The following is a 53,972-nucleotide window of genomic DNA, read 5'->3' as shown; positions in this document are numbered from 1 at the left end:
CCGAGATCCGCCAGAAGGTCGAGGACGCGGCGAAGATCCTCGACCTCACCGACTACCTGGCCCGCAAGCCGAAGGCGCTCTCCGGTGGTCAGCGCCAGCGTGTGGCGATGGGCCGCGCGATCGTGCGTGAGCCGCAGGTCTTCCTCATGGACGAGCCGCTGTCGAACCTCGACGCCAAGCTCCGTGTCTCCACGCGTACGCAGATCGCGAGCCTTCAGCGGCGTCTCGGCATCACCACGGTGTACGTCACCCACGACCAGGTCGAGGCCATGACCATGGGCGACCGTGTGGCCGTCCTGAAGGATGGGCTGCTCCAGCAGGTCGACTCGCCGCGCAACATGTACGACCGCCCCAACAACCTCTTCGTCGCCGGCTTCATCGGCTCCCCCGCGATGAACCTCGTCGAGGTCCCGATCACCGACGGCGGCGTGAAGTTCGGCAACTCCGTGGTGCCGGTGAACCGTGCGGCGCTGTCGGCCGCGGCCGACAAGGGCGACCGTACGGTCACGGTCGGCGTCCGTCCGGAGCACTTCGACATCGTCGAGCAGGACGGCACGACCGCGAAGACGCTCTCCAAGGAGACCGAGGACGCCCCGGCGGGCCTCGCGGTCTCGGTGAACGTCGTCGAGGAGCTGGGCGCCGACGGTTACGTGTACGGCTCCGCCGAGGTCGGCGGGGAGCACAAGGACCTGGTGGTCCGTGTGAACGGCCGCAAGGTGCCGGACAAGGGCACGCAGCTGCACGTCGTACCGCGTCCGGGTGAGATCCACGTGTTCTCGACGTCGACGGGCGAGCGCCTCTCCGACTGATCCGGCCGATCCGACTGATCCGACTGATCCGGCTGATCCGGCCGGTTCGGCAGATTCAGCTGATCCGGCCGAGCGGCCAGATGGCCGTGCGGCGGGTTGCGCCGCCCCGCCAACGCTCATAGGGCCCCGCACCTCGGTGCGGGGCCCTGTGCGTTCCTCTGCGTTGTCGACAAATACCCCGGCAGACCGGTCATTTCACTCGGCGTCCGTCAACTTTGCTCCAGAGAAACCTCAATCTCTGTCGCTCGACCGAGTGACTAAATGTCGCCAAATCATCACCGACCGCTACGCTCACTCGCGTGACGCACTCCGCCAACTACACCCAGAAGCCGCGCCGAGCCCACCGAGGCCCCGCCCGTCGCATCGGCCGCACGCTCGCCCTCGTCCTGCCCGTGATGCTGGTGCTCTCCGGGACCCTAGCGGTCACCAGCGTCAACTGGTCCGGAAACTCCTCGGATTCGATGCTCACCGCATCCGCCGACGACCTCTCCGTACCGGCCAAGTCCCGCGCTCCGCAGGACCTCCTGCGCGACCGCCTGCTCCTGGAGCTCCAGGACAGGAACCCGGGCGTCGCGCTCACCCACCTCCAGCAGGAGGTGAACCGCCATCCGTCGCTCGCCAAGCACTGCGTCTCCATCGCCCGTGCGCTGGGCCGCGCAGCCGTCCAGGCGTACGGCCCGAGCCGTGCCCAGTCGTATGCCCGCCCGGTCTGCGACACGTCCTTCGCATCGGGCGTCGCCGCCCGTCAGAACGGCTGATCGGGGCGCCGCGTAGGGTTCCCGGTATGACCGGCGACCCGCACGCACACAGGCCCACCCAGGCCGTCGTCCTGGCCGGTGGCCAGGGCTCCCGCCTCCGTCCGTACACCGATGACCGGCCCAAGCCGATGGTCGAGATCCCTGGCACAGGGACCCCGATCATCGGCCATCAGCTTTCCTGGCTGGCGGCCGAGGGCGTGACGGACGCGGTCGTCTCGTGCGGCCATCTCGCCGAAGTACTCCAGGAGTGGCTGGAGTCGGCGGAGCTCCCCCTGAACGTCACCACGGTCGTCGAGAAGGAGCCCCTGGGCCGTGGCGGCGGTCTCAAGTACGCCGCGCGCCACCTCCCGCACGCCGACCGGCCCTGGTACGCGACGAACGGCGACATCTGGACCCGCTTCTCGCTGCGCGACATGGCGGCCTTCCACGCCGAGCGTGACGCCACCGCGACCCTGGCACTGGCCCGCCCGCGCATCCCGTGGGGCGCCGTCGAGACGGACGCGTTCGGCCACATCACGGACTTCATCGAGTCCCCGCCGTCGCCCTACCTCATCAACGCGGGCGTGTACGTCTTCTCCTCGTCCTTCGCCGCGCTCCTCCCGGACCGCGGCGACCACGAGCGCACCACGTTCCCGCGTCTGGCCCGCGAGAAGAGCCTGGCGGGCTTCCCGCTGCCGCAGGGCGCCTACTGGCGCGCCATCGACACCGCCAAGGACCTCACAGAGGCCGCCAAGGAGCTGGCCGCGCAGAAGGGTTGAGGTATTCCTCCGTACGACGACGGGGCCCCGCACAGTTTCTGTGCGGGGCCCCGTCGACGTACGCGTCACCGGACCTGCTCAGCCGCCGAGAAGGCCTCCCACGAGCCGGTCGGAGCCGCCCGAGCCGCCGCCTCCGCCGCTCGTGCCGCTCTCGGGGGCGGCGCCGCCGCTGCCGCCGCTGGACGTGGGGCCCGCGGTGGTGGCCGCCGGGGGCTGCTGGGGCGTCGACTGCTGGGGCGGTGCCTGGCCGGTGCCCTGCGTCTGGCTGGGCTGCCCCTGTCCGGCGGCGGCGCCCGCGGTCTCGCGCGCCGCGCCGGGGGTGGTCGCCGCGGCGCCCTGCGTGGGGCTGGCGGAGCTTCCCTGGGTGGGCGCCTCGGAGGCTCCGGAGGCCGAGGGGCTCTGCGACTGGCGCTGGCGATGCTTCTGCTTTCCGGGCTCCTCGGGGAGCGGGGAGCCGGGCAGTTCGTTGCGCGGCGCCTCGCCGGGTCCCGGCACGGTCACGCGGTCGGCGTCGCGTACGGCGCCGCCGAGCAGCGAGCCGAGCAGCAGGGTGAGGCCCACGACGAGCGCGCCGATGAGCCCGCCGCGCCGCAGGACGCGGCGGCGCAGGTCCCAGATGTGTACGCGCGGCCCGAGCGTGCGCCAGGCCTCGCCTGCGAGGCGTCCGTCGATGGAGTAGACGGGGGCGCCCGCGATGATCAGCGGCGACCATGCGGCCAGGTAGATGATGTCCGGCGCGTCGTAGGCGGGGACGGTCTTCCAGCTGACGGTGACGATGAGCGCGGCGGACAGGAGTACGCCGATGCCGGCGGCGACCCGCTGCCAGAGTCCGAGCACCGTGAGCACGCCGACGATGATCTGCAGGAAGGCGATGAAGAGCCCGGCGCCGACCGGGTGGGAGAGGGCGAAGTCCCGCAGCGGTTCGGCGAGTGCCCAGGGGTGCAGGGAGTTGAGCCACTTGACCATGGAGCCGCGGTCGCCGCCGTCGAAGTAGACGGGGTCGCAGAGCTTGCCCATGCCGGCGTAGATGGAGATGAACCCGAGGAAGACGCGCAGCGGGAGCAGCACGACGCCGAGGTTCATGCGGCGGCCGGGGTAGTAGGCGTGCCGCACGGGGTCGGCCCCGCGGCGCCGGACGGCCTGGCCCCCCTCGTCGCCGTCGTCGTAATCGTCGTCGTCGAACTCGTCGTCCCCGTAGGGGCGTTGCTCGTCGAAGTCGCTTTCCGGCATCGGCATGCGCGGAATCAGCCGGGTCCCGGGATCGTGGTGACGAGGACCGATGACGGCAGGCGTGGCCTGCGTGCTCTCGAGGTCGTCGTCGACGCCGATCCGGGGGATGACCTGCGTGGCGCCCCCGTCGTCGTAGGAGGTGCCCCCGCCATCGGCCGAATGGCGCACGCCGGTTCCGCGTACCGCTTGGAGCAGTCCGGTGGCTCCGGCGTCGCCCGGCTCGGACTTCCCGGTCCAGACGACGGGTGCGCGGCGCCGGGCGGCGGAGCCGACCGCGGCCATGTGCGTGGTGTCGTCGGCATTGCTCAAGTGCCGGGCGATACGCGGGGATTGGGTCCGCTGCGCGGTGGGGAGCTGCACGCGGAAGCTCGCGTGGTTCACGATGACCTGGGCCGGGTCGCTCGGCACCTTCACCATGCTCAGCGCGGGAGCTTCGTCGAACCCTGACGAGCTTCCCCCCGTGGGATTGCGGGGCGTTCTGGTGTCCACACTCATCTAACCGAGTGATGTGTGTTTAGGACACTGCCTTGACCGCGCGGAAATGTCCGGGCCGCGTCAAGATCTTCCGCGATGCCCGACGTGCCGGGGATTCGGGCCCGTCGGGCATCGCGGGACTCGGGACTATCGGATCACCGGCTCCTGCGGCGAGACGCCTCGTACAGCACGACGCCCGCGGCGACACCGGCGTTGAGGGACTCCGTCCCGCCGGGCATGGGGATGCGCACGCGGTAGTCGCAGGTCTCCCCGACGAGCCGGGAGAGGCCCTTGCCCTCGCTGCCGATGACGATCACGACGGGACCGGACAGCGCTTCGAGGTCGCCGACCTCGTGGTCGCCGTCGGCGGCGAGCCCCACGATCGCGACGCCCGCCTTCTTGTAGGCCTCAAGGACCCGGGTCAGGTTCGTGGCGCGCGCCACGGGCGTACGCGCCGCGGCACCGGCGGACGTCTTCCAGGCGCCCGCGGTCATGCCGGCGGCACGCCGCTCGGGGACGACGACGCCGTGCCCGCCGAAGGCGGAGACGGAACGCACGACGGCGCCCAGGTTCCGCGGGTCCGTCACGCCGTCGAGCGCGACGATCAGCGGGTCCTGGCCCACGTCGTACGCGGCGGCCGCGAGCTCCTCGGGGTGCGCGTACTCGTAGGGCGGCACCTGGAGCACGAGGCCCTGGTGGTTGAGCCCGTTGGTCATGCGGTCGAGTTCGGGGCGCGGGGCCTCCATGAGGTGGATGCCGCCGCGCTCGCCGGCGAGCTGCAGTGCTTCACGTACGCGCTCGTCGTTGTCGATGAACTGCTGTACGTAGAGCATCGAGGCGGGGACGCCCTCGCGCAGCGCTTCGACGACCGAGTTGCGTCCGACGACCATCTCGGAGGTGCCCTTGCCGCGTCCCTTCACGGAACCGGGACGGCGGCCGCCACCGGGGCCACCACCGGCGGCCTTCTTGGCCGCGACGTTGGCGATGCGGTTCTTCTTGTGTCCCTTGCGCGCCTCGGCGGGCGGCGTCGGGCCCTTGCCCTCAAGGCCGCGGCGCCGATTTCCACCGCTGCCGACCTGCGCGCCCTTCTTGCCGGACATGCGGCGGTTGTTAGCGGCCATGACCTACCTGTTCCTGTGATGCGTGCGGCTGTCCGCGGACTGCGTGACGGCGCACGACGTGACTGCGTACGTATATGAAGTGTGCCGCCCGGGTCGCCGGGCGGCACATCGCGAGGTCAGACGCTCAGCGCGGGCCGAGAGTCCACCGCGGTCCGGTCGGGCCGTCCTCGATGACGAGACCTGACTGGTTGAGCTGGTCGCGGATGGCGTCGGCGGTGGCCCAGTCCTTGCGGCCACGCGCGGCCTCCCGCTGCTGGAGCACGAGGCGTACGAGGGTGTCGACGACTCCGTGGAGGTCTTCTCCGCGGTCGCCCTCACCGGCCCAGTGCGGGTCGAGCGGGTCGAGGCCGAGGACGCCCAGCATGGCCCGCACCTCGGCGAGCCGTTCCACCGCGGCTTCCTTGTCGTCGGCGGCGAGGGCGGAGTTGCCCTGCCGGACCGTCGTGTGGACGATCGCGAGGGCCTGGGGCACTCCGAGGTCGTCGTCCATCGCGTCGGCGAACGCCGGCGGTACCTGGGCGGCGGGTTCGACTTCGCCCCCGGCCTTCTCCACCACGCGCTGCACGAAGCCCTCGATCCGCGCGAACGCGGACTCGGCCTCGCGCAGGGCTTCCTCGCTGTACTCGATCATCGAGCGGTAGTGCGGGGTGCCCAGGTAGTAGCGCAGGACGATCGGGCGCCACTTCTTGACCATCTCGGAGACGAGGACGGAGTTGCCGAGCGACTTGGACATCTTCTCGCCGCTCATGGTGACCCAGCCGTTGTGCACCCAGTACCGCGCGAACGCGTCGCCGAAGGCCTTGGCCTGGGCGATCTCGTTCTCGTGGTGCGGGAAGATCAGGTCGATGCCGCCGCCGTGGATGTCGAACTCCCGGCCGAGGTACTTGTGGGCCATCGCCGAGCACTCCAGGTGCCAGCCGGGACGGCCGCGGCCCCAGGGGGTCTCCCAGCTGGGTTCGCCCTCCTTGGCCGTCTTCCACATGGCGAAGTCGCGGGAGTCGCGCTTGCCGGTCTCGCCCTCGCTCTCGGGCTGCAGGAGGTTGTCCAGCTCCTGGTTGGACAGCGCGAGATAGCCCGGGAAGGACTTCACGTCGAAGTAGACGTTGCCGTCCGATTCGTAGGCGTGGCCGCGCTCGATGAGGCCGCGCATCATTTCGACCATCTCGGTGATGTGGCCGGTGGCGCGCGGTTCGTAGGTGGGCGGCAGGCAGCCGAGGACGTCGTAGCCGTCGTTGAAGGCCCGCTCGTTCTCGTAGCCGATCGACCACCAGGGGCGGCCCTGCTCGGCCGACTTCCGGATGATCTTGTCGTCGATGTCGGTGACGTTGCGGATGAAGGTGACTTCGTAGCCGCGGTAGTCGAACCAGCGGCGCATGATGTCGAAGTTGAGGCCCGACCGGATGTGCCCGATGTGGGGGGCCGCCTGCACCGTCGCGCCACACAGGTAGATCGAGACACAACCGTCGATGAGCGGGCTGAAGTCTCGGATCTGCCGGGCGCTGGTGTCGTACAGGCGAATCGTCACCACTCCAGGGTAGTGGTCGCAGGACAGTGCCCTGCGACCTCCGGGGTCAACAGGGCACGGAACTGTGACATGCGCGGCTGCGCAGGGGCCTCAGATGTTGCCGACGACCTTGCGCGCGGTGACGCGGACGACGACGCGCTCGGTGTCGTTGACGGAGTCCGGGTTGAACTCGATGTACTTGCGGCCGGTGTACTTCACGGCCAGCTCGTCGATGAGTTCCTGTCCGCCCTCGGTGGTCATGGTGACCTCGCCGCGGATCTCCGCGTACGTGTAGGGCGCGTCGAAGGGCTGTACGAGGACCGTCACGCGCGGGTCGCGGCGCAGGTTCTTCTCCTTGCGGCGGTCGATGGTGGTGGAGAACAGCACCTGGTCGCCGTCCCGCTTCACCCAGACCGGTGAGACCTGGGGGCTGCCGTCGGGCTGGATGGTGGCCACGTTGATGAAGACGGGGGTGTCGAGCAGGGCCTTGAGCTTGTCGGACAGTTCGGCGGCCATAGGGGGTGCCTCTCTCTCGTACGTCGATGGGTGGGAGCTGCTGTCGGAGTGCGTGTTCCCGATACTGCTTCAACACACCCCGCCGCAGCGGCATTTCACCCTTCGCCGGTACGCCGCTCAGCCCGCCCGGACCACCAGTGCCGTGGCGATGGCGGCGAGGCCCTCGGCGCGGCCGGTGAGGCCGAGCCCGTCCGTCGTGGTGCCGGAGACGGCGACGGGGGCGCCGACGGCCGCGCTCAGCGTCTTCTGTGCCTCGTCGCGGCGCTTGCCGACTTTGGGGCGTACGCCGATGACCTGGACGGCGATGTTGCCGATCTCGAAGCCTTCGGCGCGCACGATCCTGGCGGCTTCGGCGAGCAGCGTCACTCCGGAGGCTCCGGACCACTCGGGCCTGCCGGTGCCGAAGTGGGCGCCGAGGTCGCCGATGCCGGCCGCGGAGAACAGGGCGTCACAGGCGGCGTGCGCGGCGACGTCTCCGTCGGAGTGCCCGGCGAGGCCCGCGCTCTCGCCTTCCCAGAGGAGCCCGGCGCACCACAGTTCGCGGCCTTCCTCGAAGGCGTGGACGTCGGTACCGATGCCGACCTGCGGCAGCGCCATGGCCAGCGGGTTCTCAGAAGCCATCGTTGGCCCTCCTGCGGGCGAGGACGGCTTCGGCGAGGACGAGGTCCAGGGGCCGTGTCACTTTGAAGGCTTCTTCGTGGCCGGGTACGACGACGACCTGGAGGCCGAGCTGTTCGACCATGCTGGCGTCGTCGGTGACGTTGTCGGTGACCGTGGCGTGGGCGCGGACCAGCGTGTCGCGGTCGAAGCCCTGCGGGGTCTGCACGGCGCGCAGCAGGGCCCGCTCGGGTGTGGCGACCACGGGCTCGGGCGCGCCGGGCGCGCCGGGCGCTCCTGGCTCGACCTGCTTGACGGTGTCGGTGAGGGGCAGTGCGGGGACGACGGCGGGGGCGCCTTCGCGTACGGCTTCGATGACGCCGTCGACGGTGTCCACGGGGACCAGCGGGCGGGCCGCGTCGTGCACCAGGACGACGCCGATGCCGTCCGGCAGGGCGTCGAGGCCGAGCTTCACGGACTCCTGGCGGGTTTCGCCGCCGGGGACCACGACGAAGTCGGTGCGCTCGGGCAGCGCGTGGTCGGCCAGGAGGGACTTGACCTCGGCGGCGTCTTCCGGCGGGGCCACGACGACGACGAGCGAGACGGCGCGGGATGCTGCCATGGCCCGTACGGCGTGGATGAGCATGGGCGTGCCGTTCAGCGCGCGGAGCGCCTTGGGGGCGCCCGGGCCGAGCCGTACGCCGCGTCCGGCGGCGGGGATGACGACCGCGGTGCGGGATTCCTCAGACATCGCTTCCGTTCAGGTTTGTGTGCTCGGCGGAGGTGGGTATGGCCACACCGAGCCGGGCTTGAGCCTTGACCGGACCCTTCCGTGACATCTGGTCGAGCCAGCTGCCCGAGCCCGGCACGCATGACGAACAGCAGATTTCGCTTCTGGGGGTTTCGCGTCTGGGTACGAACATGCCGCAGCGCCCGGCGACACCATGGAGGGTCAGCGGGCACCGCGGCATTCTTGGCGCCAAGACAGATGCTTGTGTCAGAGCGCGTTCAGGACGCGAGGACCTCGTCGAGCAGGGCCTCGGCCTTGTCCTCGTTCGTGTTCTCCGCGAGGGCGAGCTCGCTCACCAGGATCTGGCGAGCCTTGGCGAGCATGCGCTTCTCACCCGCGGACAGTCCGCGCTCACGCTCACGACGCCACAGGTCACGCACGACTTCCGCGACCTTGATGACATCGCCCGATGCGAGCTTCTCGAGATTTGCTTTGTAGCGACGGGACCAGTTCGTCGGCTCTTCGGCGTACGGCGCGCGCAGTACTTCGAAGACCCGGTCAAGCCCGTCCTGACCGACCACATCACGTACGCCGACGAACTCCGCATTGTCCGCAGGCACACGTACCGTCAGATCGCCCTGAGCGACCTTCAGCACCAAGTAGGTCTTGTCCACGCCTTTGATCTGGCGAGTCTCAATGGCCTCGATCAGCGCGGCCCCGTGATGGGGATAGACCACGGTGTCGCCAACCTTGAACGTCATGTGACAGGTACCCCTTCCGTGGCTATCCATCCTAACACGAGAACGGCCTCTTCTGAATGGCGTTTTCGCAGGTCAGGGCGTATCTCGGGGCTTGACAACAGCAACAGGAACGTGCTGCGCAGGGCTTGTGGAGCGAGGTATTCGCAGGTGGGAGCGGCTCTTCGGGGAAGCGGAAACGTGCCCGTCACATGCCCTCCGAGAGCGCTCCACGAGGTTGAACGTCCCGGTTTGCCGGGTTCCGAGCGGTGAACTTCCACTACTCCGTTCGGTGACCGGAGAGATGTGCGACGCCGCGTCCGACGTGAATCCAGAATTGATCAAGCGATCTCAGTGATCAATTCCCGGCACTTCCCGGACCACCATGCATTCCTTACCGGAAATCCCCAGGGCGGGGCCCGGCGGCTCTTGACGGCGCTTATGTGAATGGGGGACGAGAGGCCAATGGCGCGTGGGTGACGGAAGTGGTGACAGGAGTGGCGGCGGGAGTGGTGGCGGGAGTGCTGCGCGCCTCCGGCCGCGAGTGGCAGGGGGAGGCTCGCGGGTCCAAGGGGCGGGTCGGGTGCGGTGGCGCGGGAAGGGCTCGGTAACCTGAGCCCGCTGACACACCCTTAGGGCGGCTTTACGGCCGTCCGCCCCTTCCCTTACCGCCCCCGTTCTAGGAGTTGCCGCCGCCGTGAGCCGCAGCCTTCGACGTGGCGCCCTCGCCGCCACCGCCATCGCGTTCTCGCTCGCCTCGCTCTCCGCGTGTGCCGCCGGCAACGACGCCCAGACGCTCGAGGTGAAGCCGGACAACGCGGCGACCTCCGTCGGGGACATCAAGATCCAGAACGCCATGGTGATCACCCAGCCCGACCTGAAGTCGACGGGTCCCGCGGTGATCGCCGCGACGGTCTTCAACAACGGCACCACCGACCAGACCCTGGACGAGATCACGGTCGTCGGCACCGACAAGAAGGCCAAGATCACGCCGGCCAAGGACGACAAGACCTCCAAGCGGGGCGGTCCGCTGACCATCCCCGCCGGCGGCTCCGTCATCATCGGCGGCAAGGACAACGCCTCCGCCGTCCTGCCCAGCAGCCGTGAGGCCGTCAAGGACGGCAACGCGCAGCCGGTCACCTTCGCCTTCAGCAAGACCGGCGACGTGAAGATGAAGACCTTCGTCGTGCCGGCCGAGAGCTACTTCAAGAAGTGGGGCCCGAGCGAGGTCCCCGAGGCTCCGGACGCGAAGCCGACGACGCAGCCGTCCGGCTCGGCGAGCACGAAGCCGTCCGACGGCGCGTCCGACGCGGCGACGGAGGGTGCCTCCACGAACCCGTCCGACAGCGCGTCGCACGACGCGGGCGCTGGTGGTGCCGGCGCCGAAGCGGGTGCCGGTTCCGGGCACTGACCGACGTACGTACGAAAGGGCGGGAACCCGGTGCCGGGTTCCCGCCCTTTCGCGCGTCACGGCGAGTGAGGCGCGCGTCTGGTGAGGGGCTGTCTACGGCTCGAACTTGTAGCCGAGGCCCCGCACCGTCACCAGGTAGCGCGGCGCCCCCGGGTCCGGCTCGACCTTGGCGCGCAGGCGCTTGACGTGCACGTCCAGGGTCTTGGTGTCCCCCACGTAGTCCGCGCCCCAGACGCGGTCGATGAGCTGCATGCGGGTCAGTACGCGGCCCGCGTTGCGCAGGAGCATCTCCAGGAGGTCGAACTCCTTGAGGGGCAGGTCGATCTTGGAGCCGGAGACCGTGACCACGTGACGGTCCACGTCCATCCGGACCGGGCCCGCCTCCAGGGCCTGCGGGGCGACCTCCTCGGGCTCGCCGCGGCGGCGCAGGACCGCGCGGATGCGGGCCACGAGTTCGCGGGAGGAGAAGGGCTTGGTGACGTAGTCGTCGGCTCCTATTTCGAGGCCGACCACCTTGTCGATCTCGCTGTCCTTGGCGGTGACCATGATCACCGGGACGTTGGAGCGGCTGCGCAGCTGACGGCAGACCTCCGTGCCGGGCAGGCCCGGCAGCATCAGGTCGAGCAGGACGAGGTCGGCGCCGTTGCGCTCGAACTCGTCGAGTCCGTCGGGCCCGGTGGCCGCGATGGCGACCTCGAAGCCCTCTTTGCGGAGCATGTAGGACAGGGCGTCGCTGAAGGATTCCTCGTCCTCGACGACGAGCACTCGGGTCACGGAAGGACCTCCGGGGCAGGAATGGGTTCGTACGCAGTGGTCTCGTCGGGCCGTGCGGTGTCGGCTTCGCTGCCGTCTCCGCCGTGACCGGGTCCGCGGTCGCGGTTCGCGGCTGCTTCGGGCAGCCGCAGGGTGAAGGTGGAGCCCTGTCCCTCGGAGCTCCACACGGTGACCTCCCCGCCGTGCGAGGCGGCCACGTGTTTGACGATGGCGAGGCCTAGGCCCGTGCCGCCGGTGGCCCGTGAGCGGGCCGGGTCCACTCGGTAGAAGCGCTCGAAGACGCGCTCCTTGTCCTTGTCGGAGATGCCGATCCCCTGGTCGGTGACGGCCACCTCGATGAGATCGCCCCCCGGTGCGGTGACCCGGCGGGCGGCGATGCCGACGCGGGTGCGGGCGGGCGAGTAGTTCACGGCGTTCTCGACGAGGTTGCCGAGGGCCGCCGCGAGCTGGCCGCGGTTGCCCCATATCCGCAGGTCGGCGGTGCCGCCCGCGGCCATGGTGATCTGCTTGTGCGAGGCCTGGTGGCGGCTTCGGTCGATCGCCTCCGCCACCAGTTCGTCGACACGGACGGATTCCGCGTCCTCCAGGGGGTCGTCGTTCTGGACCCGGGAGAGGTCGATCAGCTCCTGGACGAGGTTGGTCAGGCGGGTCGCCTCGATCTGCATGCGGCCCGCGAAGCGTTCGACGGCCTCGGGGTCTTCGGAGGCGTCCATGACGGCTTCGGAGAGGAGCGAGAGCGCCCCTACCGGGGTCTTGAGCTCATGGCTCACATTGGCGACGAAGTCGCGTCGTACGGCTTCGATGCGGCGGGCCTCGGTGAGGTCCTCCACGAGGAGCAGGACGAGGCGGGAGCCGAGGGGGGCCACACGGGCGGAGACGGCGAGGGCGTCGCCCCGGCCGGTGCCGCGGCGCGGCAGGTCGAGTTCGACCTGGCGTATCTCTCCGTCGCGGCGCGTGTCGCGGGCCATCTGGAGCATCGGTTCGACGGCGAGCTTGCCGCCGCGGACCAGGCCGAGTGCGTACGCGGCCGAGCTGGCCTTGACGACGCTGTCCGCCTCGTCGAGGACGACGGCGGATGAGCGGAGCACGGAGAGGACCGTGTCCACGCCGGGTGGGAGTACGGGGTCGGTGTGCAGGGAGGTCCGGGTGGGGCGTTTCAGGTCGCGCTCGCTCCAGCGGAACGCCAGCATGGCGATGACGCCGGTGCACACCCCGGCGATCGCTGCAGCTGCGGCGACCGCCGCGTTCACGTCCATGCCCCCAGGTTATGCGCCGGACGAGCACCTGCCCCAGCCATCCGGGTGCCCGCTCGAACACTCGTCGCCCAGAGTTCACCGAGGAGACGGTGTTGGTTCACTTCGGCTGAACGGGGTACTCCGGGGCGCCGCGGAGCCGCTCCGGGCGGGACGCTCCGCGTCGCCCACAGTTCACCTGGGTGACAGGGACGGTTCATGCGGGATGCCGGAAACGGACGCGTCGGGGCCGCACCGTGGGAGCGTGGGGGTCAGCCCCCGGGTCGTACTAGAGAGGGACATCCACATGCGGGACGCGTACCACGAGGAACTTGACTCGATCGGCGAAGGCCTGGTCGAGATGGCCCGCCTTGTCGGGTCCGCGATCGGGCGCGCCACCACGGCCATGCTCGACGCCGATCTGAAGATGGCCGAGAGCGTGATCGCCGCTGATCAGAAGGTCGACGATCTGCAGCACGAGCTGGAGGCGCGGGCGATAGCCCTTCTGGCGCGGCAGCAGCCGGTCGCCACCGATCTGCGCATCGTCGTCACCTCGCTGCGGATGAGCGCCGACCTGGAGCGCTCGGGCGACCTCGCGCAGCATGTCGGCAAGCTGACGCGTCTTCGCTTCCCGGCGTCGGCCGTGCCGCAGGATCTGCACGCCACGATCCTGGAGATGGGCCAGCTCGCGCAGCGTCTGATGGCCAAGGCGGCGGAGGTCATCATCACCAAGGACGTCGATCTGGCGCTGCAGCTCGAGCAGGACGACGACGAGATGGACCTGCTGCACCGGACGCTGTTCCAGCACCTGATGGACGACCGCTGGAAGCACGGCATCGAGACGGCCGTGGACGTGACGCTGCTCGGCCGTTACTACGAGCGGTTCGCGGACCACGCGGTGTCGGTGGCGAAGCGGGTCGTCTACCTGGTCACGGGTGAGCACGCGGACGAGATGCAGCAGACGGGGACCCCTGTGGAAGGGGCCTGAGGCTGTTTCGTACGTAGGAGTACGAGGAGTACGAGGAGTACTCAGGAGGGTGTGCCCCGCGCTGATGGTGCGGGGCACAGCCCTGTTCTGAGCTCCGCGTGCGGTGGCTCAGCCGCAGCAGCCGCCGCACTGGCACGGCCCGCCCGACTGGCAGCCGCAGCCGCAGCCCGAGCCGCAGCCGCAGGCGCCGATGAGCACGAGCGAGGGCAGGCCCGGCGCTTCGGCGGACTGCTCGGGGACGGGTTCGGTCATGGGGGACTCGGCCATGGGTCTCCTCCTCGAAGACGTACTGCCTGATGCCCGTTCCCTTCCCACAGGAAGGGGCGCACCAACGGCGCACACGCGCGTACGGCGGGCCCGTCGCGCCGGGGGCCGCACGGGCAGGCGCGCTGTGAGACCACTCGCGAAACTCTCTCCACAACCTTCACTGTGATGCCTTACTGTGTTGGCGCTGTAACGGGGGGTTCGAGGCCCGGGGATCTGACCTGGGTTCTTCTATGTGGGGGGTCACATACCGTGCGTACGCGCACCATCTCGACCGCGACAGCGCTCGCGGTCCTCTTCAGTTCTGCGGCCCTGGTCGCGGCCGGGGCCGGCCCTGCGGCTGCGGACTCGGCGCAGATCCTGGGCGTGAAGTCGGCGGCCGACGTGCTCGTGGACGGGGCGCACCAGCGCGTCTACGTCTCCGACCCGGTCGACGGCAAGATCGTCGTCACGGACTACACGGGCGCGGTCAAGGCGACCCTTGACGGGTTGCCTGACGTCGACGGCCTGGCGCTCTCGCCCGACTCCGGCCAGGTGTACGCGGCCGTGGCGGGGCTCAACCGGATCGTCGCCGTGGACACGTCCTCGTACGCCCAGAGCGCGAGCTACAAGCTCGACGGCGCGGAGAAGCCGCGCACCCTGGCGATGGCGAGCGGCAAGCTGTGGTTCGGCTACAGGCCCGACGCCGAAGGCAACATCGGTTCGCTGGACCTCTCCAGTGATGAGCCCGTCGTCGCGCTCGGCCAGGACGGCGACGCGAGTTTCTACGCCGCTCCCGAGCTGGGCTCCGACCCGGACTCGGGGGTTCTCGTCGCCGGTGAGAAGGAGACGAGCAACGACTCGCTGACGGTGTACGACGTGTCGGGGCCGAAGCCGGAGCTGCGGGTCTCCAAGTCGGTGGAGGGCGGATTCTTCGACGACATCGCGGTCTCCCCCGACGGGACCCAGATCGTCACGGCGAGCGGCGCCCCCTACTACCACCCGGTGTACTCCACGGAGGACCTCTCCCCCGTGGGCCGCTACAACTCGGGGAGCTACGGCGCCGCCGTGGACATCGCCCCGGACGGCACCGTGGCGGCGGGCACCTTCTCCTGGTACGGGCCCGACGTGCACATCTATCAGCAGGGCAAGTGGTCCAAGGTCCGGGAGTACGAGTTCCCGAACACCGGCGGCGGCAGTGGCGGCGACACCCTGGCCGAGGGGGGCCTCGCGTGGGCGCCGGACGGCAGCCGGCTCTTCGCGGTCTCCGGGAACGGCCAGGGTGTCTTCTCGCTGCGGGTCCTGACCGAGCCGGGCAAGTCCCTGCCGGAGCTCACGGTGACGGCGCCGGAGAAGGCGACGCGCGCCAAGTCCCTCACGGTCACCGGCAAGATCACCGACACGGCGCCGCTGCCCGCCGGGACCGAACTGGCCGTCACGCGCACGGACATCGAGTCCCCCGACGGCAGGAAGCTGCCCACGGTGAAGACCGGGGCGGACGGCTCGTTCTCCCTCGACGACACTCCGCCCGCGGGCGGCAAGGTGACGTACAAGGTCGCGTACGCGGGTGACGGCGCGCGGGCGGCGGCCTCGGCGTCGGACACGGTGGAGGTCTCGCGGAGCACGCCCACGCTGACCCTGAACAAGAACGGCAACGTGTACGGCTACGGAGCCGACGTCTCCTTCACCGCGCACCTCGGCACCACGTACAAGAACCGCACGGTCGAGATCTGGGCCGATCCCTATGGCTCCGACAAGCCCAACAAGCTGGTCAAGAAGGGCGTCGTGAACGCCCGCGGCGATCTGTCGGCGACCGTGGACATGAAGCGCGACACGAAGGTCACGGCGGCCTTCGCCGGTGACGCCCGGTACGCGTCCAAGAAGGCGACGTCGACGGCGTACGCCAAGGTCAAGGTCTCCACGTCGGTCACCAAGCACTACAAGACGGGGAAGATCGGCTCGACGACGTACCACTACTTCCACAGGAACACCGACCCGGTCCTGAACACGACGATGTCGTACTACAAGGGCCGCGAGCACCGCCTCCAGATGGAGGTGTACGCGAACGGCCGCTGGAACTCGGCGGGCAGCCCCGAGTACTTCAGGCTCGGCACGGACGGGACGTCGTCCGTACGTCTGGAGGCTCCTGGCGAGTCGGGCATCAGGGCCCGGATCCGCGCGTCGTACATCAACGGGTCGTCGGGGGACAACGTGAACTCGACGACGCACGGGGCGTGGAAGTACCTGAACTTCACGCGGTAGTTCGCGGGGCGGGGGCGGTGGGGGCGGCGGTCCGGGAAGCGGTCGCCGTCTCCTCCGCTTCCTCGGCGGGGAGCCCCCGCATCAGCGACCAGTAGCCGAGCGCCGCGAACGTGCCGATGACCGCGCAGGTGCCCCAGAGCCACTGCGCGCCGAAGCGGTCGATGACGAAGCCGGACATCAGGGGGGCGACGAGCGCGGCGACGGCCCAGGACAGGGTGTACATGCCCTGGTAGCGGCCCCGGCCGTGGATCGGTGAGAGCCGCACGACGAGGCCGGTCTGCGTGGGCGCGTTCACGATCTCGGCGAGGGTCCAGACGCACACGGTGAGGGCGAAGACGCCGATGGACCCGGCGAAGGCGGTGAGCCCGAAGCCGTAGCCGGCGAGCAGTGCGGAGATGATCAACAGCCGCTGGGGGTCCCGGTGTTCGATGAACCGGGTGACGGGGATCTGGAGGGCGACGATGAGGACGCCGTTGACGGCGATGGCCATTCCGTAGTCGGCGGCGGTGAATCCGGCCTCGCCCATGGCGACGGGCAGTCCCACGGAGCCCTGCTGGAAGATCAGCGCGATGAGGAAGGAGAGCCCGACGACGCCCATGAAGCGCCCGTCGCGCAGGACGGTCCTGAGGCCGACGTCCGGTTCCGACGCCTTCTCCAGGGCGGTGCGCACGGGCCGGGACTCCGGGAGCTTGGCGAAGACGACGACGGCGCAGACGAGGGTCATGGCGGCTTCGATGAGGAACCCGGCGAGGTAGCTGAACTCGGCGATGAAGCCGGCGCCCGCGGAGGAGATCGCGAATCCGAGGTTGATGGCCCAGTAGTTGAGGGAGAAGGCCCGGACGCGGTCCTCGGGGCGGACGATGTCGGCCATCATCGCCTGGACGGCGGGCCGGGACGCGTTGCTCGCCATGCCGACGAGGAAGGCGACGGCGGCGATGGCCAGGGGGTCCTTCATGAAGCCGAGGAGGGCGACGGTCAGGGCGGTGGAGGTCTGCGCGATGAGGAGCGTGGGGCGGCGCCCGAGCCGGTCGGTCATGACGCCGGCGCCGAGCGAGGAGACGACGCCGCCGAGTCCGTGGAGGGCGGCGACGAGGCCGGCGTAGGTCGCGGAGTAGCCGCGGTCGAGGGTCAGGTAGAGCGCCATGAAGGTGGCGACGAAGGCGCCGAGGCGGTTGACGAGGGTGCTGGTCCACAGCCACCAGAACTCGCGGGGGAGGCCGGAGACGGACTCTCTTGCGGCGCGTCTCAGGGCGGCGAGTGTCATCGGGGTCCCCCACGGTTCAGGCGGCTGCGCAGGTGCAGCTATGTAAGCGTCAATATCGGCATGCGCACATTACGACTCAGGGGGAGGGGAGAGCCAGTGGATTAGCAGAACCAGTCAACTGAGGCCGAGCACTCCGGTGCTGCCGCCGCCGGGCTGTCCGGGCCGCGGGCGGGCGCGCGGGCCACCGGGCGGTTCGATTACGCTCAGGGGCATGGCCGACGCACCGTACAAGCTGATCCTCCTCCGCCACGGCGAGAGCGAGTGGAACGCGAAGAACCTGTTCACCGGCTGGGTGGACGTCAATCTCAACGAGAAGGGCGAGAAGGAGGCGGTCCGCGGCGGTGAGCTGCTCAAGGACGCCGGCCTGCTCCCCGACGTGGTCCACACGTCACTCCAGAAGCGCGCGATCCGCACCGCGCAGCTCTCCCTTGAGGCTGCCGACCGCCTCTGGATTCCCGTACACCGTTCGTGGCGCCTGAACGAGCGCCACTACGGAGCCCTTCAGGGCAAGGACAAGGCGCAGACGCTGGCCGAGTTCGGCGAGGAGCAGTTCATGCTCTGGCGCCGCTCGTACGACACGCCGCCGCCGGCCCTTGACCGCGACGCCGAGTACTCCCAGTTCGACGACGCGCGCTACGCGACGCTCCCGCCGGAGCTGCGCCCGCAGACGGAGTGCCTCAAGGACGTCGTCGTCCGCATGCTGCCGTACTGGTTCGACGGCATCGTCCCCGACCTGCTGACCGGCAGGACGGTCCTGGTCGCGGCCCACGGCAACTCGCTGCGCGCCCTGGTCAAGCACCTGGACGGCATCTCCGACGCGGACATCGCGGGCCTGAACATCCCGACGGGCATCCCGCTGTCGTACGAACTGGACGCGGACTTCAAGCCCGTGAAGCCGGGCGGCACGTACCTGGACCCGGATGCGGCTGCTGCGGCGATCGAGGCGGTCAAGAACCAGGGCAAGAAGAAGTAGCTTTCACGAGAATGCCCCCGACTCGCGCTCGCTTACGGCGCGGGTCGGGGGCATTTTCACGCCTCAGCTCTTGGTCAGGGTGCGGCCGAGGAGAGGAAGCAGGCGGTCCCAGTGGCGCTGGAGCGCTGCGGGGTCGAAGGCTCCTGTGTCGGACATGGTGAAGCCGTGGACGGTGCCGGGGTAGATCTCGGTGCTGTAGCCGACGCCCGCGGTGTCCAGGGCCTGGTTGAGCTCGCTCATGGCCTCGGGCGTCAGGTCTCCCTCGGCGAGGCCGAAGTGGGCTTCGGCGGTGAGCTCGGGGGCGAGGCGGTGCGGGCTGTCGGGCGCTTCGGTGACGAGGAAACCCGGGTGGAATCCGGCGACGGCGGCCACCTGGTCGGGGTGGGCCGTCGCGGTGCGCATCGCGAGGGCGGCGCCCAGGCAGTAGCCGATGACGCCGACAGGGCCGGGGCTGACCTCGGGCTGGGCGGTGAGGAACCGGAGGTAGGCGTCGGCGTCGCGCAGGATGCGGTCGGTGGTGTGCGCCTCGACCAGGGGCATCAACTGGGCGAAGATCGCGGGCCGGACGTCGTCGCCGATGTGCTCGGGAAGTTCGATCACCGGCGCCGGGCCGTGCCGGTAGTAGAGGTTGGGCACGAGCACGTAATACCCGTGACCGGCCAGCTCCCGGGCCTTGTCCTCCAACTCGGGCCGCACACCGAAGGCGTCCGGGTAGAGCAGCACTCCGGGGTGCTGTTCGCCACGGTCGGGGAAGGCGGCGAAGGCGTCGGCCTGACCGTCGGTGGTGGGAATCTGCAGCGTCAGCGTCTTGGTGGGGATTGCGGATCTTCCTTCCGTGCTTCCGTTGGGTCAATCAGAGATCAACCTAACCGGCCAGTCCTCCCATCAGGCAAGAACGGCGTCGGCTACAGCGCTCTCTGCGCCTCGTACAGGTTCCGTGGGCGGACCGTGGCCGTGGTGCCGTAGAGCTCCAGTCGCGCGTGCAGGTCTCCGGAGAAGTCCGGTACGTCGATCTGGTCGAACTCCCGGACCTCGTTGATGCCCACCGTCGCGCTGTACGGGGCCAGGCCGTCGATCCTCATCAGGCCCGCCCGCTCATTGGTGACGCGGATGTTCCAGTGCGTGAAGCGCGCGCCGAACAGGGGGCCCGCGCTCGCATCTCCCCCGTGGCGGCCGGTGTTGTTGATCGTGATGTCCGTGCGGACGTTCGCGAACGGCATGCCCCGGTGGCTGTCGAACGTGCCCATCTCCATCTCGCCGCGCGACCAGACGTTGTAGGAGGACAGGCCCTCCGCGTTGATGCCGTGCAGCTGCGTGCCGGAGGGCGCCGGGACCGTGCGCTCGGCTATGCGGAAGTCCTCGGTCAGGTTGTCGTGCGAGCCCTCGCGGCAGAAGTACGGGTGGTGTGCTCCCCGGCCCTCCACGCGGGTGCGGCGCAGCGTGCAGGCCGAAGCGCTCACCAGGCCGAAGCCGTTGTCCACATGGCGTACGACGATGTCGTACGCCCAGCAGTCGTACGCGCACTGGAACGTGACCCCGTTGTAGCCCTTGTCCAGTAGGTGGGGGGACTGGGGGGTCTGCGTAGCCTCCAGCGTCAGGCCTTCTACTCCCGCGCCCCTCAAGGCTTGTACGTGCGTCGTCAGGCGCGGGTCCCACTCCTCGCGTACGTCCAGGGGCAGCGGGCGTTCCAGCGTGATCGTGCTCTTCTTTACCGAAGTGATGCGTACCGTCCACTCGTAGGGGACGTACGACGTCAGTTTCGTCTTGTCGTCCCACGTGTACGACTCCGGGCCCGGGCCGCCGCCCGCCATGTGCTCCAGGAGGGTGTGGTCCGCGTCGTCCGACAGGCGCAGGAGGACCAGGTCCCCCGGGTGGAGGTGCTTGGTGTCCCGCACCTTCAGGGTGCGGTCGCCCCGGGTGGCGGGGTGCACCGCGGTGAGCGTCTGCCACTCGTCGCGCTTGTTGCCCGTCCAGCCCTCGAAGGGCCAGGCCTTCGCCTTGATGGCGTCCGTGAGCGTCTCGAAGCGGGTCTGCGGGCAGAGCCAGATGAGGCCTCCCGCCCAGGACCAGCTCGACTTGTCACCGCCGTAGCGGGAGCCGTAGGGGCCGATCAGCTCCGTGAGGTTCTTCGTCGCGTGGAGTGTGGTGCGGGTGCTGCCCGCGCCCCGCAGGACCACGTTGTCGTGGGCGATGCGGATGATGCCGTCGACGCGGTACGTGCCCGGCGGCACGAGGACCGTGCCGCCGCCCCTCGCCCCCGCCTCCGCCAGCGCACGGTTGATCGCGGGGGCCGCGTCCGACGTGCCGTCCGGCCTCGCCCCGTAGTCACGTACGTTCGCGACCACCTTGCGGCGAGGGAGGCGGCGGGTGCCGGAGTGGCCCCGGCACGGGCTATGTAGGGGACTTGGGGATGCGTGTACGGAGTTGCCTCGAACTCCCGCCAGAGCGCCGGGGTTTCGCCGGATCTCGCCGCCCATGCGGTCCCGCCGGTCGCGGCCACCGCCGCCACGGCTATCGCTCCGCCGAGTACGCCACGTCTGCCGGGGTACTCCATGCCGCTGCCCGTGCCCATATCCGTGCCCATATCCGTGCCCATGCCCGCCGCCACCTTCTATGGATGTGAACGCCATTCATGTCTGCGATGGGCGCGAGCATGACATGGGCGCCCTATGGCGGGGAAGGCCTCGGGAAGGTCTGCGGCGTCAGTCCTGTGGCTGAGTCAGATGTGTGAACGCGTCCAGGTTCCGCGTGGGCTCCCCGCGCGACACCCGCCACGCGTACTCCTTGCGGATCGCCGTCGCGAAACCCAGCTCCAGGAGCGTATTGAAGGAGCCGTCCGCACTCTCCAGGACCGAGCCGAGCAGCCGGTCGAGCTCCTCCGGTGTGACCGCGGAGAGCGGGAGCTTGCCGGTGAGGTAGATGTCGCCGAGCGAGTCGATCGCGTAACTCACGCCGTACAGACGGAGGTTGCGCTCCAGGAGCCAGCGGTGGACGGCCTCGTGGTTCTCGTCGGGGTGCCGCACCACGAAAGCCGTCAGCGACAGCGCGTGCTTGCCGACCTTGAGCGAGAGGGTCGTCGACAGCTTGCGGGTGCCGGGGAGCTTCACTACGTAGGCGCCGCTCTCGGGGCTCTCCCACTCGAGCTCCGCCTCGTCCAGCGTCCGCTCGATGGTCGTCGTCGCCGCTGCTCCAGCTTGATCAGCCATGATGCGAGCGTACGCGACGCCTGTGCTCGTGCACCGCCGCCGTGTACACGTCCGCGGTGGCCGACGCCGCCGTGTCCCAGCCGAAGGACTGCGCGTGCCGCGCGGCCGCGGCGCCCATGCTGTCCACAAGGTGTGGGTTCTCGGCGAAATCACGCAGCACGCGCGCGTAGGGGGCCGGTTCGTGGCCGTCGATCAAGAAGCCCGTCACCCCGTCGCGTACGGCGACCGGCAGACCGCCCACCGACGCCGCGAGCACCGGTGTGCCCGCCGCCTGCGCCTCTATGGCCACCAGGCCGAAGGACTCGCTGTACGACGGCATCACCAGGACCGAAGCCGCCCTGAACCAGTCCGCGAGCTGCTCCTGGCCCACCGGCGGCTGGAAGCGGACCACGTCCGAGATGCCGAGCCTGGCGGCCAGCTTCTGCAGGCCCTCCGGCTTCGCCAGACCGCTGCCGCTGGGGCCGCCCACCACGGGGACGACGATGTTCGAGCGGAGCTCGGGGCGCTGTTCGAGGAGGACGGCGACCGAGCGGAGCAGCACGTCCGGCGCCTTCAGGGGCTGGATACGGCCCGCGAAGAGCGGGACGAGCGCGTCCTGCGGGAGGCCGAGGCGGTGGCGGGCAGCCGCGCGGCCGTCGGCGGGGCGGAAGCGGTCGAGGTTCACGCCCGGGTGGACCACGGCGACCTTGCCGGCCTCGGCTTCGTAGTGCCTGACCAGTTCGTCGGCCTCTTCGGAGGTGTTGGCGATCAGCCGGTCGGCGGCCCGCACGATCTGCGTCTCGCCGATCACGCGCGCCGCCGGCTCCGGGGTGTCCCCCTCCGCGAGCGCGGCGTTCTTGACCTTGGCCATGGTGTGCATGGCGTGCACCAGGGGCACGCCCCAGCGCTCGGCGGCCAGCCAGCCGACGTGGCCGCTGAGCCAGTAGTGCGAGTGGACCAGGTCGTAGTAGCCGGGGCGGTGGCCCGCCCACGCCTGCATCACACCGTGCGTGAAGGCGCAGAGCTGCGCGGGCAGCTCCTCCTTCGCCAGGCCTTCGTACGGCCCCGCGTCCACATGTCGTACGAGGACTCCCGGGGCGAGTTCGACGGCGGGCGGCAGCGCGCCGGTCGTCGCACGCGTGAAGATCTCCACCTCGATGTTGATCGCCGCGAGGCGCTTGGCGAGCTCCACGATGTAGACGTTCATGCCGCCCGCGTCGCCCGTGCCGGGCTGATGCAGCGGGGAGGTGTGCACGCTGAGCATGGCCACCCGGCGTGGACGCCGGTTCGTGCCGGGGAGCCGGAGCCTGCCGGGCGTGGCCGGCGAGCGACGCCCGAGCCTGGTCACGTACTGGCTCACGTGGCGGTCCTCCTTGCGCGCGCGGGCATGGCTTCAGGGAGGGTGTGCACGGTCCTCCAGAGGGAGAACATCGGAAGGCGCGACTCCATTTCCTCTTTGCCAAATCATTACGGGATGCGGCTCAACCCATGACCGGGCGGGGCTCCACCCGTACCCCTGGCGCCCGGCGCATACGCTTTGCCCATGGCCTCCCGCACCCCCTCCCGCCCCGTGGGAACGGTGACGCGCGGGACCACCAACCCCAACCGCCTGCGCCGCATGGACCGCTGGATCGCCGCCACGCACGGCGCCGCACTGCGGCACGCCACCGGCTCCGGATCCGGCTCTGACTCCGACACCGGCCCCGTGGCCGTCGACCTCGGCTACGGAGCCGCCCCCTGGACCGCCGTCGAGCTGCTCGTCCGGCTCAGGACCGCCGCGCCCCGCGTGCGCGTGGTCGGCGTCGAGATCGATCCGGCGCGGGTCGCGGCCGCGAAGCCGTACGAGAGGGAAGGGCTCTCCTTCCGGCACGGCGGCTTCGAGGTCCCGCTGCCGGGCAGGCCCGCACTGATCCGGGCCGCGAACGTGCTCCGGCAGTACGACGAGGAGCAGGTCGCCGCCGCGTGGGAACGGCTGTGCGAGCGGCTCGCGCCCGGCGGGCTGCTCGTGGAGGGGACCTGCGACGAGATCGGGCGGCGGCACGTCTGGGTCGCGCTCGGCCCCGAGGGACCGCGCACGGTGACCTTCGCGACCCGCCTCGGGTCGCTTGAGCGGCCCTCCGACCTCGCCGAGCGGCTGCCCAAGGCGCTCATCCACCGGAACGTGCCGGGCGAGCAAGTGCACGCGTTCCTGCGCGACTTCGACCGCGCCTGGGCCGCGGCGGCACCCTTCGCCTCGTACGGCGCCCGGCAGCGGTGGATCAGGACGGTGCGGGAACTTGCCACGGACTGGCCGGTGGTGGACGGGGCCGCGCGGTGGCGGCAGGGCGAAGTGACCGTGCGGTGGGACGCGCTGGCTCCGCGGCGGGGGTGAAGGCGCCGACCCCACGGCAGGGGCGAAGGCGCCCGGCTCAGCAGCGAGGGTGAGGGCGTCGTCTCCGCGGCCGGAGTGAACGCGAAGGGTGCCGTCGGGTGAATTCGCGAGGCGGCGGCGGGTGAACTCCGCGTGCGGGGCGCTGGGCGGGGAACGATCTCCGCGTGCCGTTCGTCACATGAGGCGGGTGGGAACCGGAGTTGCTTTCGTGCTCTGTCGCATTGCGCGTCGGCATGGCACCATCCCGGTGGCAACCGTATGTTACTGACGGTAAATCAGCTCTTGGGGGAGGCGGACGTGACCGGCAAGCGGAGTTCGACTGTGGCTGGCCTTGCGCTGATCTGCGCGGCAGCGGTGCTGAGCACTCCGGGCGCGGCCTACGCGAGTCCGGCGAAGCCAACGCCCGGCAAGACCAAGCCGCTTGAGGACGTGCGCAAGGAGATCGAGAAGCTCTACCACGACGCGGGCGTCGCCACGGACGCGTACAACGCGGCGGAGGAGAAGAGCGAGAAGCAGTCCAAGCAGATCGTGAAGCTCGCCCGCTCCATCACCAAGGGCCAGCAGAAGCTGGACAAGCTCAAGTCCCGCGCGGGCGCCGCCGCCCGCGCCCAGTACCGCGGCGGCGGGGTCCCCGCCGAGGCCAAGTTGATGCTGAGCGACGACCCGCAGGAGTTCCTGGAGGGCGCCGGCCGGATGCGGCAGGGCCAGAAGGCCGCCAAAGGCATGCTGACCGACCTTGAGCGGACGCAGGAAGACCTGAAGATCTACGCCAAGGACGCCACCGCCCAGTGGAAGAAGCTGGAAGCCAACCGCAAGGCGAAGGCCGAGTCGAAGAAGAAGATCAAGAAGAAGATCGCGGCCGCCGAGGAGATGGAGTCCCAGCTCGAGAAGAAGGAGCGCGAGCGGCTCCGGAAGCTGGAGGAGGCGGCCGCGCTCAAGGAGCAGTCGGCGTGGGTGAGTTCGGGCGTCCTGAAGGACATCAAGGGCAAGGCGACAGGACCGGGCAAGAAGGCCATCGAGTTCGCCACCGCGCAGATCGGCAAGCCGTACGTATGGGGCGCCGAGGGCCCGTCGTCGTACGACTGTTCCGGGCTCACGACCAAGGCCTGGGCCGCCGCGGGCAAGGGGATTCCTCGTACGTCGCAGGAGCAGTGGAAGCAGCTGCCGCACGTCGACATCAAGAACATGCGCCCCGGTGACCTGATCATTTATCACCGCGACGCCAGTCACGTGGGGATGTACGTGGGCGACGGCGCGATCGTGCACGCGCCGCGGCCCGGGCGCGATGTCACCGTCGCGGGCGCGGGATCGATGGAGATCCTCGGGGTCGTACGACCGGACAAGTAGGCGGATTCCGGCCGGAAAGCCGCCCTGTGCCGTAGGTCATGTGACCCACCGCACCCCCGCGCCCGCCGCTCAACCCTCCCGGCGTGATGTTCGTCATTCCCCCCGGGACCTGTCGTGCCCAATTGCGGTCCTTGATGCGGCATATGACGGTGGCCGTTTGCCGCGCGCCATTCCAATCGGGCGTCGGCTAACGCTATGGTCCCCGTCGGTGGAGCGTTCGACCGTCGATCCACCATGCCCTCGGGGGGAGGGAAGGAAACCGAAGCCATGCCCGTACCCATACCGCGGCAGAGAGCGATCCCGGCCGCGGAAGGCGGTCAGGCTCACGCTCTGCCGACACAGACGCCGACGCAGGCGCAGACGCAGACGCCCGCACCCGTGCAGGCGCCCGAACCCGTACCCGCTCCGACATCCGGAGACATGGACCAGCAGGCGAACGGCAACGGCCTCAGCCTCCTGGTCATCGAGGACGACCCCGTGGGCTCCCTCAGCATCCCCCGGATGCTCGACGCCGCGGGCAAGCCCATCCGTATCCGCACCGCCCGCAACCTCACCGAGGCCGAGCGACTGCTCACCGACGACGTGCACTGCATCCTGCTCGACCTCGCCCTGACGAGCCCCACGGCCGCCGAGGACGACGAGGACGAGCTCGCCGCGCTCAAGCACGTCCTGCGCCTCGCGCCCCGGCACGCCGTCCTCGCGCTCACCGCGAGCGGCGACACCGAGGGCGGCGCGGAGGCCGTGCGGGTCGGCGCCCAGGACTACCTCTTCCGTGACGAGCTGGACGGGCGGCTGCTGAGCCGCGCCATCCGGTACGCCGTGGAGCGCAAGCGCGCGGACGCCGCCCAGCGCCAGCTGACGGAGTCACGCCTGCGGGCCCAGGAGAACGCCCGCCTGGAGCGCGGCCTGCTGCCGACGCCGCTCCTCGACGGCTCACCGCTGCGGTTCGCCGCGCGCTACCGCCCGGGGCGTTCGCGGGCACTGCTCGGCGGCGACTTCTACGACACGGTGCGCACCCCCGACGGCTCCGTGCACGTCATGATCGGCGACGTCTGCGGCCACGGGCCCGACGAGGCGGCGCTCGGCGTCGAGCTGCGCATCGCCTGGCGGACACTGACCTTCGCGGGCCTGTGCGGAGACGAGCTGCTCGGCACCATGCAGAAGGTCCTGGAGCACGAGCGCGCCGACGAGGAGATCTTCGCGACGCTCTGCACGGTCGACATCGCCCCTGACGGCCGCCGCGCCGGACTCTGCCTGGCCGGGCACCCGTCGCCGCTGATCGCCCGCGACGGCCACCTCGCCGAGCTGCTGCCGTACGAGAACAACGGCCCCGCGCTCGGACTCCTGCCGAACGCGCGGTGGCCGCGGCGCCAGGTCGAGCTCGGCGGCAAGTGGAGCCTGATGCTCTACACGGACGGCCTGATCGAGGGCCGCATCGGCGAGGGGAACCAGCGCCTTGGCCAGGACGGCATGGTGGAGATGGTCCGCCGCCAGATCGCCGCGGGCCTGCGGGGCGAGGAGCTCCTGGAGGCCGCGGTCAACGAGGTGCGCGAGCTCAACGGCGGCGACCTGACGGACGACGTGGCGGTCCTGCTCCTGGACCGCGACCGCTAGCGGCGGGTGGGCACGGGGTCGCTGGTCAGCGGGATCGCTGGTCAGCGCCCGCCGTTGTAGGGCCCATAAGGCCCGTCGCTGCTGGAGCCGCGGCGTCCACCGCCGCCGCCCTTGCCGGTGATCTGCCGCAGTGCGGGGCGCACGTCGACCATGTAGACGATGGTCGCGATGAGCCCGATGATCGGCAGGAACGACAGGATGTTGAAGATCAGGTTCACGATGAACGCGAGCCCGAGGATGATCAGCCAGAACGGCTTGGTCTTCTTGTCGGCCGCGCGGTAGGCGTCCTCACGCCGGACGGCCGCGTCGACGAGCGCGAAGCCGCTGAAGACGATCAGGGCCAGCGACAGCAGCCACATGAAGTTCGCGAACCCCTGCATCAGCACAACGTCCACCACCAGTCCCGGCTCTTGGAGCCATCCCTTGAGTACGCGGCCACCGTACCCGCTATCAAATGAACGGGCCGGGCACTTCGAGAGTGCCCGGCCCGTCGGCTGAGAACCGCCTTGCCGCGCGCCTACTTGGCGGGCGGGGTGGTCTTCTTCGCCGTCGTCGCCTTGCGGGCGGCCGGCGCCTTCTTGGCGGCGGGCTTCTTCTCCGGGGCCGCGGTGGCCGACGTGGTGGACGTGTCCGTCACGGTGCCGGTGGCCTCCGGGGCGTCCGGCTCGACGGCCACGGCGAGCTCGGTGATCTCCTCGGCGGCCTCGCCGCGCCAGGTCTTCACGGCCTGCTCGCCGTGCTCGGCGACCTCTTCGTACTTCTCGCGCGCCTTGACCGCGTACTCGGCGGCCACGCCGACCGAGGTGAGGGCGATGCCCTGCACGCTCTCGCCGACCTTCTTCAGGTCGGTGTCGAGTGAGCCGAGCAGCTCGGTGACCTTGGCCTGGATGGTCTCCTGCGCCCCCTTGGCGCGGGAGACGGCCTTGTCCTGAACAGCCTTGGGGTCGGTGTTGCGCACGGCGTCGATACGGGCCGGCGCCTCGGCGATCAGCTGCTCGATGGCGCCCGGCACCTTCTTCGCCTGCTGGAACGCGAGGTCGGCGGTGCCGACGACGAAGTAGGCGGGGGTGGTGTCGGTGAAGGTGTTGCGCAGGTCGTCCTTGATGGCCATGGAGATGGTCCTCCCGGATTCGCGTCAGCTTGAGGGATGGTCCTTCGGGCTGGCATCACTGCCGTCGGCCGTGCGGGGGCCGTCAGCGGTGGCGTCCACGTCATCCGCGTACGCCAAGTCGCCGGCGTACTCCGAGACCTCGAAGCCGTTCTCTTTCCTGAACGACTCGTAGATCTGCAACAGGACCTGCTTCTGCCGCTCGTTGATGGAGGGGTCGGCGAGGATGACGGCGCGCGTCTCCAGCTCGTCCCGCTCCTTCTCGTCGAGGATCCCGGCCCGGACGTACAGCGTCTCGGCGGAGATCCGCAGTGCCTTGGCCACCTGTTGCAGCACGTCGGCACTGGGCTTGCGCAGGCCGCGCTCGATCTGGCTCAGATACGGATTGGACACTCCGGCGGCGTCGGCGAGCTGCCGCAACGACAGCTGCGCGTTGCGCCGCTGCTCGCGCAGATACTCACCGAGATTGCCGACGTTGAGTGATGCCATACGCCGATAGTGCCTGGCCCTTGCTAACTTTTGCAAGCAGATGCTTGCAAAAGTGCGCCACGCCACTGCGGAGCCGGGGAATCCCCGCCGCCGGAACGGAGTTGCTTGCTCTGACAGCAATGACAGAGACGGCAACGATGACAGCGATGGCAGAGGGAGCCGATGAGTCTTCGTCAGTACGAGTACGCCCTGGCCGTTGCCCAGGAGGGCTCGGTGACGGCGGCGGCGGAGCTGTTGCGCGTCGCCCAGCCGTCGATGTCCCAGCAGATCCGCGGGCTTGAGCGGGAGCTCGGCGTGGAGCTGTTCGCCCGCACGCCGAGCGGCCTTGTGCCCACCGCGGTCGGCCGCGCGTTCCTGCGGGAGGCGGAGGTCGCGGTGAGTGCGTCGCGGCGGGCCAGGGCGACGGCGCGGGCCGGTGCCGAAGAGCTGGTGGGCGAGCTGGTGGTCGCCGTGCAGCTGGGCTTCGGCACGCGGCAGCTGCCGGGTGCGCTCGGTGCGCTGCGTCGCCGCTATCCGCGGCTCGAGGTCACCGTCTTCGAGGAGCAGAGCTCCGCCGAACTGGACCGGCTGTGCCGCCGTGGCGTGCTGGACCTCGCCTTGATGGCGGCGTGCGACCGGAGCCCCGCCGACGCCCATCACCTCGGCCACGAGGAGTTCGTCGTGGTCCTCCCCGCCGGGCACCGGCAGCTCGCCGCGGAACGGGTCGAGCTGCGCGAACTGGAGGGGGAGCCGTGGGTGAGGTTCGACCGTGACAGCGCGCTGGACGGCGTACTGATGAACGCGCTGCGCGACAACGATCTGACCCCGGCCACGGCCGCCCGCGTGTCCCAGACGGCGACGGCCGTGCGCTGGGCCGCCCACGGCCTCGGGACGACGCTCGTCCCGGCCTCCGCGGTGCCCCACGGTCACGAGCACCTCGTACGCCCGGTGTCCCCGGTGGTGTCCCAGCCGGTCATCGCCGTGCTCCGGCAGGGCGCGGGCCCGGCGGAGACGGCGCTGCTTGAACTCCTGCGCAAAGAGACCTGGACGGCGTCCGCCGAATTCCTTCTGGCGTAATCCCTTCTGTCGTGATTCCTTCTGGCGTAATTCCCTATGGCTTGATTCTTCAGCCCCTTGGGAATTCGCCGCCGTCCACGACGAGATTGCTGCCGGTCAGCCAGCTCGCCCGGCCGGACACCAGGAACAGCACCGCGTCGGCGATGTCGTCGGGCAGGCCCTCGCGCCCCAGCGGCGGGGTGTCGTCGGCGTTGGTCTGGCCCGGCGCCACGTTCAGGCGCGCCCACTGCTCCCGCGTCTCTTCGCCGCCGGGGGTGGCGACCCTGCCGGGAGTGACGGTGTTGACCCGGATCCCGTACGGGGCCAGCTCCAGGGACAGTCCCCGGCTGTAGGTCTCCAGCGCGGCCTTCGCCGCCACGTAGTGCAGGAACGGGCCCACCGGGGTGAGTACCGCGGCCGATGAGACGTGCACGATCACCCCCGAACGCTGTTCCCGCATGGCCGGTGCCAGCAACGAGTCCAGCCGCACCGACGCCAGGTAGTTCAGGTCCAGCGCGTTCTGCCACTCCTCGTCGGGGATGGCCGAGGCCTCTTCGTAAGGCCGCGCCCCACCCGCGTTGTGGACCACGATGTCCACGCCGCCGAGCGTTTCCCGCGCCGCCGCGGCGATCGCCTCCGCTCCGGCCCGTGTCCGCACATCGGCCTTGACGAAGGCGGCCCCCTCCGGCACCGTGCTCGTCGCCGACCTGGCGGTCGTGAGCACCTCCGCGCCCGCGTCCAGGAGCTGGCGCACGACGGCCGCTCCGATTCCGCGCGAACCACCCGTGACCACGGCCCGCTTTCCCGCGAGTTCCTGCGTTCCCGCTTCTGATTCATTTCCCATTGCGGTCATGCCACCGGTCCTTTCGATCGCGTAATTGCATTCACCGTACGTACGCGAAAGAAGGAGAGGCAAAGACGAAATAGCAGCAGGGGCCATAGGGAATTCCTATGGCGTTCGGGTCGCCGCGGCGCCGAACCATTTGGGCAACTGGCCGAGCAGCTCCGACTGGTCGTCGCCGACCCACGCCACGTAGCCGTCAGGGCGCAGCAGTACCGCGGGCGCGTCCAGCTCCTCGCATACGTCGACGACGTGATCGACGCGGTCCGCCCACCCCTCCACCGAGAGCCGGCCGGTCTGGTCGAGCAGCAGGCCGCGGCCGGCGTGCATCAGGCCGTAGAGGCGGCCCCGCTTCAGCTCCACGTCCCGCAGCCGCCGGCCGAGGAGTTCGTGACCCTCGCCGAAGTCATAGCGGATCGCGATCGCGGTGAGCTTCTCGATCAGATACCGGTTCACCTCCTCGAGGTCCGTCAGCTCCGACATCAGCCGGCGCACCGCCTGAGGTCCCGGCTCGGTGGACATCAAGTGAATCTGCGCGCGGGAGAGCGCGAGCACGTCGGCGGCCACCGGGCGCCGTTCGTCCGGGTAGCTGTCGAGGAGGGACTCCGGCGCCCAGCCGTTGACCTCGGCGGCCAGCTTCCAGCCGAGGTTGAACGCGTCCTGGACGCCGAGGTTGAGGCCCTGGCCGCCGGTCGGCGGGTGGATGTGCGCCGCGTCGCCTGCCAGCAGCACCCGGTCGACGCGGTAGCGGTCGGCCAGCCGGGTCGCGTCGCCGAAGCGGGAGAGCCAGCGGGGTGAGTGGACGCCGAAGTCCGTGCCCGCGTACATCCGCAGCTGCTCCTTGACCTCCTCCAGGGTCGGCGCGCTCGCACGGTCCTCGCTCACCCCCGCGGCGGGCACCACGAGGCGGTACACCCCGTCCCCCAGGGGCCCGACGCCGAACCGCAGCTGTGTCTTGCGGACTTCGGCCACCGTGGCGGCCAGCTCCTGCGGGTCCGCGGTCGCCTCCATCTCGCCGATGAGCGTCTCGACCCTGCTCGGCTCGCCGGGGAAGCCGACGCCGAGCAGCTTGCGGACCGTGCTGCGACCGCCGTCGCAGCCGACGAGGTAACGCGAGCGGAGCCGTGTGCCGTCGGTCAGCTCGACGCTCACCCCCTCTTCGTCCTGGCTCAGTCCGACCAGTTCGCAGCCGTACCTGATCTCGGCGCCGAGTTCCGTGGCGTGCTCGAGCAGCAGGCGCTCGGTGATGGTCTGCGGAATGCCGAGGACGTACGAATGCGCGGTGTCGAGGCGCTCCGGCCACGACTTGCCGAGGCCGGCGAAGAAGCCGCCGACCATGTGCCGCTCACCGAGCGGGAGGAACCGCTCCAGCAGGCCGCGCTGGTCCATCACCTCGATGCTGCGCACGTGCAGGCCTAGCCCGCGGACCACCTTGGTCGGTTCCGCGTCCTTCTCCAGCACGACCACGCGCACGCCATGCAGCCGCAGTTCGGCGGCCAGCATCAGGCCGGTCGGTCCGCCGCCGACCACGATCACGTCCGTCACGAGAATCCCCCATTGTGCGATGTAATTCGCGAAACTCTGATTTCGGCAGGTTCCGGCTTCGGCTGGAGATTCTGCATCACCATGGGGGCCTTGCCGCAAGGCCCCGGGTGCGCTATATGTTGGAAGTGGCAAGGAGTGGGTCAACTTCCTTGCCTTTTCTTTTTGCCATTTCCTCGGCCGGGTCTTTTGCCGCGCCATCACCAGGCCGGAGTCGTACCGTGTCCAACATGACCCGCGTGCCTCTCGACGATCTCGTCCGACTGCGCCGGGCCCGTGACCGGATGGACCGCGACTACGCGCAGCCGCTGGACGTCCCGGCGCTGGCACGGGACGCCCTCATGTCGTCGGGCCACTTCTCGCGCAGCTTCCGCGCGGCCTACGGCGAGACCCCGTACAGCTATCTCATGACCCGCCGCATCGAGCGGGCCAAGGCGCTGCTGCGGCGCGGTGATCTGTCGGTGACCGACGTCTGCATGGAGGTCGGCTGTACGTCACTCGGCTCGTTCAGCTCACGGTTCACCGAACTGGTCGGCGAGAGCCCGAGCGCCTACCGGGCCCGCGACCACGCGGACGGCGCCGCCATCCCTGCCTGCGTCGCCAAGATCCACACCCGGCCGGTCAGGAACGGAGAAGCGAAGCCCGCCCCCGGCCCCTAGCGTGACGTGCATGGACATCAACCTCGCCCAGTGCTTCATCGCCGTCGACGACCACGACAAGGCGCTCGCCTTCTACCGAGACGTACTCGGTCTCGAAGTACGCAATGACGTCGGATTCGAGGGGATGCGCTGGGTCACCGTCGCCTCGCCGTCCCAGCCGGACGTGGAGATCGTCCTCGAACCGCCGCTCGCGGACCCGAACGCCTCGGCCGACGACCGGCTGGCGGTCGCCGAGCTGATGGCCAAGGGCCTGCTGCGCGGCGTCATCTTCCGCACGGACGACTGCGACGCCACCTTCGAGCGGATCCGCGCCGCGGGCGGCGAGGTCCTCCAGGAGCCGATGGATCAGCCCTACGGCGTACGGGACTGCGCCTTCCGCGACCCGGCCGGAAACATGCTGCGGTTCAACCAGCCCCGCGAGAAGTAAAGGCCTTCGCCGTCGAGGTCCTCCGGAGCGCCCGAGTGTGACCATTTGGCCACAACGGGGAAAGAACCGTAAAGCCATGCGCATGATGGATCGTCATCACGTTCTGGTTTCACGGGTCTTGGGGGACCGTATGAACAGGCCGCTGCGCCACATAGCCGTCTTCTGTGGCGTGCTCACACTCGCCCTGCTGCTGCGCGCCACGTGGGTGCAGTTCGCCGAGAGCGACTCGCTGGCGAAGCACGAGAAGAACCGGCGCGTCCAGATCGAGGCGTTCTCGCACCCCCGCGGCGACATCATCGTCGACGGCAAGTCGGTCACCGGCTCGAAGGAAGTCAGCGGGACGGACTTCAAGTACAAGCGGGTCTTCAAGAGCGGCCCGATGTACGCCCCCATCACCGGCTACTTCTCGCAGGCCCAGGGCTCGACCTTCCTGGAGGGCGTCGAGAACGACGTACTCAGCGGCGACGACGACCGGCTCTTCATCAAGCGCACCGTCGACATGCTGACCGGTGAGAAGCGGCGCGGTGGCGACGTGGTCACCACCATCGACGCGAAGGCCCAACAGGCCGCCTATCAGGGCCTGGTGGACCTCAACGCCCGGGGCGCGGTGGTCGCGCTCGACCCTCGCTCCGGGAAGGTGCTCGCGATGGCGAGCACCCCCTCGTACGACCCCTCGGTCTTCGCCGGCATCTCGGCCGCGGAGAGCAAGGAGTTCACGAAGCTCAGGAAGAACAAGGACCAGCCGCTCTCCAACCGGGCGCTGCGCGAGGTCTATCCGCCCGGATCCACCTTCAAGATCCTCACCGCGGCGGCCGCCCTGGAACACGGCGTGGTCGACGACATCAACAAGCCCACCGGCGCCAAGACCCCGTACAAGCTGCCGCTCAGCTCCACGACGATCGGCAACGACGTGCCCGGCGCGCCCTGCGACAAGGCCTCGTTGAAGGTCGGCATGCAGTGGTCCTGCAACAACGTCTTCCTCGACACCGCGCTCAAGGTCGGCGACGACGATATGCGCGAGACGGCGGAGAAGTTCGGCTTCAACGAGCAGCAGTTCATCCCGGTGCGCTCGTCCGCGAGCAGCTACCCCGAGGACCTCGACAAGCCGCAGACCGCGCTGACCGGCATGGGCCAGGGCAGCCTGACCAGTACGCCGCTGCAGATGGCGATGGTCGCCGCGGGCCTCGCCAACGACGGCAAGGTGATGAAGCCCTACCTGGTCGAGGAGTTGCGCGGCCCGGACCTCTCGACGATCGAAAAGGGCAAGCCGCGGGTGCTCAACCAGGCGGTCTCCGAGGACACCGCGGGCAAGGTGCAGGAAATGATGGAGAACACCGTCGAGGAGGGCACGGCGAACAAGGCGAAGATCGACGGCGTCACGGTCGGCGGCAAGACCGGCACCGCCCAGCACGGCTCGAACGTCAACGACGAACGTCCGTACGCCTGGTTCGTCTCCTACGCCAAGCAGGACGACGGCTCGTCGCCGGTCGCGGTCGCGGTGTTCGTCGACCCCAAGGACATGAACATCCCGCGCTCGGAGATCGCAGGCGGAAAGCTGGGGGCGCCCATCGCGAAGGCGGTGATGGAGGCGGTGCTCAAGGATTAGGAGGTGCTCAAGGATTAGGCGGTGCGGCCGGGCCACGGCTCCGGGAACTGCTCGGCCCCTCCAGGAGCTGTCCCGCCAGTCGCTCGATGCGGGCGTGCCAGGCGGCTAGCGCCTCGTCCTTGTCCTTGTCCTTGTCCTTGTCCTTGTGCCTGTCCTTGTCCGCCGCGTCCTCGAAGGGGCCGCTCTGCGTGAGGACGAGCCGGGCGCCGTAACCCGTGCCCTGACCGAGCTCCCAGCGCACCTCGCCCTTGGGGTACACGGCGTACGTGAGTGACTCCGGGGCCCGCAGCTCCGTGACCGGCCCCGCGGATACGCCGTCCGCCAGGAAGCCGTCCGGGGCCGTATCGCCCTCCAACGGCACTTCGCCGTCGCAGAGTTCGGCCCACACCGCGTCCGCCGACCGCACCAGCTGCCGCTCGAACCGGATGCCGTCACCGGTCACCGTGCCGTGGCCCAGGTCGAACTGCTCCAGATACGCCTCGTGCAGCTCGCCCGCGTCCCGGCTCACCTCGGCCTTCCCGCCGTCGAGGAACTGGCCGAGCGCGGAGACGCACAGCTGCCAGCCCGCGGCGAAGCTCGGGGCGCCGAAGCGGTCGCCGAAGGTGTGGATGAGGGTGAGGAGCGAGCCCTGCCCACCGGGGTCCTCGGGGCCCTGGCGGCCATCGGCACCCTGGGGGCCGTCCGGGGTGATCTCCCAGCGCAGGTGGTCGTCGCCCCAGCTGAAGGCGAAGAGGCGGGGCTCCTCGACGTCGGTGACCTCGCCGGTCATGCCGGGGCCCTCGTCACCCGGGAAGTGGAATCCCATCGCCCCGCCGGGCCGCAGGTCGACCGTCACCTCGGAGGGGAACCACTGGGCGAGATGCTCGGGCCGGGTGATCGCGGCCCAGACCCGGGCGGGCGGGTGCGCGAGGCGGCGCTCCATGCGCAGGACGCTGTGGCCGTCGTCCGCGGGGGTGAGGGAGTCGGTGTGCGGGTTCATGAGGGGTCACCGTCCATGAATGAGGAGTCGACGTCCTGACTGTAAGTCGACGCGAGCCCCTCGCGCCGTCGCCCTCGCCCGGCCTACTCCTCCCAGGGCAGCGCCCTGCTGTGCAGCACGTCGAGCCGTGACACCGCCCGGGTCAGGACCACGTAGAGGCGGCTCGCCCCGCGGCTCTCCGCCTCCGCGATGGCGGCGGGCTCGACGGCCACGACATGGTCGTACTCCAGGCCCTTCGCGACGGACGCGGGCAGCAGCGTCACGCGTGCGCCCAGCTCGTCCGGGCTCGCGGCCTCGATGCCCGCATCGGCGAGGGCCTCGCGGAGCCGTCCGGTGTCCGCGTCGGCGGCGATGACACCGACCGAGCCCTCGCGCGTCAGCGCCACCCGCACCGCGTCGACGGTGGCGGCGCCCACATCTCGTACCTCCCGGATCCGCAACTCACCGTCCGCACGCAGCGATCGCGCGGGCGGTACGTCGACGTCGAGCGAGGCAAGGACGCGGTTGGCGAGGCTCACGACCGCCTTCGGGACGCGGAAACCGGTGGTCAGCGGGGTGATGGAGGCTTCGGGTGCGCCGAGGTGGGCGAGGAGTTCGGGCCAGCGGCGGGCGGCCCACGGGGTGGTGCCCTGGGCGAGGTCGCCGAGGACGGTGAGCGAGCCGAAGCCGGCGCGGCGCGCGATCGCGCGGGTCTCCATCGGGGAGAGGTCCTGCGCCTCGTCGACGACGATGTGGCCGTAGCCGTCGGGCCGTTCGAGCAGCCCCGCGAGCTCGTCGAGCAGGACGAGATCGGCGGCGGACCACTTCGCCGACTTGTACGAGCGCGGCGGCCTTGTCCAGCCGATCGCCCGCTGCTCGTCGGCTTGGAGAATGCCCTCGGCCGCGGCGGCCAGGGCGTGTGGGTCCGCGAGCAGGGAGGCGAGCACCTCTTCGGGCCGCGTCCTTGGCCAGGCGGCGTCGACGAAGGCGGAGAGGGCCCTGGCGCGGGAGATCTTCTGCAGCCAGGCGTTGTTCACGGCGCCCGCGCGGCGCTCGGCCTGCTCCTGGATGTGCCGGACGGCGCGGGTGCGGACGCGTTCGCGGCCCACGCCGTAGGGCGGCTCCTCGGCGCGTACGTCCGCGATGATCCGCTCCAGGTCGTCGAGCGCGACCCTCCAGGTGTACGAACCGTCCGGTACCGCAAGGGAGTTGGCGGGCGGCACGACACGTGAGTAGAGCGCGCGGCGCAGGACGGCGGCCATGCGGGCGTCGTGCTTGACGCTCGCCGCGGCCTCGCTGTCCTGGGCGCGTACGGGGGCGCCGGTCCTGGCGATCTCGTCCGCGACGGTGGACTGCCGCACGCCGGTCTCACCGAGGGAGGGGAGCACCTCGGCGATGTAGCGGAGGAAGGTGCGGTTGGGCCCGAGGATGAGCAGTCCGGCGCGCTGGACCCGCTGGGGGTGGGTGTAGAGGAGGTACGCGGCGCGGTGCAGGCCGACGGCCGTCTTGCCGGTGCCGGGGGCGCCCTGGACGCAGACGGATGTGGTGAGTTCGCCGCGTACGAGGTCGTCCTGCTCGGGCTGGATGGTGGCGGCGATGTCACGCATGGGGCCGACGCGGGGGCGCTCGATCTCACCGGCGAGGATGCGGCTGCCCTGCGCGGGCGGCGCGAGCGGGGGGCTCGGGGCGGCCGGGGTGTTCGGGGCGGCCGGGCTGTTCATCGCGGCCGGGGTGTTCGGAGTGCCCGTGCCGCCGGTCAGCGGCTCGTCCTCCAGGCCCGTGAGGTCGGCGGAGTCGCCCTTGCTGCCGGGGGCCCAGCCGAAGCGGCGGCGGACGGCGACGCCTTGGGGGTCGCGGGCGCCCGCCTGGTAGAAGGCGCGGGAGACGGGGGCACGCCAGTCGACGACCAGGGGCGGGACCGAGGGGTGTTCGGTGATGCGGAGGCGGCCGATGTGGTAGCTCTGCCCGCGGTGATCGCCTGCCTCGTCGGCTTCGGGGCCGTCGGCGGCGAAGTCGAGTCGCCCGAAGAAGAGGGGTGCTTCCGGGAGCTCGCGCATCGCTTTGGCGTGGCTGCGGAACTGGTAGCCGAGGACTTCGGCGTCGGCGCCGGACGCGGAGACGTCGGCGCCGCTGACGTCCTGCTCCTCCGCGCCGTCGACCATGCCGGTGAGGGCGGTGCGGCAGGTGTCATGGAAGGCGCGTTCTTGGGTCAGGGCGGCGTCGAGGGGTGGGGTGAGGGTGACGCCCTTGGTCATCTCGTCGGTCATGCGGCCAGAATAATGTAACCAAGTTAAATTTATAACCGCGTCAGCTTCGTTACCGAGTTACTTCCACTACTGAGTCATTTTCGTTACTGAGTCACTTCCGATACTAAGTTAGTTTCGTTACCGAGTATCAAGGATGCGCTAGGCTCACTCCATGACGGACGACGAAGAAATGGGCCTGCGCGAGCGCAAGAGGCAGCGGATGTACGAGGCCGTCTCCGACGCGGCGATCGCGCTCTTCCTGGAGAAGGGCTTCGAGAAGGTGCCGGTCGCGGAGGTGGCGGCCGCGGCCAACATCTCCAAGCCGACCCTGTTCCGCTATTTCCCGGCCAAGGAGGACCTCGTCCTCCACCGTTTCGCCGACCACGTGGACGAAGCGGCCAGGATCGTCGCCGCCGCCCGCCCCGCGAAACGCGCCCCGCTGGACGCCCTGCAGCGCCACTTCCTCGACGGCCTGGAGCGCCACGATCCGGTGACGGGGCTGTGCGACAACACCCACGTCCTCGCCTTCCACCGCCTGCTGTACGGCACGCCGTCACTGGTGGCCAGGCTGTACGGCTACCAGGAGCGGACCGAGCGGGCCCTCGGCGAGGCGTTGAACGAGGCATCGGGAGGGGACGACGCCCTGGCCGCACGTCTCGCGGCCGGCCAGATCGTCGCCGTACAACGGATCCTCGCCCTGGAGAACTGGCGCCGGATCGACGCGGGTGAGAGCGCGGAGGCGGTATGGCCGACGGCGGCGGCGGCGGCGAACCGGGCGTTCGGACAGCTGCGGTCGGGGCTGGCGCGGTACGCGTGAGGGGCGCCCAGGAGGACCCGCCGCCAGGGAAGGCGCTGCTGGAGCCCTGAAGCGGGGGAAGCCCGCCCCCTCAGCTCAACCCGCAGCACCCACACCACCCGCACCACTTGAGCCACCCGCAGCACCCGCAGCACCCGCAGCACCCGCAGCACCCGCAGCATGCGAGCCCTCCCCAGCACCCGAGTCACCCACACCCCCCGGCCCCTCAGCCAACACCGCCACCCCGTCCAGCACCCGCTCGATCCCGAACTCGAACTCCGTATCCTGGGCGTCCGCCACGTCGAGGACCCCCGCCGCGAGCGTCCGCCGCAGTGCGGGAAACCGCTCCGGGGCGGTCGAGGTCAGCGCGTCGATGGTGCGCGCGTACTGCCGCATCACCTCGTCGGGCTCCCGGCCCCCCTCCCGCATGGCCACGTCCAGATCGGCCATGAGCGTGACCTCGTTCCGTACGAACCCGCCCACCAGCATGAGCACGGACAGCTTCCCGCCCTCCGCCAGGCCACTGTCGTCGAGCGCCGCGAGGCCCTGCTCCATCCACTCCAGGTAGTGGGGCGACGCGGGCGGTGAAGTGATGGGGATGCGTACGAGCCACAGATTGCGCCGGAAGACGTCCCGCTGGGCCCGCGCCCACCACGCCAGACGCGCCCGCCACCCCGTGACGTCCGACGGCAGCTCGGGCGGAGCCCCCGTGGCGGTGTCCTGCATGAGGACGTACAGCTCGTCCCGGGAGGAGACGTACCGGTAGAGGGACATCGGCGAGACGCCGAGCGCCTTGGCGACCCGCCCCATGGAGACCGCCCCGATCCCCTCCGCGGCGGCGAGCGCGATGCCCGCGTCGATGATGCGGTCGAGGCTCAGCCCCGGCTTCGGCCCCTTCGAGGGGCGTTCACGCAGCCCCCAGGCCGTTTCGAGGCTCGCGGACAGCCCCGTGCCGCCCGGGCCCCCCGCGCCCCCCGTGTCCCCCGCGCCCCCTGGGCCCCCTGGGCCCCCTTCGCCCCGCGCGCCCTCACCGTCTGCCGCCATAACCCGCCGCCACCTTCTCCTGAGCTGCCGTGCTTGACGCACATCGTAGTTCTGCGTAACCCTTACTCAGTAATGCGTAAGCCTTACGCAGTAAGGGTTGCCGCGACACCGAACGGGGAGACACCCATGCCCACCCCTCAAGCCCCCGCCCTCACCCCGGCCATCGAGGCCACAGACCTCACCAAGACCTACGGCTCCGGCAACCGAGCCGTCACCGTCCTGCGCGGCATCGACCTCCATGTCCCGCCCGGCACCGTCTTCGCCCTCCTCGGCCCGAACGGCGCGGGCAAGACGACCGCCGTCCGCATCCTCACCACACTCACCACGCCCGACGCGGGCACGGCACGGGTCGCGGGCCACGACATCCGTACGCACCGTCGCGAGGTCCGCCGCGCGATCAGCCTCACCGGACAGTTCGCGGCGGTCGACGAGACACAGAGCGGCGCGGAGAACCTCCGCATGATGGCGAGGCTCGCGGGCCTGCCCCGCCAGGTGGCCCGTGCCCGGGCCGCCGAACTCCTGGAGCGCTTCGGCCTCACGGAAGCGGGCGACCGCATGGTCCGCACATACTCGGGAGGCATGCGCCGTCGCGTGGACCTGGCGGCGGGCCTGGTGGGCGACCCGGCGGTCATCTTCCTCGACGAGCCGACGACGGGCCTGGATCCGCGCAGCCGCCAGGAGATGTGGGCGGTGGTGCGGGACCTGACGGCCCAGGGCACGACGGTCTTCCTCACCACGCAGTACCTGGAGGAGGCGGACCAACTCGCCGACCACATCGCGGTGTTGCACGAGGGCGTCATCGCGGCGGAGGGTTCGGCGGCGGCCCTGAAGTCCCGGGTGGCGGGCGGCCACCGCCTGGACGCGACGGTCACCAGCCAGGAGGCCTACATCCGGCTGACCCCGCGAGCCACGCACCACTCCCCCGAAACCCTGACGCTGGGTTTCCCGACGGACGGCACGGCAGGGAACGTACGAAAACTGCTGGACGAACTGGACCCGACCCGCAGCGAGTTGAGGACCTTCACCCTCCGCACGGCGACGCTCGACGACGTCTTCCTCTCCCTGACGAACCCCGCGAACGCACCCAAGGGACTGACCCATGTCTGAGGCCCTGATCATGACCGGCCGCGCCATCCGCATCAGCCGCCGCAACGTGGACGCGCTGATCACCTCGATGGCGCTCCCGGTGATGCTGCTCCTGATCTTCGTCTACTTCTTCGGCGGCGCGATCAAAACGGACACGCAGACGTACCTCAGGTACGTCGTGCCCGGCGTCCTGCTGCTCTGCGCCGGCTTCGGTTCGTCGAACACGGCGGTAGCGGTCACGGAGGACCTGAAGGGCGGGATCATCGACCGCTTCCGCTCCCTCGACATCGGCGGTACGCCGATCCTGACGGGCCACGTCTTCGCCTCGGTGGCCCGCAACTTGATCGCGACGACCCTGGTCCTGGCCCTGGCCTTCGCGATCGGCTTCCGCCCGTCGGCGACCCCGTCCGGCTGGCTGGCGGCGACGGCGATCCTCCTGGCGTTCATCCTGGCTCTGTCGTGGCTGTCGGCAACGGTGGGCCTCCTGGCCAAGTCCCCCGAAGCGGCGGGCGGCTTCACGTTCTTCGTGAGCTTCCTGCCGTACCCGAGCAGCGCGTTCGTAGAACCGGACACGATGCCCACCTGGCTCCAGGGCTTCGTGAACAACCAACCGGTGACCCAGGTCATCGAATCCCTGCGGGGCCTGCTCCTCGACCAGCCGGTGGGGTCGACGCCGTGGGTGGCGCTGGCTTGGTGCGCGGGAATTCTGGCGGCGTCGGTGGGGGCTTCGGGGGCGTTGTTCAGGAGGCGGACGGAGTGAGGGGCGGGGCGGGAGGTGGAGTCGGGGGCCGGCGCCAGGACGGCGTGGCCGCCAGACTCCACACCCCCTCGAAGTGACTGATCTGCGTCGAGACGGCCGTCTCCGCGGCAGCCGTCCCCTCCTTCCGGGAGCGGACCGCCAGGTCGGTGTTGTAGCCCTTGGGGTCGTAGACCTCGCAGTGGGGATCCTGGAGGGACATGGTGGCGACCACGTCATAGAGGCCGCACAGCACCAACTCCTTGTTGAAGATGCACACTTTGTCCCGTGGGTCCCCGTTGTAGAGCCGGTACTCGCACTGCACCGTCACTCTGCCGTCGGCGGTCAGCCGGTCCGCGAGGCGGGAGAGAATCTGGTCGTACTCACGGCACTTGGCCTCCATCCGAGCCCGGAACTCGGGGTAGTCGACCGGCCTCCCGTCGGGGCCGACGAGTGACGGGACCGCCATCTCCCGGCCGAAGTCCGGTATCAGCATCCTGATCGACACCCGCTTTGTCGGCCCCGGGTCGTCCAGAAGGCTTTCGAGCCGGTGGTACAGCTCGTTGTAGAGCGTCTCGCCCGTATAGCCGAGGAAACAGATCTCCACTTTCCTGGAGTGGAAGGCATCGCTCACGAGCCTGCCGAGATCACGGGAGCTGACGAGGCCCCGGTCGGGTGGCCGGGAAGAGACCGCGAGCTCGCTGACCGCGTCGTACAGCACATAGCCGACCAGGCTGAGCAGCGCTCCCCCCAGAAACGCCTGCCCCTCAAGAGCGTCTCCGACCGGCTTCACGAACTGCGCGGTCAGTCCTGTCACGAAGACGGCGAGCAGCAGAGTCCGCGTGGCCGCCGACTCGAACCGCGCCCGGTACCGCCGCAGCCATCCGCCCACGCTTTCCGCCATGAGAGCCCTCCCCCGAGCAAGCCTCTATGGCGTCGCCCTCAGCCCTCCATGCTCTCCGTGTGGGAGCGCCCGGGCAAGATAGGGATTGGCCGTCGGGGGGCGGCGCAGCCCCAGTGAGGCCATCGCAGCGTCCAGTGTCATCGCGTACGAGTCCACGGCACGCTGCACGTTGGGGGCGTCCAGGCCGGTGCCGGTGACCAGTCGGTCCAGGTCCACGTAGGCCGAGCGGACCACTTCGATCCAGCGGTACACGAGCCAGTCCTCCTCCCACCCCTTCGTGCACGCCTCCGGAAGGGTGACGCTCCAGCGGCTGAACATGCGCTGCCTGATCTCTGCGCGGGTCGGGGTGAGATGCATGTGGCGGACCAGGTCGTACAGCGGATCGCCGATCATCGCCATCTCCCAGTCGATGACGGTGAGTTCGCGGCCGTCTTCGTGGCGTACGAGGTTCCAGGGGTTGAGGTCTCCGTGCAGCAGGGCCGAACGGCGGGGTGTCAGCCGGTGGCGGCTCAGCAGCTCCCGCAGCCGGACCCCCACCGGCAGGCCGAGCTCCCTGGCCAGTTGCTGGGACTCCTTGGGCAGAGCCACGACCAGGCGCACCAGCTCATCGCAGAGCCAGCGGTAGAAGTTCTTCTCGTGGGCGGTGGGGTCCAGTTGCCTGGTGTCGATGCGGGCCAACGCACGCAGTTGGTCCACCAGGTGGTCCGCCTCGCTGGGGCGCAGTCCGTTCACGGGGTGATCCGGTGGCAGATATCCGTCGCCCGGTCCCTCGTAGGAATGGATGGCGAACTGGTCACTCAAGTGGCTTGTGCCCAGGGCGAGTACGAGGGGTGCCCGCACCGGCTGTCCTGATTTCTCGATGACCCGCAGCACCGCGTGCTCACTGAGGATGCTGCGCTCGCGGCGCTCGGCCGAGCTGAGCTTTCGCCGGACCACGACCGGGAAGTCGATCCCGTCCACGTTGACCACGGTGTTGAGGTGGGCCGTCCCCTTGAACACCCGGGAACCCGGCGCGGCCCCCTCGCCGATCAGAGCGCCGATTACGGCGGACCGGGGGAAGACCGGGTGCTCCGGCACGCGCGGGTTGGGTTCCCAGGAGATCGGGGTGCTCTGGCGGATCCCCCCGGAACGTCCGTCGGACCGGGCCGCACGCCAGCGGAACAGGACCCGCTGGATCTCTTCCTTGTCGGGCACTCCGGGCAGTTGCAGGGGAACAGCGGCGTACTCCAAGGCTCTGCGCACCGCGTCGGTCGCCTCGTCGAGGCTCTTCTGATCAGGCGTGTCGCCCAGCGACTTGGCCGCACGCATGACGTCCGGGTAGACGGACTGGGCGTATTCGAAGGCGACGTAGTGCTCCAGATCCTGGTCCAAACCGTTGACCGCCCTGGGTCTGAGGCGTTCCATCGCCTCCACCCAGGACTCGATCACCTCTTCCCGCTGATGTTCCGGGTACCGCATACGGACCAGATGGGTGGCCAGGTCGTGGAGCGGATCTCCGTAGGTGGCGAGCTCCCAGTCCACGCAGATCAGCGGCGGCTCACCGTCATAGGAGAAGATCACGTTGTCGCGGTGCAGGTCGGTGTGGAGCAGGCTGTAGGGACGGCGCGTCATGCTGGGCACGCGCTCCGCAAGCCTGAGCATCGCGTCCTCGGGGATGCCGAGTGCCGCGAACAGGCCACCGAACTCGGTCCAATTGGGCTGCCGGATCTGGCGCTCCGCCAAGTACGCGAGAGTCCGCAGGAACGACTGCCCGCCCTTGTCGGTGCGGGACCAGTCCGCCGGCAGCGGAGGCAGCGCGTCCCTGCGCACCTGGGTCATCTGCGCGAGCAGTGTGGCCAGCGCCCTGATCAGCAGGGAGTCGACCGGTTTGCTGTTCTGGCTGATGCTGGAGAACGGCACGCCTTCCACGTAGCTGTGGACCGCGGAGTCCTTGCCCTTGGCCAGGCACTCCGGCACGTGGGGCAGCACACCCTTGATCGCCCGCAGGATCTCCGACTCGTCCTGCCACGTCCGGATGACGACCGGCAGCGCGTCCTGCCTGCGCATCCGCACGGTGACGGGTGTCCCGGCCTCCCGGCCCACCAGCCGGGCCATCGGCTCCGTGAGTGGCAGCACGTAGTTCCGGTTGTGGTGGCCCCCGCTCATTTTCCCGTACCGAAGCGCGTGACGCACAAACGGCTCGTACGCGTCGTCGGTATCGGCCGCATCCCCATACACCAGGGACGGGGGACTGGGCACGGGCAACACGCCCACGGGCCACTCCTGAATAGTCACGCGAGGATGGCGAAAGTGATGCACACCCTAGTGGCGCAAGAGGCCCCGGACGACGCGAGGACGGTAAACAATGGGCTCAACGGGGGAAGCGCCACTCCTGAGGGCGGGACGTTCGAGAAACTTCCGTTTCGTGGTTCCCGCGCCGGTGCGAGTTCGTGGTTCCCGCGCCGGTGCGGGAGTGCCGAGCCCGTTTCGGGCCTGACCGCACGAGCGCTCAGGCCTCCCCCCGCAAAACCCTCAACACCGGCTCCAACGACCCCACCACGCACTCCGCCCCCGCCCCCCTCAGCAGCTTCGCCTTCCGTTCGTTGCGTGCGTAGCCGAGGAAGTTCACTCCTGCCTCCTGGGCCGCCTCGTAGTCCGTGGGGGCGTCGCCGATCATCAGGGCCGCCGCGGGCTTCGCGCCCATCGCGTTCAGGGCGCGGTTGAGGCAGTGCGGGTGTGGTTTGAGGAGGTGGAGGTCCTTGGTGCGGCCGTAGATGTGCGGGGTGAAGCAGTGGGATATGTGCCGCCCCTCCAGGTAACGGGTCACCGCACGCGGGGAGTTGTTCGTCGTCACCGCCAGGCGCGAGCCCATCGCGTGCCACGTCATGATCAGGGGGTCCGCGTACTGCGTGGGCCACGCGGACGCCACCGCGTGCAGCTCCTGCTGGGTGAGCCTCTCCTCCAGCTCCGTCACCAGATCGCTGCCGGAGTGCCTGCGGTCGACGGCCCGCAGCACGGCGTGCGGGTCGGGCTCCGCACGTTCCTCCTTGGTAAGCAGTCCGTGCAGCCCCCTCTCCTCCAGCCAGCGGACCTGCTCGCCCGCGATCAGCTCCGCCGAGTGCCCGGCGAAGAGCCGGCAGATGGGCCCGTCGAAGTCGAAGAGCACGAAGCGGGCGGGAACGATCAGTTCTCGCAGTTTCTCGATCTCTTCTGCCATCTGCTCAGTCTGCGTCGTCGGCGTCGTCCGCGTCGTATCAGGAGTCACTACGAAAGTGTCAGGTCCGTCGCGATGGTTGCCCAGAGGGCGGCGAACCACTTCTGAGACTCGTCCACGAACGCCGCGTCCCGGGGGCTCGTGCCCTTCTCGAAGGAGAAGAGGGGAGATCGCAGCCCGGACACGTCGAACGCCTCGATCTCCGCGCTGTCGAAGTCGAGCGTGCTGCGCTCGATCGTGTAGTAGGCCAGGAGCGCCTCCGCGCCGTTGAGCAGGTACAGCTTCACCGGCGGCGTGAACGGCAGCGCGCGGAAGGTGACGTCCACGTCGATGCCGTGCGAGGCCCGCAGCGCGCGCAGGTTGTGGCGCAGCACCTGACCCTGGGTGTTGCGCAGCGCGAGCCAGCGCCGGTGGACCTTGCCGCCCTCGTCCGGACCCTCGATCGGCCTGGGGAAGGCCAGGTCGATGTCGCTGCTGGGAAGCAGGACCCGCACGGTGATCGACTCGGGCCGGATCGTTCCCTCGTGGATGTGCCGCACCGGCTCACCCAGCGCGATCATCAACGTCTCCGCCGTGTACGACACCACATCGATCCGCACATGCGGCTGGGAGAACGCCGCCGCGAGCCGCGGCGCGAGACCCACCATCGAAGCCTGCGGCTCCACGGCCGCCCCGGTGACCCCCGGCGGTTCCGCCGCGATCCGTGGCGGGCTTCCCTTGCTCACATTGGCCAGCAGGCCGTCCGACTGCAGCGTCTTCAGCGCCTGGCGCACCGTCCCCCGCTCCACGCCGAACTCCTCCGCGAGCACCGCTTGCGTGGGGAGACGGTCACCGGGTTTGAGGTCGCCGGTGCGGATGCGGTCGCGGAGGGTGTCGGCGATGTCCTGGGGCGTGAGCTTTCTGCTGCCGTTCACTGCAACGTTCTCCTGGGTCACGACCAGACGATACAACTCGTCGCCATCTCACGGGAGTTGTCCTGAAGTTGTTTATGAGGTCGTACCAAGTGGGGACAACTCAAGTGTAGTTGGTTGCCAACTTACCCAAGATGGCAGAAGGGGGAACCACCATGACGTTCATAGCCCTCCTCGCAGCCGTGTCCGCCGTCACGTTCGAGCAGTTCGTACAGTGGCAGTACGGGACGATCGGCATCGTCGGACTGCTCCTGCTGACCGTCGGAATCAAGGCGAAGAGCCCCACCTGCAGCTCCATCGGCGCCATCGTCCTCGCCCTGATGATGACCGGCCCCGCGCTCTAGACGTACCCACGACCTGGCCGTACGCGAGAGGCCCGGCTATTTCCGGCCCGGCGCGAACCGCAGGTCCTGACTGATCGTGCCCCACAGCGCGTTGAACCACAGATGCGACTGCTCCACGAACGTCGTGTCCCGCAGCCCGTCGCCCTGCTGGAAGGGGAAGAGCATCGACTGCGCGCCCTGGGCGTCGTACATCTCCAGGTACTCGTGGTCGATCTCCTCGCCCCGCTTGACGAGGGTGTAGTACGCGAACAGCGCCTCCGAGCCGTTGATCAGGTACAACTTCACCGGCGGCGTGAACGGCAGCGCGCGGAACGAGACGTGTACGTCGATGCCGTGCGAGGCGCGCAGCGCGAGGAGGTTGTGGCGCAGCACCTGCCCCTGCGCGTTCCGCTGGTCGAGCCAGCGCCGGTGCACCTGGCCGTCCTCGTCGTCCTCGTCGTCCACCGCCGTCGGGAAGGCGAGGTCGATGTCGCGGCTCGGCAGCAGTACCCGGACGTCGACCTTGGCCGGTTTCCGCTGTCCGGCGTGAATCTGACGGAGCGGTTCGCCGATCGCCATCGTGAGCGAGATGGACGTCAGACAGAGCGCGTCGATCTCCACGTGCGGGGCCTCGAACGCGGCGGCGATGCGCGGCGCGAGGCCGACCGTGGTGGGCTGCGGCTCGACACTGCCGCGTCCTGACAGCACGTGCCTCGAGGTCTCCGCGACCGTGGCCGGACTCCCCTTGGACACGTTCGCCAGCAGGTTCTCGCCCTGAAGGATGCGCAGCGCCTCACGTACAGCCCCGCGCTCGACGCCGAACTCGTCGGCCAACTCGGCCTGGGTCGGCATGCGTTGGCCCGGCCGCAGCGCGCCGGACCTGATCCGGTCACGCAGCTCGTCGGCCACGTCGCGGTGAGACCTGTGCGGCCTCTTCATCCCATTGACTGGGGCATGTTCCGGGCTCACAACCAAACAGTACAACTTCGCGCCATCTTTGGGGAGTTGCTCACCAAGTGGTTATTAATCGAGCCATCACGGAGATAACTCAGGTGAAGTTGGTAGCCAACTTGGTCAAGCTGGCAGAACCCTTCGGGGTTGGCCGCCAGTGGTTGGCCGGGGGACGGCTGCCGACCGGATGGGACGGGGCCCGGCGCCCCATCCCGAAAGGGGGAACGTCATGCCGCTCATCGCCATCGTCATCGCCGCCCTCGCCATTGGGTTCGAGCAGCTCATCCAGTGGAAGTACGGACCGCTGGGGATCGTCGCCTTCGTCCTGCTGACCGTGGGCATCAAAGCCAAGAACACCAAAATCAGCGGCGTCGGGGCCATGATCCTCGTCCTGCTGCTCGCCCAGTCGGGCTGAAAAGCTGGCTGACCGGGCTCCCATCCGGAGGGGAGCCGGGAGTCCGGTCAGCCATCAGCACAGCAACAACACAGGTGACAGAGCGTTTCCGGAGGCCCGGGGAGCCCCCCTAGAACGCCGCCCGTATCTCCCCCACCTCGGCAGCTCCGCCAAGGAGCGGCGCCCGCCCCACCCGGGCAAGGACCTCTCCGTCCACGCCCGCCTGGCGCAGCGCCCTCGCGAGGACAGGGCCGAGGGCCCGGATTCCGCCGTCGTCCACCTTGAAGGCCAGCGCGCGGCCGTCCGGCAGGGCGAACGCCTGGACCGCCTCGGCGCCCATCTTGGAGAGGGCCCCGGGGATCTCCCGCATGAGCCAGGTGTCGGGGCGGCGCGTCCCGGCGACGTACTCGGGGTGGGCCCGCATCGCGTCCGCGACGCGGCGCTCGGCCGTGCCCTCGGGGGCCAGGACGAAGTGACGGAAGGCGCGGGCGAGGCCGGTGAGGGAGATCGCCATCAGGGGGGCGCCGCAGCCGTCCGTGCCGACGGCCGCCACCCGCTCGCCCGCCGCCTCCTCGACGACCTGGAGGATCAGCTGCTGGAGGGGGTGGCTCGGGTCCAGGTAGGAGTCCCGGGGCCAGCCGTTCAGGTCGCACACCGCGAGCATCGCCGCATGCTTGCCGGAGCAGTTCATCGTTACCCGGTCACGAACGGCACCCGCTGCCAGATATGTCTCGGCCTCGACCGCGTCCAGCGGGAGATCCGGCGGGCACTGCAGGTCCGCCGCCGTCAGGCGGTACTCGGCCAGCATCTTCTGGACGAGGTCCCGGTGGAAGCCCTCCCCGGAGTGGCTCGCCGCGGCCAGCGCGAGGCGCTCGCCCGACAGCTCAAGGCCGGCCCGCAGCACCGCGGCGGCCTGCATCGGCTTGTTGGCGGACCGCGGGAAGACGGGGGCGTTCACGTCCCCCATGGCCAGCTCGACACTGCCGTCCGCCGCGAGCAGCACCAGGCTTCCCCTGTGACGGCCCTCGACGAAGCCTGAACGTACGACCTCGGCGAGGACCGGGGATATGACAGGGGTGGCGGACTCGGCGGACGTGGAGGTCATCTTCGGCCTTCCGGGCTCAGGTGGCGTGAGGGCCGCCCGCGGACGCCGGGATCACCGGGTCACGCGAGCAGGTCGTCTACTTGTGCTTCACCTTCACGGTACCTGCGGGCGATCTCCGCGCTGCAATCGTCCGCCGTACGCTGCAGCTGCTGGCGGCGGCGGGAAACCTGCTGTTCGTAGCGGACGAGGCGGCCCATGGCCGTGTGCAGCTCGTCGTCCGTACGGGCGTCCAGGTCGGAGAGCTCCACCTCGGCGAGCATCTCCGTGGCCAGGAGGCCGTACTCCGTGCTGTGCGGCGTGCCGAGTGTCACGTGCCGGGCCGACGAGCGGTGCCGGGCCGGGGCGTCCATGAGGATCTTCGAGAGCCGGTCCACGACCGTCCCCTCCGGGTCCGGCGCCGACGGGTCCTTGCGGCGCGCGACCTCGGCCCGCAGGATGTCGATCCGCCCCTGTAGGAGGCGCCGCAGATAGCTCAGGTCCGCCTCGTTCTGCTGGGCGTCCCTGCGCAGCTCACGCAGCTCCCGCAGGAGCAGCGTGGCCAGGTCGTGCGCGGGCTGCCCGGGCAGCGACGACCCGGCCGTGCGCTGCATGGGCGGCCGCGGAACGTTCGTACGTCGCGCGACGCTCATGCGGGTCAGCGACACAGGTCCGGGCGGCTGCCCCGTACTTGGTGTGCTCATGTGGCTCTACCGTCCCCTCGACCGGCGCGGTACACCGCGTGAGTGCATGGTGCCACCCCTGGTGGCCGCTATGTGAGCGAGTGCCCCCAATCAGCCCCAGATGGGGGGATCAGGGCATCCTCACGGGCGGCGCAACCGGGCGCATCCGGCGCATCGCGGCCATGCGGAGCACGGCATGATGAGCCGTATGCGTGCTGTGGTGCAGAGGGTGGACGGAGCGAGCGTCGTCGTCGAGGGCGAGAACGGGCCCGAGACGGTCGGCGAGATCAGCGGCGAGGGACTGTGCGTCCTGGTGGGGGTCACCCACGAGGACACCAAGGAGAAGGCGGCCCAACTGGCCCGCAAACTCTGGTCCGTTCGGATGCTGACGGACGAGAAGTCCTGCTCGGACATCGACGCGCCGCTGCTGGTCATCAGCCAGTTCACGCTGTACGGCGACGCGAGGAAGGGCCGCAGGCCCACCTGGAACGCGGCGGCGCCCGGCGATGTCGCCGAGCCCCTGGTCGACGAGGTCGTCGCCCAACTGCGCTCCCTTGGCGCGACGGTGGCCTGCGGCCGCTTCGGCGCACAGATGCGGGTCTCGCTCACGAATGACGGCCCGTTCACGGTGCTTCTGGAGATGTGAGCCCGGGCCGCGCTACGGCTCGACCACGACCTCCTGGGCCGCCGCCGTGCCGCCCGCGAGCAGCCCCGCGTCCAGCGGTACGTTCCGCTTGATCAGGGCCAGCGCGATCGGACCCAGCTCGTGGTGGCGCGCGGCCGTCGTGATGAAGCCCAGCTTCCGGCCCTCCTCGCCCTCCGATGCGAGCCGCAGCTCCGTGCCCGCCGCCGGCAGGTGGACCTCGCTGCCGTCCAGGTGGAGGAAGACCAGGCGGCGCGGCGGTTTGCCCAGGTTCTGGACGCGGGCGACCGTCTCCTGACCGCGGTAGCAGCCCTTCTGCAGATGCACCGCCGTGCCGATCCAGCCCAGCTCGTGCGGGATCGTGCGGTGGTCCGTCTCGAAGCCGAGCCGCGGCCGGTGCGCCTCCACGCGCAAGGCCTCGTAGGCGAGGATGCCGATCGCCGGGCCGTTCTCGGCGGCGTACGACTCAAGGGAGATGCGCGGCAGGAACAGGTCACGTCCGTGCGCCGTCTCGCGTACGACGACGTCCTCGGGGACCGGCGCGATCGAACCGGCCGGGAGATGGACGACCGCGAACTCGTCGGTGCGGTCGGCGACTTCGACGCGGTTGAAGAACTTCATGCTCTCCAGATACGCGACGAGCGCCTCCTGCGTGCCGGGCTCGACGTGCGCCCACACCGTCTCACCGTCGTCGACGAGATAGAGGGCGTGCTCGATGTGGCCGTTCGCGGAGAGGATCAGCGCCTCGGTGGCCTGTCCGACGGGCAGCTCGGTCACGTGCTGGGTGAGCAGCAGATGCAGCCAGCTCAGCCGGTCGGGGCCGGAGACGGTGACGACGCCGCGGTGCGAGAGGTCGACGAAGCCGTTGCCGTCGGCGAGGGCGCGCTGCTCGGGGAACAGATCGCCGTAGTGGGCGGCGACGCCTTCGTCCACGCCCTCGGCGGGGACGGCGCCGGGCAGGGACAGGAGGGGGCTCTTCATGTTCACCCACACTACGACCCGCGGGCAGGCGCGCTTATTCCTTGCCGGAGCAGTTCTCGCAGCGCCCGAAGATCGCGAAGTGCTTCAGGTCGGTGTCGAAGCCGAACGTGTCCCGCAGCTTCGCGGTGAACTCGGCGGCCACCGAGACATCCGCCTCGATGACGTTCGTGCAGTCCCGGCACACCAGGTGGATGTGGTGGTGGCGGTCCGCGAGGTGGTACGTCGGCGCCCCGTGCCCCAGGTGCGCGTGGCTGACCAGGCCCAGCTCCTCCAGGAGCTCAAGGGTCCGGTAGACCGTGGAAATGTTGACCCCCGACGCCGTCTTCCGCACTTCGCAGAGGATGTCGTCGGGGGTCGCGTGCTCAAGGGTGTCGACGGCTTCGAGGACAAGCTGGCGCTGCGGCGTCAGCCGGTATCCGCGCTGTCGCAGGTCGCTTTTCCAGTCGGTGCTCACCACACCTCGGAGTGTAGGCCTACTTGAAGAAGGCGATGCCGTCGTCCGGCAGGTCGCCCAGGCCTCGGGCCATCTCGGCGACGTCCTCGGGCGTGACGACCTTCTTCAGCTGCGCCGACATGTACGGCCGCAGCGGCACCTCGGGGGTCTGCTTCTCGCCGACCCACATCAGGTCGCCCTTCACGTACCCGTACAGGCGCTTGCCGCCGGTGTAGGGGCCGGAGGCCGCCGTACGGGCGACCGCGTCCGTGACCAGGTCGATCTGCGGCTTCTGGTCGGCGAGCTCGCCGTACCAGACCTCGACGACGCCGTCGTCGCGCACCATCACGGTCTCGACCTTGCGGTCCTTGTCGATGCGCCAGAAGCCCGACTCGGACTCCAGGGGCTTGACCTTGTTGCCGTCGGCGTCGAGCACCCACGTGTGCGAGTGGTACTCGATGAAGTCCCGCCCGTCATGGGAGAAGGACACTTCCTGGCCGAAATTCGCCTTCTCGGCGCCGGGGAAGTCGGTGACGCCCGCGCCGGCCCAGTTGCCGAGGAGCCAGACGAGGGGCACGAGGTCGGGGTGCAGGTCGGACGGAATCTCGATCATGGGATGCTCAGGCGATCTCTAGGTGGCGTACGGGGCGTACGGGGTTCAGCGCTGACCCTGGTACAGCTTCTTCACGGAGAGGCCGGCGAAGGCGAGAACGCCGACGCAGACCAGAACCAGCAGGGCGGAGAAGAAGGCCTCAAGCACGGGGTGCTCCTCGGTGAGCTATTGGGGCAGGTATCAGAGCCGGTCCCACTCTAGTCGTGCGTGCCCCGCCCCTCTCTGCGAGGTGGCCTTACGGGTGGTCGTGCGCGTGGTCATGTGCGTGGCCATACGATGCCGCCATGGCGAAGAAGCTCGTGATCAAGGTGACCGCGGGGGCCGACGCCCCCGAGCGCTGCTCGCAGGCGTTCACGGTGGCGGCCGTGGCCGTGGCCAGCGGAGTGGAGGTCTCGCTCTGGCTGACCGGCGAGTCGGCGTGGTTCGCGCTGCCGGGCCGTGCGGCGGAGTTCGAACTGCCGCACGCGGCTCCGCTGCCGGATCTGATCGACTCGATCGTGGCCGCGGGACAGATCACGCTCTGCACGCAGTGCGCGGCGCGCCGCGAGATCACCGAGAAGGACGTGATCGAGGGGGTGCGGATCGCGGGGGCGCAGGTATTCGTGCAGGAGGCGATGACGGACGGCACGCAGGCACTCGTCTACTGAGCTGCCCGGTCGTACGCTGGATTTATGTTCGCGCGACGCCGCCGTGTGTACTTCGCCATGATGGGGACGTGCATCACCCTTTTCGTCCTGGCGTGGGGCGTCGTGCGGCTCTGGTCCATGCCCGTCGCCGTCGGGATGTGCGTCGTGGCGATGGTGATCCCGCCACTGGCCGCCATCGTGGCGAACCGCCGGGGCCCTGAGGACCGCTGGTGGGACGACCCCTCGGGAGACTCGAAGTCCGACGAGTGGTGGGACGAACTGGACGGCAAGCGTCGGCGGTAGAGCGTCGGCGGTAGCCAAAGGACCGCACCCCGTGCCGGTGGCGTCCAACCCCCTGGGGTGCGGCCCTCGAGCCGTCAGTGATCCGCTGCCGTCACACAGCGATGGCGACCTCCGCGAGGCCCCCCGTCTGCGCCACGACCGTACGGTCGGCGGTGCCGCCCGGGATCAGGGCGCGCAGCGTCCAGGTGCCCTCGGCCGCGTAGAAGCGGAACTGGCCGGTGGCCGATGTCGGGACCTCGGCGGTGAACTCGCCGGTCGAGTCGAGCAGGCGCACGTAGCCGCTGACGGGCTCGCCGTCGCGGGTCACCTGGCCCTGGATGGTGGTCTCGCCGGGCTTGATCGTCGAGGCGTCGGGTCCGCCGGCCTTGGCTCCACACATGTCGTTCGTCCTAACTGCTGCTGCGGGGGTTCGGGAGGGTTACTTGTTGGCGCCGAGCTCGATCGGCACGCCGACGAGGGAGC

56 protein-coding genes and 1 pseudogene (2 of these 57 running past the window's edge) are annotated in these 53,972 nt (G+C 69.8%); 22 read left to right on the top strand and 35 right to left on the bottom strand.

Going from position 1 to position 53,972, the window contains the following annotated elements:
• The 3 genes from ACGFX9_RS36790 to ACGFX9_RS36780 form a co-directional block, all read left to right on the top strand.
• Positions 1–809, top strand: partial view of an ABC transporter ATP-binding protein gene (locus tag ACGFX9_RS36790; protein WP_393483720.1) — the 3' portion only. The gene continues 328 nt to the left of window position 1, outside the view; the window shows 809 of its 1,137 coding nt (coding positions 329–1,137); its start codon lies off the left edge, out of view; the stop codon is at positions 807–809.
• A gap of 299 nt (positions 810–1,108) precedes the next feature.
• A complete protein-coding gene (locus ACGFX9_RS36785; RefSeq protein ID WP_393483717.1) occupies positions 1,109–1,567 on the top strand; it encodes a hypothetical protein in 459 nt (152 codons plus the stop codon).
• Positions 1,568–1,593: 26 nt separating this feature from the next.
• Positions 1,594–2,325, top strand: coding sequence for an NDP-sugar synthase (locus tag ACGFX9_RS36780; protein WP_393483714.1), 732 nt, complete (start codon positions 1,594–1,596; stop codon positions 2,323–2,325).
• A gap of 78 nt (positions 2,326–2,403) precedes the next feature.
• On the opposite strand, the gene ACGFX9_RS36775 is transcribed toward ACGFX9_RS36780, so the two are convergent.
• The 7 genes from ACGFX9_RS36775 to ACGFX9_RS36745 all read right to left on the bottom strand — a co-directional run bounded on the left by ACGFX9_RS36775 (position 2,404) and on the right by ACGFX9_RS36745 (position 9,258).
• Entirely contained in the window at positions 2,404–4,050 is a 1,647-nt protein-coding gene (locus ACGFX9_RS36775) for a DoxX family protein (RefSeq protein WP_393483711.1), read from the bottom strand.
• Between the two features lie 134 nt (positions 4,051–4,184).
• Positions 4,185–5,150: a 23S rRNA (guanosine(2251)-2'-O)-methyltransferase RlmB gene (gene rlmB / locus ACGFX9_RS36770; protein WP_393483708.1), complete on the bottom strand. Its 966-nt coding sequence runs from the start codon at positions 5,148–5,150 to the stop codon at positions 4,185–4,187.
• Between the two features lie 124 nt (positions 5,151–5,274).
• Positions 5,275–6,675, bottom strand: a complete 1,401-nt coding sequence (gene cysS, locus ACGFX9_RS36765; protein ID WP_393483704.1) for a cysteine--tRNA ligase — start codon at positions 6,673–6,675, stop codon at positions 5,275–5,277.
• Between the two features lie 90 nt (positions 6,676–6,765).
• On the bottom strand, positions 6,766–7,170 hold the full coding sequence (locus tag ACGFX9_RS36760) for a PPOX class F420-dependent oxidoreductase (RefSeq protein ID WP_393483702.1): 405 nt from the start codon (positions 7,168–7,170) through the stop codon (positions 6,766–6,768).
• Positions 7,171–7,287: 117 nt separating this feature from the next.
• Positions 7,288–7,791: a 2-C-methyl-D-erythritol 2,4-cyclodiphosphate synthase gene (gene ispF, locus ACGFX9_RS36755; protein WP_393483699.1), complete on the bottom strand. Its 504-nt coding sequence runs from the start codon at positions 7,789–7,791 to the stop codon at positions 7,288–7,290.
• The gene (gene ispD / locus ACGFX9_RS36750; RefSeq protein WP_393483696.1) at positions 7,781–8,518 is read right to left on the bottom strand and encodes a 2-C-methyl-D-erythritol 4-phosphate cytidylyltransferase; all 738 of its coding nucleotides are present in this window, start codon (positions 8,516–8,518) and stop codon (positions 7,781–7,783) included. Before ispD ends, ispF begins: the two co-directional genes overlap by 11 nt.
• Before the next feature lie 257 nt (positions 8,519–8,775).
• Positions 8,776–9,258, bottom strand: coding sequence for a CarD family transcriptional regulator (locus tag ACGFX9_RS36745; protein WP_003953493.1), 483 nt, complete (start codon positions 9,256–9,258; stop codon positions 8,776–8,778).
• A 673-nt stretch (positions 9,259–9,931) separates the two neighbouring features.
• On the opposite strand from ACGFX9_RS36745, the gene ACGFX9_RS36740 reads away from it, so the two are divergent.
• A complete protein-coding gene (locus tag ACGFX9_RS36740) occupies positions 9,932–10,645 on the top strand; it encodes a DUF461 domain-containing protein (protein WP_393483693.1) in 714 nt (237 codons plus the stop codon).
• Positions 10,646–10,738: 93 nt separating this feature from the next.
• Here the strand turns inward: ACGFX9_RS36740 and ACGFX9_RS36735 are convergent, their stop codons facing one another.
• Positions 10,739–11,419, bottom strand: coding sequence for a response regulator (locus tag ACGFX9_RS36735; protein WP_393483691.1), 681 nt, complete (start codon positions 11,417–11,419; stop codon positions 10,739–10,741).
• Complete coding sequence (locus tag ACGFX9_RS36730; RefSeq protein WP_393483688.1) at positions 11,416–12,675, bottom strand: sensor histidine kinase; 1,260 nt, start codon at positions 12,673–12,675, stop codon at positions 11,416–11,418. Before ACGFX9_RS36730 ends, ACGFX9_RS36735 begins: the two co-directional genes overlap by 4 nt.
• A gap of 283 nt (positions 12,676–12,958) precedes the next feature.
• Here ACGFX9_RS36730 and phoU point away from each other — a divergent pair, with 283 nt between their 5' ends.
• On the top strand, positions 12,959–13,639 hold the full coding sequence (gene phoU / locus ACGFX9_RS36725; RefSeq protein ID WP_160510362.1) for a phosphate signaling complex protein PhoU: 681 nt from the start codon (positions 12,959–12,961) through the stop codon (positions 13,637–13,639).
• A gap of 108 nt (positions 13,640–13,747) precedes the next feature.
• On the opposite strand, the gene ACGFX9_RS36720 is transcribed toward phoU, so the two are convergent.
• Positions 13,748–13,906 (bottom strand): hypothetical protein, encoded by a 159-nt coding sequence (locus ACGFX9_RS36720; RefSeq protein ID WP_393483686.1) that lies wholly within the window; start codon positions 13,904–13,906, stop codon positions 13,748–13,750.
• A 249-nt stretch (positions 13,907–14,155) separates the two neighbouring features.
• Here ACGFX9_RS36720 and ACGFX9_RS36715 point away from each other — a divergent pair, with 249 nt between their 5' ends.
• Entirely contained in the window at positions 14,156–16,144 is a 1,989-nt protein-coding gene (locus ACGFX9_RS36715) for a YncE family protein (protein WP_393483683.1), read from the top strand.
• Here the strand turns inward: ACGFX9_RS36715 and ACGFX9_RS36710 are convergent.
• Positions 16,134–17,408: an MDR family MFS transporter gene (locus tag ACGFX9_RS36710; RefSeq protein ID WP_393483680.1), complete on the bottom strand. Its 1,275-nt coding sequence runs from the start codon at positions 17,406–17,408 to the stop codon at positions 16,134–16,136. The two genes, ACGFX9_RS36715 and ACGFX9_RS36710, sit on opposite strands and share 11 nt — an antisense overlap.
• A 211-nt stretch (positions 17,409–17,619) precedes the next feature.
• Here ACGFX9_RS36710 and ACGFX9_RS36705 point away from each other — a divergent pair, with 211 nt between their 5' ends.
• Positions 17,620–18,381, top strand: coding sequence for a phosphoglyceromutase (locus ACGFX9_RS36705; protein WP_393483677.1), 762 nt, complete (start codon positions 17,620–17,622; stop codon positions 18,379–18,381).
• A gap of 63 nt (positions 18,382–18,444) precedes the next feature.
• Here the strand turns inward: ACGFX9_RS36705 and ACGFX9_RS36700 are convergent, their stop codons facing one another.
• The 4 genes and pseudogenes from ACGFX9_RS36700 to mshA all read right to left on the bottom strand — a co-directional run bounded on the left by ACGFX9_RS36700 (position 18,445) and on the right by mshA (position 22,926).
• The gene (locus ACGFX9_RS36700; protein WP_393483866.1) at positions 18,445–19,200 is read right to left on the bottom strand and encodes a dienelactone hydrolase family protein; all 756 of its coding nucleotides are present in this window, start codon (positions 19,198–19,200) and stop codon (positions 18,445–18,447) included.
• Between the two features lie 86 nt (positions 19,201–19,286).
• Positions 19,287–20,965 (bottom strand): annotated as a pseudogene (locus ACGFX9_RS36695) (glycoside hydrolase family 55 protein).
• Between the two features lie 118 nt (positions 20,966–21,083).
• Positions 21,084–21,587: a YbjN domain-containing protein gene (locus tag ACGFX9_RS36690; protein WP_393483674.1), complete on the bottom strand. Its 504-nt coding sequence runs from the start codon at positions 21,585–21,587 to the stop codon at positions 21,084–21,086.
• Complete coding sequence (gene mshA / locus ACGFX9_RS36685) at positions 21,580–22,926, bottom strand: D-inositol-3-phosphate glycosyltransferase (protein ID WP_393483671.1); 1,347 nt, start codon at positions 22,924–22,926, stop codon at positions 21,580–21,582. The genes ACGFX9_RS36690 and mshA overlap by 8 nt, the downstream gene beginning before the upstream one ends.
• 183 nt (positions 22,927–23,109) lie before the next feature.
• Between mshA and ACGFX9_RS36680 the strand changes: the two genes are divergently transcribed.
• From ACGFX9_RS36680 to ACGFX9_RS36670, 3 genes are all read left to right on the top strand, one after another.
• Positions 23,110–23,937, top strand: coding sequence for a class I SAM-dependent methyltransferase (locus ACGFX9_RS36680; RefSeq protein ID WP_393483669.1), 828 nt, complete (start codon positions 23,110–23,112; stop codon positions 23,935–23,937).
• 258 nt (positions 23,938–24,195) lie between these two features.
• On the top strand, positions 24,196–25,284 hold the full coding sequence (locus tag ACGFX9_RS36675) for an NlpC/P60 family protein (RefSeq protein WP_393483666.1): 1,089 nt from the start codon (positions 24,196–24,198) through the stop codon (positions 25,282–25,284).
• 420 nt (positions 25,285–25,704) lie between these two features.
• Positions 25,705–26,898: a PP2C family protein-serine/threonine phosphatase gene (locus ACGFX9_RS36670; protein ID WP_393483663.1), complete on the top strand. Its 1,194-nt coding sequence runs from the start codon at positions 25,705–25,707 to the stop codon at positions 26,896–26,898.
• 41 nt (positions 26,899–26,939) lie between these two features.
• Here ACGFX9_RS36670 and ACGFX9_RS36665 read toward each other — a convergent pair whose 3' ends face one another.
• The 3 genes from ACGFX9_RS36665 to ACGFX9_RS36655 all read right to left on the bottom strand — a co-directional run bounded on the left by ACGFX9_RS36665 (position 26,940) and on the right by ACGFX9_RS36655 (position 28,495).
• Complete coding sequence (locus tag ACGFX9_RS36665; RefSeq protein ID WP_393483863.1) at positions 26,940–27,278, bottom strand: DUF2516 family protein; 339 nt, start codon at positions 27,276–27,278, stop codon at positions 26,940–26,942.
• A 137-nt stretch (positions 27,279–27,415) separates the two neighbouring features.
• Positions 27,416–28,009: a hypothetical protein gene (locus tag ACGFX9_RS36660; RefSeq protein WP_393483660.1), complete on the bottom strand. Its 594-nt coding sequence runs from the start codon at positions 28,007–28,009 to the stop codon at positions 27,416–27,418.
• A 24-nt stretch (positions 28,010–28,033) separates the two neighbouring features.
• On the bottom strand, positions 28,034–28,495 hold the full coding sequence (locus ACGFX9_RS36655; RefSeq protein WP_393483657.1) for a helix-turn-helix domain-containing protein: 462 nt from the start codon (positions 28,493–28,495) through the stop codon (positions 28,034–28,036).
• A gap of 162 nt (positions 28,496–28,657) precedes the next feature.
• Between ACGFX9_RS36655 and ACGFX9_RS36650 the strand changes: the two genes are divergently transcribed.
• On the top strand, positions 28,658–29,551 hold the full coding sequence (locus ACGFX9_RS36650) for a LysR family transcriptional regulator (protein WP_393483654.1): 894 nt from the start codon (positions 28,658–28,660) through the stop codon (positions 29,549–29,551).
• A 49-nt stretch (positions 29,552–29,600) separates the two neighbouring features.
• Here the strand turns inward: ACGFX9_RS36650 and ACGFX9_RS36645 are convergent, their stop codons facing one another.
• Positions 29,601–30,383, bottom strand: a complete 783-nt coding sequence (locus ACGFX9_RS36645) for an oxidoreductase (RefSeq protein WP_393483651.1) — start codon at positions 30,381–30,383, stop codon at positions 29,601–29,603.
• 96 nt (positions 30,384–30,479) lie between these two features.
• Positions 30,480–31,916 (bottom strand): rifampin monooxygenase, encoded by a 1,437-nt coding sequence (rox, locus tag ACGFX9_RS36640; protein WP_393483648.1) that lies wholly within the window; start codon positions 31,914–31,916, stop codon positions 30,480–30,482.
• 227 nt (positions 31,917–32,143) lie between these two features.
• Here rox and ACGFX9_RS36635 point away from each other — a divergent pair, with 227 nt between their 5' ends.
• The 3 genes from ACGFX9_RS36635 (at position 32,144) to ACGFX9_RS36625 (ending at position 34,605) form a co-directional block, all read left to right on the top strand.
• Entirely contained in the window at positions 32,144–32,572 is a 429-nt protein-coding gene (locus ACGFX9_RS36635; protein WP_393483645.1) for a helix-turn-helix transcriptional regulator, read from the top strand.
• Positions 32,573–32,582: 10 nt separating this feature from the next.
• Positions 32,583–32,999: a VOC family protein gene (locus ACGFX9_RS36630; protein ID WP_393483642.1), complete on the top strand. Its 417-nt coding sequence runs from the start codon at positions 32,583–32,585 to the stop codon at positions 32,997–32,999.
• 130 nt (positions 33,000–33,129) lie between these two features.
• Complete coding sequence (locus tag ACGFX9_RS36625; RefSeq protein WP_393483639.1) at positions 33,130–34,605, top strand: peptidoglycan D,D-transpeptidase FtsI family protein; 1,476 nt, start codon at positions 33,130–33,132, stop codon at positions 34,603–34,605.
• 7 nt (positions 34,606–34,612) lie between these two features.
• Here ACGFX9_RS36625 and ACGFX9_RS36620 read toward each other — a convergent pair whose 3' ends face one another.
• Positions 34,613–35,584 (bottom strand): SRPBCC family protein, encoded by a 972-nt coding sequence (locus ACGFX9_RS36620; protein WP_393483637.1) that lies wholly within the window; start codon positions 35,582–35,584, stop codon positions 34,613–34,615.
• A gap of 83 nt (positions 35,585–35,667) precedes the next feature.
• The gene (locus ACGFX9_RS36615; protein WP_393483633.1) at positions 35,668–37,830 is read right to left on the bottom strand and encodes a HelD family protein; all 2,163 of its coding nucleotides are present in this window, start codon (positions 37,828–37,830) and stop codon (positions 35,668–35,670) included.
• A gap of 151 nt (positions 37,831–37,981) precedes the next feature.
• On the opposite strand from ACGFX9_RS36615, the gene ACGFX9_RS36610 reads away from it, so the two are divergent.
• Positions 37,982–38,626, top strand: coding sequence for a TetR/AcrR family transcriptional regulator (locus ACGFX9_RS36610; RefSeq protein WP_393483630.1), 645 nt, complete (start codon positions 37,982–37,984; stop codon positions 38,624–38,626).
• Positions 38,627–38,701: 75 nt separating this feature from the next.
• On the opposite strand, the gene ACGFX9_RS36605 is transcribed toward ACGFX9_RS36610, so the two are convergent.
• The gene (locus ACGFX9_RS36605) at positions 38,702–39,649 is read right to left on the bottom strand and encodes a TetR/AcrR family transcriptional regulator (RefSeq protein ID WP_393483627.1); all 948 of its coding nucleotides are present in this window, start codon (positions 39,647–39,649) and stop codon (positions 38,702–38,704) included.
• 126 nt (positions 39,650–39,775) lie between these two features.
• On the opposite strand from ACGFX9_RS36605, the gene ACGFX9_RS36600 reads away from it, so the two are divergent.
• Entirely contained in the window at positions 39,776–40,756 is a 981-nt protein-coding gene (locus tag ACGFX9_RS36600) for an ABC transporter ATP-binding protein (protein WP_393483623.1), read from the top strand.
• On the top strand, positions 40,749–41,495 hold the full coding sequence (locus ACGFX9_RS36595) for an ABC transporter permease (protein WP_393483618.1): 747 nt from the start codon (positions 40,749–40,751) through the stop codon (positions 41,493–41,495). Before ACGFX9_RS36600 ends, ACGFX9_RS36595 begins: the two co-directional genes overlap by 8 nt.
• Here ACGFX9_RS36595 and ACGFX9_RS36590 read toward each other — a convergent pair.
• The 4 genes from ACGFX9_RS36590 to ACGFX9_RS36575 all read right to left on the bottom strand — a co-directional run bounded on the left by ACGFX9_RS36590 (position 41,476) and on the right by ACGFX9_RS36575 (position 46,509).
• Complete coding sequence (locus ACGFX9_RS36590; RefSeq protein WP_393483616.1) at positions 41,476–42,375, bottom strand: hypothetical protein; 900 nt, start codon at positions 42,373–42,375, stop codon at positions 41,476–41,478. The two genes, ACGFX9_RS36595 and ACGFX9_RS36590, sit on opposite strands and share 20 nt — an antisense overlap.
• A 24-nt stretch (positions 42,376–42,399) precedes the next feature.
• Complete coding sequence (locus tag ACGFX9_RS36585; RefSeq protein ID WP_393483612.1) at positions 42,400–44,520, bottom strand: phosphotransferase; 2,121 nt, start codon at positions 44,518–44,520, stop codon at positions 42,400–42,402.
• 343 nt (positions 44,521–44,863) lie between these two features.
• Positions 44,864–45,571 (bottom strand): HAD family hydrolase, encoded by a 708-nt coding sequence (locus ACGFX9_RS36580; RefSeq protein ID WP_393483609.1) that lies wholly within the window; start codon positions 45,569–45,571, stop codon positions 44,864–44,866.
• A 47-nt stretch (positions 45,572–45,618) separates the two neighbouring features.
• Positions 45,619–46,509, bottom strand: a complete 891-nt coding sequence (locus ACGFX9_RS36575; protein ID WP_393483860.1) for a GntR family transcriptional regulator — start codon at positions 46,507–46,509, stop codon at positions 45,619–45,621.
• A 125-nt stretch (positions 46,510–46,634) separates the two neighbouring features.
• On the opposite strand from ACGFX9_RS36575, the gene ACGFX9_RS36570 reads away from it, so the two are divergent.
• Positions 46,635–46,823 carry a hypothetical protein gene (locus tag ACGFX9_RS36570; protein WP_393483607.1) on the top strand — a complete coding sequence of 63 codons (189 nt, stop codon included), beginning with the start codon at positions 46,635–46,637 and terminating at the stop codon, positions 46,821–46,823.
• Positions 46,824–46,859: 36 nt separating this feature from the next.
• On the opposite strand, the gene ACGFX9_RS36565 is transcribed toward ACGFX9_RS36570, so the two are convergent.
• Positions 46,860–47,777 carry a FadR/GntR family transcriptional regulator gene (locus ACGFX9_RS36565; protein ID WP_393483604.1) on the bottom strand — a complete coding sequence of 306 codons (918 nt, stop codon included), beginning with the start codon at positions 47,775–47,777 and terminating at the stop codon, positions 46,860–46,862.
• Positions 47,778–47,982: 205 nt separating this feature from the next.
• Between ACGFX9_RS36565 and ACGFX9_RS36560 the strand changes: the two genes are divergently transcribed.
• Complete coding sequence (locus tag ACGFX9_RS36560; protein ID WP_393483601.1) at positions 47,983–48,168, top strand: hypothetical protein; 186 nt, start codon at positions 47,983–47,985, stop codon at positions 48,166–48,168.
• A 109-nt stretch (positions 48,169–48,277) separates the two neighbouring features.
• On the opposite strand, the gene ACGFX9_RS36555 is transcribed toward ACGFX9_RS36560, so the two are convergent.
• Both ACGFX9_RS36555 and ACGFX9_RS36550 read right to left on the bottom strand, forming a co-directional pair.
• A complete protein-coding gene (locus tag ACGFX9_RS36555; protein ID WP_393483598.1) occupies positions 48,278–49,252 on the bottom strand; it encodes an asparaginase in 975 nt (324 codons plus the stop codon).
• A gap of 59 nt (positions 49,253–49,311) precedes the next feature.
• Positions 49,312–49,932: a hypothetical protein gene (locus ACGFX9_RS36550; protein WP_393483595.1), complete on the bottom strand. Its 621-nt coding sequence runs from the start codon at positions 49,930–49,932 to the stop codon at positions 49,312–49,314.
• A gap of 187 nt (positions 49,933–50,119) precedes the next feature.
• Here ACGFX9_RS36550 and dtd point away from each other — a divergent pair, with 187 nt between their 5' ends.
• Positions 50,120–50,557, top strand: a complete 438-nt coding sequence (gene dtd, locus ACGFX9_RS36545; RefSeq protein WP_393483592.1) for a D-aminoacyl-tRNA deacylase — start codon at positions 50,120–50,122, stop codon at positions 50,555–50,557.
• A gap of 12 nt (positions 50,558–50,569) precedes the next feature.
• Here dtd and ACGFX9_RS36540 read toward each other — a convergent pair whose 3' ends face one another.
• The 3 genes from ACGFX9_RS36540 to ACGFX9_RS36530 are packed head-to-tail and all read right to left on the bottom strand — an operon-like array spanning position 50,570 to position 52,581.
• Entirely contained in the window at positions 50,570–51,535 is a 966-nt protein-coding gene (locus ACGFX9_RS36540) for a YgfZ/GcvT domain-containing protein (RefSeq protein ID WP_393483589.1), read from the bottom strand.
• A 34-nt stretch (positions 51,536–51,569) separates the two neighbouring features.
• Positions 51,570–51,992, bottom strand: a complete 423-nt coding sequence (locus tag ACGFX9_RS36535; RefSeq protein ID WP_393483586.1) for a Fur family transcriptional regulator — start codon at positions 51,990–51,992, stop codon at positions 51,570–51,572.
• A gap of 16 nt (positions 51,993–52,008) precedes the next feature.
• On the bottom strand, positions 52,009–52,581 hold the full coding sequence (locus ACGFX9_RS36530; RefSeq protein WP_393483583.1) for an FABP family protein: 573 nt from the start codon (positions 52,579–52,581) through the stop codon (positions 52,009–52,011).
• A 284-nt stretch (positions 52,582–52,865) separates the two neighbouring features.
• Here ACGFX9_RS36530 and ACGFX9_RS36525 point away from each other — a divergent pair, with 284 nt between their 5' ends.
• Positions 52,866–53,228, top strand: coding sequence for a DsrE family protein (locus tag ACGFX9_RS36525; RefSeq protein ID WP_361467277.1), 363 nt, complete (start codon positions 52,866–52,868; stop codon positions 53,226–53,228).
• Positions 53,229–53,252: 24 nt separating this feature from the next.
• Complete coding sequence (locus ACGFX9_RS36520) at positions 53,253–53,510, top strand: DUF3099 domain-containing protein (RefSeq protein ID WP_393483580.1); 258 nt, start codon at positions 53,253–53,255, stop codon at positions 53,508–53,510.
• 91 nt (positions 53,511–53,601) lie between these two features.
• Here the strand turns inward: ACGFX9_RS36520 and ACGFX9_RS36515 are convergent, their stop codons facing one another.
• Both ACGFX9_RS36515 and ACGFX9_RS36510 read right to left on the bottom strand, forming a co-directional pair.
• Entirely contained in the window at positions 53,602–53,889 is a 288-nt protein-coding gene (locus ACGFX9_RS36515; RefSeq protein ID WP_160505842.1) for a DUF1416 domain-containing protein, read from the bottom strand.
• A 39-nt stretch (positions 53,890–53,928) separates the two neighbouring features.
• Positions 53,929–53,972, bottom strand: the 3' portion of a protein-coding gene (locus tag ACGFX9_RS36510) for a sulfurtransferase (protein WP_393483577.1). It continues 802 nt past the right edge of the window; only the last 44 of its 846 coding nucleotides appear in the window; its start codon lies beyond the right edge, outside the window; it ends in the stop codon at positions 53,929–53,931.

It is taken from the genome of Streptomyces sp. NPDC048436, from assembly GCF_043200355.1.
In the GTDB taxonomy this organism is placed as follows: domain Bacteria; phylum Actinomycetota; class Actinomycetes; order Streptomycetales; family Streptomycetaceae; genus Streptomyces.
The sequence above is the reverse complement of the archived record's forward strand: the minus strand, read 5'-3'. Positions and strand labels throughout refer to the sequence as shown.

Excerpts from the sequence above, each read along its gene's own strand:
- ACGFX9_RS36780 (WP_393483714.1), top strand. The coding sequence starts at position 1,594 with ATGACCGGCGACCCGCACGCACACAGGCCCACCCAGGCCGTCGTCCTG.
- ACGFX9_RS36775 (WP_393483711.1), bottom strand. The coding sequence starts at position 4,050 with ATGAGTGTGGACACCAGAACGCCCCGCAATCCCACGGGGGGAAGCTCG.
- rlmB (WP_393483708.1), bottom strand. The coding sequence starts at position 5,150 with ATGGCCGCTAACAACCGCCGCATGTCCGGCAAGAAGGGCGCGCAGGTC.
- ACGFX9_RS36760 (WP_393483702.1), bottom strand. The coding sequence starts at position 7,170 with ATGGCCGCCGAACTGTCCGACAAGCTCAAGGCCCTGCTCGACACCCCC.
- ispF (WP_393483699.1), bottom strand. The coding sequence starts at position 7,791 with ATGGCTTCTGAGAACCCGCTGGCCATGGCGCTGCCGCAGGTCGGCATC.
- ispD (WP_393483696.1), bottom strand. The coding sequence starts at position 8,518 with ATGTCTGAGGAATCCCGCACCGCGGTCGTCATCCCCGCCGCCGGACGC.
- ACGFX9_RS36745 (WP_003953493.1), bottom strand. The coding sequence starts at position 9,258 with ATGACGTTCAAGGTTGGCGACACCGTGGTCTATCCCCATCACGGGGCC.
- ACGFX9_RS36730 (WP_393483688.1), bottom strand. The coding sequence starts at position 12,675 with ATGGACGTGAACGCGGCGGTCGCCGCAGCTGCAGCGATCGCCGGGGTG.
- phoU (WP_160510362.1), top strand. The coding sequence starts at position 12,959 with ATGCGGGACGCGTACCACGAGGAACTTGACTCGATCGGCGAAGGCCTG.
- ACGFX9_RS36720 (WP_393483686.1), bottom strand. The coding sequence starts at position 13,906 with ATGGCCGAGTCCCCCATGACCGAACCCGTCCCCGAGCAGTCCGCCGAA.
- ACGFX9_RS36710 (WP_393483680.1), bottom strand. The coding sequence starts at position 17,408 with ATGACACTCGCCGCCCTGAGACGCGCCGCAAGAGAGTCCGTCTCCGGC.
- ACGFX9_RS36705 (WP_393483677.1), top strand. The coding sequence starts at position 17,620 with ATGGCCGACGCACCGTACAAGCTGATCCTCCTCCGCCACGGCGAGAGC.
- ACGFX9_RS36690 (WP_393483674.1), bottom strand. The coding sequence starts at position 21,587 with ATGGCTGATCAAGCTGGAGCAGCGGCGACGACGACCATCGAGCGGACG.
- ACGFX9_RS36680 (WP_393483669.1), top strand. The coding sequence starts at position 23,110 with ATGGCCTCCCGCACCCCCTCCCGCCCCGTGGGAACGGTGACGCGCGGG.
- ACGFX9_RS36675 (WP_393483666.1), top strand. The coding sequence starts at position 24,196 with ATGTTACTGACGGTAAATCAGCTCTTGGGGGAGGCGGACGTGACCGGC.
- ACGFX9_RS36670 (WP_393483663.1), top strand. The coding sequence starts at position 25,705 with ATGGACCAGCAGGCGAACGGCAACGGCCTCAGCCTCCTGGTCATCGAG.
- ACGFX9_RS36665 (WP_393483863.1), bottom strand. The coding sequence starts at position 27,278 with ATGCAGGGGTTCGCGAACTTCATGTGGCTGCTGTCGCTGGCCCTGATC.
- ACGFX9_RS36660 (WP_393483660.1), bottom strand. The coding sequence starts at position 28,009 with ATGGCCATCAAGGACGACCTGCGCAACACCTTCACCGACACCACCCCC.
- ACGFX9_RS36655 (WP_393483657.1), bottom strand. The coding sequence starts at position 28,495 with ATGGCATCACTCAACGTCGGCAATCTCGGTGAGTATCTGCGCGAGCAG.
- ACGFX9_RS36650 (WP_393483654.1), top strand. The coding sequence starts at position 28,658 with ATGAGTCTTCGTCAGTACGAGTACGCCCTGGCCGTTGCCCAGGAGGGC.
- ACGFX9_RS36645 (WP_393483651.1), bottom strand. The coding sequence starts at position 30,383 with ATGACCGCAATGGGAAATGAATCAGAAGCGGGAACGCAGGAACTCGCG.
- ACGFX9_RS36635 (WP_393483645.1), top strand. The coding sequence starts at position 32,144 with ATGACCCGCGTGCCTCTCGACGATCTCGTCCGACTGCGCCGGGCCCGT.
- ACGFX9_RS36630 (WP_393483642.1), top strand. The coding sequence starts at position 32,583 with ATGGACATCAACCTCGCCCAGTGCTTCATCGCCGTCGACGACCACGAC.
- ACGFX9_RS36625 (WP_393483639.1), top strand. The coding sequence starts at position 33,130 with ATGAACAGGCCGCTGCGCCACATAGCCGTCTTCTGTGGCGTGCTCACA.
- ACGFX9_RS36620 (WP_393483637.1), bottom strand. The coding sequence starts at position 35,584 with ATGAACCCGCACACCGACTCCCTCACCCCCGCGGACGACGGCCACAGC.
- ACGFX9_RS36615 (WP_393483633.1), bottom strand. The coding sequence starts at position 37,830 with ATGACCGACGAGATGACCAAGGGCGTCACCCTCACCCCACCCCTCGAC.
- ACGFX9_RS36610 (WP_393483630.1), top strand. The coding sequence starts at position 37,982 with ATGACGGACGACGAAGAAATGGGCCTGCGCGAGCGCAAGAGGCAGCGG.
- ACGFX9_RS36605 (WP_393483627.1), bottom strand. The coding sequence starts at position 39,649 with ATGGCGGCAGACGGTGAGGGCGCGCGGGGCGAAGGGGGCCCAGGGGGC.
- ACGFX9_RS36600 (WP_393483623.1), top strand. The coding sequence starts at position 39,776 with ATGCCCACCCCTCAAGCCCCCGCCCTCACCCCGGCCATCGAGGCCACA.
- ACGFX9_RS36595 (WP_393483618.1), top strand. The coding sequence starts at position 40,749 with ATGTCTGAGGCCCTGATCATGACCGGCCGCGCCATCCGCATCAGCCGC.
- ACGFX9_RS36590 (WP_393483616.1), bottom strand. The coding sequence starts at position 42,375 with ATGGCGGAAAGCGTGGGCGGATGGCTGCGGCGGTACCGGGCGCGGTTC.
- ACGFX9_RS36585 (WP_393483612.1), bottom strand. The coding sequence starts at position 44,520 with ATGAGCGGGGGCCACCACAACCGGAACTACGTGCTGCCACTCACGGAG.
- ACGFX9_RS36580 (WP_393483609.1), bottom strand. The coding sequence starts at position 45,571 with ATGGCAGAAGAGATCGAGAAACTGCGAGAACTGATCGTTCCCGCCCGC.
- ACGFX9_RS36570 (WP_393483607.1), top strand. The coding sequence starts at position 46,635 with ATGACGTTCATAGCCCTCCTCGCAGCCGTGTCCGCCGTCACGTTCGAG.
- ACGFX9_RS36560 (WP_393483601.1), top strand. The coding sequence starts at position 47,983 with ATGCCGCTCATCGCCATCGTCATCGCCGCCCTCGCCATTGGGTTCGAG.
- ACGFX9_RS36555 (WP_393483598.1), bottom strand. The coding sequence starts at position 49,252 with ATGACCTCCACGTCCGCCGAGTCCGCCACCCCTGTCATATCCCCGGTC.
- ACGFX9_RS36550 (WP_393483595.1), bottom strand. The coding sequence starts at position 49,932 with ATGAGCACACCAAGTACGGGGCAGCCGCCCGGACCTGTGTCGCTGACC.
- dtd (WP_393483592.1), top strand. The coding sequence starts at position 50,120 with ATGCGTGCTGTGGTGCAGAGGGTGGACGGAGCGAGCGTCGTCGTCGAG.
- ACGFX9_RS36540 (WP_393483589.1), bottom strand. The coding sequence starts at position 51,535 with ATGAAGAGCCCCCTCCTGTCCCTGCCCGGCGCCGTCCCCGCCGAGGGC.
- ACGFX9_RS36530 (WP_393483583.1), bottom strand. The coding sequence starts at position 52,581 with ATGATCGAGATTCCGTCCGACCTGCACCCCGACCTCGTGCCCCTCGTC.
- ACGFX9_RS36525 (WP_361467277.1), top strand. The coding sequence starts at position 52,866 with ATGGCGAAGAAGCTCGTGATCAAGGTGACCGCGGGGGCCGACGCCCCC.
- ACGFX9_RS36520 (WP_393483580.1), top strand. The coding sequence starts at position 53,253 with ATGTTCGCGCGACGCCGCCGTGTGTACTTCGCCATGATGGGGACGTGC.
- ACGFX9_RS36515 (WP_160505842.1), bottom strand. The coding sequence starts at position 53,889 with ATGTGTGGAGCCAAGGCCGGCGGACCCGACGCCTCGACGATCAAGCCC.